Genomic DNA, 57204 nt, shown 5'->3' on the forward strand with positions numbered 1-57204 from the left:
GCGTTCACCCTGACCCACCCGGTGGGCGCGGTGCTGCTGAGTTACAGCCGCTCCACCTACGGGACCAGTGAGAGTACCGGTGCGGTGATACAGCCGCAGACGATGCGTTTTATCGCCACCGTCGTTCTGCGCCAGCTGAATGGCCGGGATGGCGCGGTGGATGTACTGGACAATGTGCGTCAGGCGCTCGGCGGCTGGCGACCGAAAAACTGCCTGCGCCCTGTCTGGCTGATTGATGATGTTTTTCTGGGGGAAGTGCAGGGCCTGTGGCAGTACGCCCTGACGTTCGCCACACAGTCTTTTTTTATTCAGGATGACACCCCGGAGAACGGCGGCGCGCCGCTTGCCGGGACGATACCTGACAACAGTGATACGAAACCGGAGGTCACACCGTGACAACCTATATCTATTCAGGGCCGCCGTCCGGCGTCACCCTGAACGAGAACGGAAAACAGCGTGAAGTGCTGCTGTGGCCGGGTAAGCCCGTGGAGCTTGTGCCCGACCATCCTTATACCCTGACCCTGCTGGCACTGAAACACCTGCAGGAGGTGGGCAGTAAAACGCAGGGCACCCCGTCCGTGCCGTCCCGTCAGACCAGAACCCCGGCTCCTGTGGAGGTGAATGATGCCCGCTGATTATCTGCACGGTTCCGAGACCATAGAGATTAACCGCAGTCCGGTTCCCGTCCGGGCGGTGAAGTCCGCTGTTATCGGCGTGGTGGGTACTGCTCCGGCAGGTCCTGTGAACACGCTCACCATATTGCTGTCAGAACCCGATACGGGGCAGTTCGGCGCGACGCTTGCCGGTTTTACCCTGCCGCAGGCGCTCGCCACACTGACCGGGTATGGCGCAGGAACAATTATCGCCATTAACGTCCTTGATCCGGCGAAGCACAACACCAGCGTACCGTCTGAAACCGTGACATTCGTGAACGACATGGCCCGGCTGGAACACGCACCGGTGATGAACGTGACGGTCAAAGCACCAACCGGGAATACCACCTACACTGCCGGGACAGATTATCATCTCGCATCAGACACCGGTACCCTGACGCGGGTCGCGGGTGGCGGTATCGATGCAGGCGCGCAGGTGACGGTCACTTACGATTACGCAGACCCGACGAAAGTCACCGCTGCTGATATCATTGGCACGGTGGATGCCGCCGGTCGCCGCAGCGGCCTGAAGCTGCTGGCCGACTGTCTTTCGGAGAACGGCTTTAATGCGAAAATCCTGATTGCGCCGGTATACGGCACCCAGGCATCTGTCATGGCAGAACTGGACATTCAGGCAGCCAAAGCACAGGCGGTTGCTTATGTTGATGCACCGGTGGGTACCACTCCGCAGCAGGCCATCACCGGACGCGGACCCGCTGGCACCATCAACTTTAACACCGCCTCCGGGCGTCTGCGCCTGTGTTACCCGCATGTGAAGGTGTATGACGCGCAGACCAACGCCGACCGGCTGGAGCCGTTGTCCTCGCATGCTGCCGGGTTGCGTGCCTGGACGGATCTGGAGTATGGCTACTGGTGGTCATCGTCCAACCAGCAGCTCAAAGGCGTGACCGGTATTGAGCGCCCCATTACCGCGCAGCCTGACGACCCGCAAAGCGAAGCAAACCTGCTGAACGCCAACGGGATCACCACCGTATTCAACAGCTTCGGCACCGGCTTCCGGCTGTGGGGGAACCGGGTGGCTTCTTACCCGTCCTCCAGCGGGTTGCTCACCTTCGAGAACTGCCGTCGGGTGAAGGATATGACCGATGAGGCGATCCGCTCCTCCAGTTTGTCGTTTATCGATCAACCGATCACCCAGGCGTTGATTGACACCATTCTGGAGTCAGTGAACCAGTACGGGCGCAAGCTGACGGGTGATGGCGCGTTGCTGGGCTTTAAGTGCTGGTATGACAAAAAGCGCAACGAGGAGGCGGACCTCGCCGACGGTCATATGCTCATCAGTTACAAACTGACGCCCCCGCCGCCGCTGGAGCGTCTGACGCTGGAATCGGAGATCACCTCCGAATATCTGGTCAACCTTAACGGCAACGGAGGGAACACCTGATGGGCGGAACCATACAGATTAATGCCATCAGCAACGCCAACGTCTATCTGGACGGACGCAGCCTGCTGGGCAAGGCCGAGGAAATTAAGTGTCCCGACGTCAGCGCCGTCATGCAGGAACGAAAGGCGCTGGGGATGATCGGGAAAATTGAACTGCCGATGGGGTTTGACAAGATGGAGGGTGAAATCAAGTGGAACAGTCTCTATCTGGATGTGGCGGTCCTGACTGCCAATCCCCTGAAGGCATATTCTTTGCAGTGCCGGTCGAACATCATGCAGTTTAACAGTGGCGGTCTGGTGAAGGAGATGCCGCTGGTGACCTACCTGACGGTACAGTTCACCAAAAATCCGGCAGGCACCTTCAAGCACCAGGAGTCCCCCGACCTGAACTCGTCCTTCACCTGTACCTATATTAAGCAGGTGATTGATGGTCAGGAGGTACTGGAGCTGGACTACATGGCCAATATTTTCCGGGTTAATGGCCGGGATATGCTGGCTGATTACCGGGCCAATATTGGTGGCTGAAGATGAAAGTGGAAAAACGTGACATTGATAATCTGGTGGACAGTCTGACGTACCATACCCATCATTTTCCTGGTACCACCTGCACGGTGGCCATTGCGGTATTGCCTGATGGGTTTGTGGCAGGTGTGGGAAAGAGTGCCTGCATTGATCCGACGCTATTCAACAGTGATACCGGTTATGATATTGCCATTGAAAATGCCAGAGCGGATGCCGTCAACCGGCTGTGGGAGATGGAGGGATACCGTCTGACGCAGGCCATGAAACAGAATACCCTGTAGTGCGACGCAACGGCAGCGGAGTTCTGCCCGGATTCAGGGGGAAACGGATGTCCCCCGCTTTTTTAAAGGGCTTTAAAAGCCCTTTTCTCTTCCTTTATATAGTCTGGGCGTGAACCTTATTTTTATTCATCACGTGAGGACGCCATGTCACAGTCTGACTGCTATACCCTGAAACACCCCTATACCACTGCCGCCGGACAGAAGCTGCACACACTGACCCTGCACCGTCTGAAGGTGAAGGATATCCGTGCTGCCCGTAGCGTCAGCAAGGACCCGGCAGAGTGGGATGAGCCGCTGATTGCCGCCATGACCGGACTGGTGCCGGAAGACCTTTCGGATATGGATCTGCAGGACTATCGCGCCCTGCAGGAGCGATTTCAGCAGGCCTATGGCATGGATGGACAAGCCGGAGACGCTGTATAAGGCGACGGCGCTGCTGGCGCGGTGGTTTCGCTGGCAGCCCGGAGAGATAGAGGCGCTGACTGTTGAAGATCTGGAGGCGTATCTGGATGAGGCGGGGGAACAAATCAGGCGTGAGTATGGCGGCGGATAAGCCAGCGACCGGCAAGATAAATACCACGCAACAGCTGCCATACGCCTTCTGCAATCAGCCCTGCCAGCACAATCAGTGGCTGCAGGGCTGCAATCACAGGTACAGACACGATCACGAGGATAACGGCCCCAATCCCCTGCAGGATGATGTTTTCCATACTCCAGGGGGTTGTACCTGTCTCAACAAGGGTTTCCTGCAGTTGCAGGAGAAGCCAGCCCAGAAAGCCAAACCAGGCTGCGATGATAATCGCCGCATAGCACCAGAACCGCGTTTCCATATCATTCCCTCATTTAACCCTGCACAGGCAGAATAAAACATGGCCACAACCTTTTCAATTGGTGTTTTAGTCAGCGGTGCTGTGACCAGCAGCTTCCTGTCCACCATGAGCGGGACACAGCGAACGCTGAACAAACTCGCCATGGCCACTGACGGACTGAAAAAAAAGCAGGATGACCTGACCCGCAGACAGGAAATGGCCACGCGGGCCATGGCGCGTTACGGGGATATCGGAGGACGGGCGGTACGTAAAATCGGCACTGAGCTTGATGTGGTCAGCCGCCAGTTCACGCGAATGCAGAAACAACAGGCGCAGATGACGAAGGCAGCAGCGCTCAGTCAGTCGATGAAAAACAACCGCATGAGCCTTTACGCGCAGGGGCTGGAGACCTGGGGACTGACAAAAGCACTGATGAAACCCTTTACCGTTGGTGTCATGGACTATTCGAATTTTGAGGCACAGCTGCGCGATATCGGTATTACCGGCGATCTGGATAAAAAGCAGGAAAAGCAGATTGGCGATGCGATCCGTCAGCAGGCAAAAGCCACCCATCAGACCACCGACACCCTGCTGGAAGGCGTGGGGACGCTGGTTGCTGCCGGTAAGGCCCCGATGGAGGCGGTGAAGTGGGCACAACTACTGGGGCGTACCGCTACCGCTTCCGGGGCAAACATTAACGATCTGGCCAAAATGGGGCTGGCGTTTGAATCACTGAAAATCAATGGTCAGGATGCACTGAAATCGGCTTTCAGTAAGGCCGTTTACGGTGGCAAATCCGGGCGCTTTGAGCTGAAGGATATGGCGCAGTACCTGCCGGAAATGGCGCAGGGCTTCGCGGCCAAAGGGATTTATGGTCAGGAAGCGATCGCGCAGATTGTGGCAAGTCTGGAAGTCGGGCGCGAGGGAGCAGGAACCGAAGGGGAAGCTGCCACCAACATGCGCAACTGGCTGTCTTCCATGAACCGGGGCGACATTGCCCGCCGTTATCAGATGCAGGGCGTCGATTACAGGGGGTCAATGTCGGACTATGTCGCCAGCGGTTACTCTCAGTATGAAGCCTCAATCCTGATCGCTGATCGCTTTATCAAATCGAAAGGCGCGGACTTCATGAAGCAGTGGCAGTCTGCAGGCGCAAAGGGAGATAAAGAGGCCCAGCAGCGCCTGATGGAGTCCTTCGGCCTGAGTTCCATTTTTACCGATGTTCAGACGGTGAACCACCTGCTGGCCATGCGCCAGCGCTGGGGTGACTACCAGAATATCAAGAAAGGCATGAACAGCCCGGAGGCTCAGGGCTCTGTTGACCGCGACTTTGGCAAGCGTAATGAGCAGCTGGCGTCTCGGGGTAAGCGCATTCTCATTTCACTGAAAGATATCTCTCTGTCCATCGGGGAGTCGCTGGCTCCGTCATTATCAGGTCTTGCGGCCCGGATCATCCCTGTACTTGATAAAACCGGGTTATGGGTAAAACAGAACCAGAAGCTCATCACCATCATTGCTGAAGTGATGGCGGGCGCGCTGGGCTTCCGGATTGCCCTTGTGGGCGTAAAGCTGGGGTTTAATATTCTGTTCTCCCCGTTAGTCAGCCTGTACACCAGTTTTGTCCGCCTGCGCTCAGGCTGGCGGCTGTTGCGCACTGCCATCGGCAGTGGCGGGATGCTCCGGCGTGTCGCCTCCGGGGCCTGGACCCTGACTCGTGTGCTGAGTACCGGCCTGTACAAGGGGATCATGATTGCCGCCCGCGCCATTCTCTTTATGGGCCGCGCCATGCTGATGAACCCCATTGGCCTCATCATTACCGGGATTGCTGTCGGGGCGTATCTTATTTACCGCTACTGGGGGCCCATCAGTACCTGGTTTAAGGCCCGATGGAATGACATTAAAACGGCCTTCAGTGGCGGGATTGGCAGGATTTCGGCACTCATCCTCAACTGGTCGCCACTGGGACTCTTTTATAAGGTCTTCGCCGGGGTCATGAAATGGTTCGGCATTGACCTGCCCGCGAACTTCACTGACTTCGGGAAAAACATTATCAACGGCCTGGTCAGCGGGATTAAAAACACCTGGGAAGAGACCAAAAATACCATCTCCGATCTGGCGGACGGGGTGAAAAACTGGTTCAAAGACAAGCTCGATATTCATTCCCCCTCCCGCGTGTTTATGGGTTACGGCGACAATATCGTCCAGGGGTTGACCATCGGGATAAACCGCAGCGCCCCCGGTGCTGGCAAAGCTGTGGACGGGCTGGGTAACAGCCTGCGTCCTCGTCTGCCATCCCTGCCTGCAGTACCCGACCTGCCGCTGGGCTTCGGGAGCAGAACAGGGGGCGGTATACACATCACTTATACCCCTAAAATTTATATTGACGGCCAGTCTCAGCAGCCTGCGGGGGCGATACAGGAGGCCCTGACGCTGTCCCGTCAGGAACTGGAGCGTATGCTGCGGGATATCATCTGGCAGGAACAGCGGAGGACTTACTGATGTTTGCGCTGCTTGGCAATATTGAATTTGAGGTGCTGACCAGCCCGGATGCGCTGGATGCGTCCATGGGTTCAGAGTTTGCAGAACTGAGCCGCATTGGCGGTAAACCCGGCCTGCAGTTCACCGGTGATAAGGCGGATGAGTACCATCTGACGCTGATGTGGCATCAGCATTACTGCGATCCGGCCACGCAGTGGCAGCAGCTTAACGCCGCACGTCTGTCGCATCAGGCACTGGCGTTCGTCACCGGCGGTGGAGATTATCTGGGGTATGTTGTCATCACCGACGCTAACCCGACCTGGCAGATGGCAGACAAGGGAGGCCGGTTGCAGGCAATGCAGGTGGAGGTGACGCTGCGGGAGTTCACCGGCGATCCGAAAAATCCCCTGAAGCCGCCCGCCATTCGGGGCAACCTGCCGGGCGTGTCGGCTGTGGCTCGTCCGTCGCTTGCCGCCACCGGCATCGGCGGCATGGTCCGCGAGGCCGTGGGGCTCGCCCGTCAGGCGCAGTCCGCAATGGCCAGCGTGTCGGGTGTGATCCGTGTGGCCAGTCAGCTGAAGCATAATCCGGTAGTCGCCTTCAGCCGTGTGCCGGGGATGATTGCCGGTCTGGGCGGCATCACGCGCCCGCTGGAAAAGGCATTTCCACTGTTGAACGGTCTGACAGACGCTCTGCCGGAGGCCTCGCGCATGGTTCGTGCGGCCAGTGATATCACCACCCTGACATCGGATGCGACCGCGCAGCTGAAGAGACTGAATGTGGATAATCTCACTAATCTGCCTGCCGTGCTGGACAATACCGCCTCACTTGCCGGGCGTGCGGCCAGCGTGTTTAACGACGCCTCACCCGCTTTAAGCAGGATGGCTTCCCGACTTTTGACCCGGAGCCTGTAATGGACGCACTTTACATTGAACATATCACCACTGACGGTGAACGCTGGGACCATATAGCGTACCGCTATTACGGCGATCCGTTGGGCTATGCCCGCATCATCATGGCCAATCCGCACATTGCCATCACGCCGGTTCTGAGTGCCGGACAGCGGCTGGCTATTCCCGTCATTGATGCAGACCAGACCACGCAGGAGTTACCCCCATGGCTGCAGTAACGACAGGCATGACTGTGGCGGTTCCGCAACCGGCTTACCGTCTGGTGTATAACCGGAAGGACATCACGCATGACGTGAGTGCGTACGTGACCTCGGTCAGCTATACCGACAAACTCAGCGGGGAAAGCGATGAGATTCAGGTGGACCTGGAGGACAGCGCAGGCCGCTGGCGGGACGCGTGGTATCCCGGCAAGGGTGATACGCTGACCCTGCAGATGGGTTACGCCGGTGAAACCCTGCGGGAGTGTGGGACATTTTCCATTGACGAGATTGAACTGTCCGGACCGCCAGACAGCGTGTCCCTGCGCGGGCTGGCGACCTCCGTTACCGTCGCCATGCGGACAAAAGTCAGCCGGGGATTTGAGAACACCACGCTTGCTGCTATCGCGCAGCGTATCGCCGGAAAGCATCACCTGCAGTTACAGGGACAGATTGAACCGCTGACGCTCGACCGGGTGACACAGTACGATGAAACCGATCTGGCCTTTCTTAAGCGGCTGGCCCGCGACTACGGCTATCTGGTAAAGGTGACTCATACCCATGTCATCTTCTCCAGTCTGGATAAACTGCGTGAAGCGCCCCCGACATTCACCTTTACCCGGTCTGATATCAGCCGTTACTTCCTGCGCGACACCATCAATCGTATCTACAAAGGTGCAAAGCACCGCAGCCAGAACAGTCGCACCAAACAGGTAGTGACTTACCAGGCTGATGGCGGGGAAAGTACCACCACGGTCAGTACAGCCACGCGTGGGCAGAATGTCAGCGCAGACACGCTGGTGCTCTCTGGTCGTGCCGCTAACCAGGGGGCTGCCGGGCACCGGACACGTGCCGCGCTGAGTCTGAAAAATCAGTACCAGAAAGTGGCCACCCTGAGCATGGCGGGGAATATCCGCCTGCGGGCCGGACATAATGTCACCCTGACCGGGTTCGGTGCCAGCGACGGCAAATGGCTGACCGGTTCGGTCCGACACTCAATGACCCGTTCCGGCGGCTATGCCATGGATGTGGAACTGGCTCGCGGGCCTGTGGCGAAAAAATCTCCCGGCAGCGGCAGTAAGACATTGACGGTATATAAAGCGGACGGTGGCACAACGCAGGCTGTCGCCCCGAAAAAAGGAGTACGGCCATGAGTGGCGTGATATTTGAGACCGGCACGGTCAGCGACATTGATGAAAAGAATGTCCGCGTTCGTGTGCGTCTGCCGGGGAAAAACAACCTGCGTACCTGGTGGCTGGATGTTCTTCAGCACAACACCCAGAACAATAAGGACTACTGGCTGCCGGATATTGGCGAGCAGGTCCGCCTGCTGCTTGATGAGCACGCCGAGGATGGCGTGGTGCTGGGCAGCACCTATAACGCGCAGGACCGGCCCGCCATTGCCGACCGCAACAAACGCCGCACCGACTTTGCGGACGGTACCTTTGTGGAATACGACCGCAAAAACAGTGCCATGACCATCGGCGGCGCGATAAAGACGCTGATCATCACCACCCACAGCAACATCACCGTGCAGACCGACACGCAGGCAACGGTGATCGCAAAAGAGAGCGCCACCATCCGGACGCAGCACGCCACGGTGGACAGTCCCGAAACCGACGTTACCGGCAATGCCACCGTTAAGGGTAACCTGCTGGTAAAAGGCAGTATCACCGGTCAGGGCGGGATGGCGATTTCCGGCGGGAAAGGAGGCGCTGCAGCGACCATCGAAGGCACTCTGAAAGCCACTGGCGACCTGCAGTCGGCCAGCGTTTCGCTGGAGGACCATCAGCACCCGAACGGCCATAACGGCAGTCCGACCGGTGCCCCCATGAAATAACGTCTGCCGTAAGCTTCCCTTTTCTGGCGGGAGGGTTTTAAAGGGCTTTAAAAGCCTCCGCCAGCCATCTGCTGCACACTGTCGGCATGAATACCGTGAATACTGCATCTCCGGTCTGGTGGCAACCCGCTCTCGGTCGCGAGGGTCGGGCGACCGGGGCTGATGATATTGCCCAGTCCATCCGCATCATTCTGGCGACACCGAAAGGGGCTGATCCGCATCGTCCTGAATTTGGCAATCAGCTTTATCTCTACCTGGACTGGCCGGTGGATCGCGCCCGCCCGTATGTCATCCGCGAAGCCGTGGATGCCATACGTCAGTGGGAACCCCGTTGTCAGGTAATCCGGGTGGAGTCGGTAACGGATGGTGAACATATGACCCTGCGCGTGCGCTGGCGGGTGGAGAACGGAGCAGAAACATCAACGGAGGTGGTATGGCGTTAGTCCTGACAGATCCGGTCTTTGTGGAAGCCGACCCGGAAAAAATCACGCGTGAACTGGTAGAAAAATATCAGACGGACTCGGGGAAAACACTTTACCCGGCACAGGATGAGATGCTGCTGATTAATCTCATCGCCTACCGGGAGTCCCTGGTAAGAACCGCCATACAGGACGCTGCCTGTCAGAATCTGGTGGCAAAATCCCGTGCGCCGATGCTGGATTATCTTGGCGAACTGGTGGGTGTGTACCGTCTGGATGCACAGGCGGCCACCACCCTGCTGCTGTTCTCGCTGGAGTCTCCCGCCGTTCAGCCGGTACTCATTCCGGCGGGGACACGCGTCAGCGCAAGTGACAGCGTGGTGTTCGCCACCGACGGGGATGTCACTTTGCCTGCGGGCAGTGACCGGGTCAGTATCCAGGCCACCTGTACCCTGCCGGGACTGGCGGGTAACGACTGGCAGCCTGCCCAAATCAGTAACCTGATGGACGATATCGGCGACGGCAGTCTGGATTTTACCGTCACCAATCCGTCCGTCAGCACCGGCGGCACTGATCCGGAGAGTGACGATCACCTGCGTGAGCGTATTCTGCTGGCCCCGGAGTCTTTCAGTAACGCAGGCTCCAGAGGGGCTTACCGTTTCCACGCGATGAGTGCCCATCAGGATATTGTCGATGTGGCGGTAGTACGTCCCGAACCGGGTACCGTGGAGCTTTACCCGCTGATGTCTTACGGACTCCCGGAGCAGAATCTGCTGGATCTGGTGGCGGGGATTTGTTCTGACGAGAAGGTTCGTCCACTGACCGACACAGTACATGTAAAGTCACCGGTTAAGGTTGATTACAGCATCAGTGCGTCCATTCGGGTTTATGACGATCAGGATATGGACCTGGTTATGCAGCATGCGCGCGGGGCTGTAACATTCTGGACACAGCGACAGTCTTCCCGTCTGGGGCTGGATATTATCCCCAGTCAGATATCTGCTGCACTGTCCGTGCCGGGGGTATACCGCGTCACGCTCACGCTTCCGGAAGAGCACGTGCTGGCCGACAACGAATGGGCACACTGTACCGGTATTAACCTGATACCGGAGGGAAAATCCCATGGCTGACCGCCGCGATATTCCCCTGACTCCCCCGCTGGCGAAGGATGCGCGGTTTCGTATTCTGGCCGGGCTGGCGGCCCGTCTGCAGGATATTGACCTGACCCCGTTGCTGGTTTATCTGGTGGATTTAACCGAAGTCACCGCGCTGCCGTGGCTGGCTGACCAGCTCGCCATTACCGGTGATAACGGCTGGAACCTGGCGGAATCGGAAGATGCCCGCCGGGCACTGATAAAGAATGCGATTGAGCTGCATCGTTACAAGGGAACCCCCTGGAGTGTCCGGCAGGTTATCCGCAATCTGGGGTTTGGTGAGGTGGAGCTGTGTGAGGGCGGTGACCGTCTGGACCCGGCTATCGCGGAGAAGTATCCGGCGGAGACCCACTGGGCACTTTACCAGGTCATTCTGGCTGTCACCATCACCAACGACCAGGCGGCCCTGCTGCGTAAAACGCTGGAGGTGTTTGCCCCGGCACGCTGTGAACTGGCCTCACTGGATTTTACCGCCGCACCCATCCGCTACAACGATACAGCCCGCTATGACGGGACCTACAACCACGGGAGCAGTTAACCATGGGTAAACTGACAGAAGTCACGCAGTGGGAAGAAGATATTTATCAACTGGAAACGTCAGACCCGGTACTGGGCGGCCCTGATGGTGTATCCAACAAGCCACAAAAACAACTGGCCAACCGCACGCAGTGGCTGAAACAGCAACTGGAAAGTACCAACAACGCGCTGGCCGAGCACGCGAAGTCCCGTAATCACCCGGACGCGTCGCTGACGGCGAAAGGCTTTGTGCAGCTTTACAGTGGCGTCATGAGTGACAGTGAAGCAATGGCCGCCACGCCAAAAGCGGTCAAAATCGCGATGGATAACGCCAACGCGCGCCTTGCCAAAGAACGCAACCTCGCTGACCTGACAAATATCCCGCTGGCCCGTCAGTCCCTCCAGCTCGGCGACAGCGCGACCCGCAACGTTGGCACCACACAAGGCACTGTAGCCGCAGGTGACGACAGTCGTATCACCGGTGCCCTACAAAAATCGCAGAACGGCGGCGATATTCCGGATAAAAAACAATTTGCGAGAACTATCGGCGCTGTGATCTCTACCAGTATCACATTTAATGATGCTTCTGGATGGTACAAAATCGCCACAGTTGTAATGCCGCAGTTCACATCCACCGCTGTAATTAAATTGTATGGCGGGTCGGGGTTTAACGTCGGTATGTTTGATCAGGCTGCAATCAGTGAACTGGTGCTGCGTTCAGGTAACGGGAACCCGACAGGAATAACTGCCACATTGTGGAGACGTTCACCTACCGCAGCTAACGAGGTCGCATGGGTTAATACATCAGGCGACACCTACGATATTTATATTAATATCGGCCAGTATGCGTACTGGTTAATTGCGCAATATGATTACACCGGTAATGCAAATGTCACGCTGTACAGTACGCCTGAATATTCATCAGTACAGCCGGGAAATTCAACCAGCGGTCAGACATATACGCTGTATAACAGCCTGATGAAACCTACAGCCGGTGACGTTGAGGCACTGTCGGTTAATGGAGGACGGCTAAACGGTGCGTTAGGCATTGGTACTGACAATGCGCTTGGTGGTAATTCGATTGTGTTCGGCGATAACGACACAGGAATTAAACAGAACGGTGACGGGATACTGGATACGTTTGCGAATAGCCAGCACACCGTTCGTGTCGCTCCCGGTGAAATGATGGTTCTGGGAGCCATTCGCGCAGGTAACGCAAAAAAACTGTCACTGACGAGCAATAACAACTCCGCACTGACTGCCACGTTCAATTTATGGGGCGACGGAGGAAACCGCCCAACGGTTATTGAACTGGACGACGACCAGGGGTGGCACCTGTACAGCCAGCGAAATCCTGATGGTTCGATTGTCTTTGTGGTCAATGGAGATATCACCGCTAACACACTTCGTGCAGGTGGAGCCATCTATCAGAATAACGGCGACATCTTTGGTTCGTTATGGGGAAATGGCTGGTTAAGTACCTGGATTCACAACAATGTAGTAAAAGCGGTCAGGCTCGGCCCCGTGGCGCTTTCTGGCGGTCTGTGGCGTGATTTTCAGCTTGGCGGCGGACAGGTGGTGACGGGGTTCCATACTGACGGTGACTGGGAAATGGAAGGTGGTGATGACAAGGTTTACTACCGTCCCATTCAGTATCTGGTTGGTGATACGTGGGTAACGGCACCAAGTGTGTAAGGGGATAAAAAATGCAGAATATTAAAAATTTTACGCCGTATAAACCGGAATCACCTGTTATTTCCGGGGCTCCACACCTTAAATCAGAAGACGGTCAGGACTGGTATTCATGTCAGAAACAGTTTTCACCCGACACAATAAAGGTGGAGTACGACAACAACGGTGTTATTACGTGTATTTCACGGGATGTTTCTGGCTTCTGGCCCGTCGGGAAAAGTGTCGCAGAAATACCGGACACGGAAGAAAACCGTCGCGCTGATATATCTGGTCGCTGGGGTTTTGACGGAACAAACATCATTGACCTGATGACACCGGAACAAGCCCGTGAACAAAAATACCGCGAGATAGATATATGGCGCACCACACAGGAGAACGCCAGTTACACGTTTAAGTTCAGGGATCACACCTGGGATTATGGGAAGGCAGCGCAAAACCGTCTGGAGCCTGTGGCGATGCTGGCAAAAAACGGGCAGTTGCCGGAGGGATTTTTCTGGACGGACGCGCATAACCATGACATTCCAGTGACACCTGCGGATATTCAGGCGCTGGAAGCGGCAATGATTGGGGCGATGGTGACAAAAGGGTTTGAGATCCATCAGCGCCAGCGACAGATGAAGAACGAAGTGAACAGCCTCACCAACGCACAGGCTGTACTGGATTACGTGGTTGGCTGGCCGGAAACCGTTAAGGAATGAGTTCATGAGCCGCTTCACAACTCCGGCCATTCTTGAAATGCTTGATCACTATCGATGGCGGGTATATGAACCCTTTGAGTTTTACCTCAGCGACGACAACAGCGACGTAATCAGCGTACCAGCCGGATTTGTCACTGACCTCGCTACCGTTCCGCGCATCTTCCGGACGCTCATGCCTCCTGACGGGAAATACGCCAAGGCTGCGATAATCCACGATTACCTCTATGACAACGCGTTACGCACAAAGAAGGAGGCCGACAAAATCTTTCTTGATGGAATGATGGTACTGGGTGTACCAAAGTGGAAGAGAGTGCTTATGTATTGGGTGGTGAGATTGTTCGGTAGAGGAATGTACGAAAAAGGGCAAAATTACTGTAATTAATTTGCAGTATGTGAAAGAAAAAGCTGCTTTCATTTATCGCACGGATGAGCCGCATTTATCGCGCGGCGCATCACTATCCCATCAGGAGGAGACGGCAATTCAGCCGCGTAGCGACGAAAAACGCATTCTTAGCCACGTCGCCGTCCTTGAAGGCGCGCCGCCGCTCTCGGAACACTGGACGCTTTTCGACAATAACGAAGCGCTATTCAACGACGCGCGCACGGCGCAGGCCGCGACAATTATTTTTTCGCTTACACAGAACAACCAAATCGAGCCGCTTGCTCGTCGCATTCATACTTTGCGACGCCAGCGGGGAAGCGCGCTGAAAATTGTCGTGCGCGAAAATATCGCCAGTTTGCGCGCCACCGATGAGCGCCTGCTGCTGGGCTGCGGCGCGAATATGATCATTCCCTGGAACGCCCCGCTTTCACGCTGCCTGACGCTTATTGAAAGCGTGCAGGGGCAGCAGTTCAGCCGTTACGTACCGGAAGACATCACCACGCTACTGTCGATGACGCAGCCGTTGAAACTGCGCGGTTTTCAGCCGTGGGATACCTTCTGCGATGCCATCCATACGATGATGAGCAACACCCTGCTCCCCGCCGACGGGAAAGGCGTTCTGGTCGCGCTGCGCCCGGTGCCGGGCATTCGGGTTGAGCAGGCGTTGACATTATGTCGACCAAACCGAACCGGCGATATTATGACCATCGGCGGCAACCGTCTGGTGCTGTTTTTATCATTTTGCCGGGTCAACGATCTGGATACCGCGTTAAACCATATTTTCCCTTTGCCGACGGGCGATATTTTCTCTAATCGTATGGTCTGGTTCGAAGATAAACAAATCAGCGCCGAGCTGGTGCAGATGCGCTTATTGTCGCCGGAACTGTGGGGAACGCCGCTACCGCTGGCAAAACGCGCCGACCCGGTAATAAATGCCGAACACGATGGCCGCATCTGGCGTCGTATTCCTGAACCCCTGCGATTGCTCGACGACACCGCGGAGCGTGCATCATGATGACCATCAGCGATATCGTGCAAATTATTCTTTTTTGCGCGCTGATTTTCTTTCCGCTGGGGTATCTGGCGCGCCATTCGCTACGCCGTATCAGTGATACGACCCGGCTGCTATTTGCCAAACCTCGTTATGTAAAACCAGCCGGAACTCTGCGCCGCGCTACGAAAGTCAAGGCAGACAAAAAATGACTCAGCATACTCAAACTCCTTCAATGCCTTCTCCGCTCTGGCAATACTGGCGCGGTCTTTCCGGCTGGAACTTCTATTTTCTGGTCAAGTTTGGCCTGCTGTGGGCAGGCTATCTGAATTTTCATCCTTTACTGAATCTGGTATTCATGGCGTTTCTGCTCATGCCAATACCAAAATATCGCCTTCACCGGTTGCGCCACTGGATTGCCATTCCCGTCGGCTTCGCGCTGTTCTGGCACGATACCTGGCTGCCCGGCCCGCAAAGCATTATGAGCCAGGGGACGCAGGTGGCGGAATTCAGCTCCGGTTATCTGCTCGATCTGATCGCCCGTTTTATTAACTGGCAAATGATCGGCGCCATCTTCGTACTGCTGGTTGCCTGGCTATTTTTATCACAGTGGATTCGGGTCACGGTGTTTGTGGTCGCCATCATGGTATGGCTGAATGTACTGACATTAACCGGCCCGGTTTTTACGCTGTGGCCGGCAGGCCAGCCAACCGATACGGTGACGACAACTGGCGGTAACGCGGCCGCTACCGTCGCGACAGCTGGCGATAAGCCGGTCATCGGCGATATGCCTGCGCAAACCGCGCCGCCGACGACCGCGAATCTGAACGCCTGGTTGAACACCTTCTATGCCGCGGAAGAAAAGCGGAAAACGACGTTCCCGGCGCAACTTCCGCCTGATGCGCAGCCGTTCGACCTATTGGTCATCAATATTTGTTCGCTCTCCTGGTCGGATGTCGAAGCGGCAGGCCTGATGTCACATCCGCTATGGTCGCACTTTGACATTTTGTTTAAACACTTTAATTCCGGTACGTCTTACAGCGGCCCGGCGGCCATTCGTCTGCTGCGCGCCAGCTGTGGTCAACCTTCGCATACCCGACTTTATCAACCAGCCAATAACGAATGTTATCTGTTTGATAATCTGGCGAAACTGGGCTTTACTCAGCATCTGATGATGGATCATAACGGTGAATTTGGCGGCTTCCTGAAAGAAGTTCGCGAAAACGGCGGTATGCAGAGCGAACTGATGAACCAGTCCGGCCTGCCAACCGCCCTGCTGTCATTCGACGGCTCGCCGGTATATGACGATCTGGCGGTCCTGAACCGCTGGTTGACAGGGGAAGAACGTGAAGCCAATTCCCGCTCCGCGACTTTCTTTAACCTGCTGCCGCTGCACGATGGCAACCACTTCCCCGGCGTCAGCAAAACGGCGGATTATAAAATCCGCGCGCAGAAACTGTTCGATGAACTGGACGCCTTCTTCACCGAACTGGAAAAATCCGGGCGTAAGGTGATGGTGGTCGTCGTACCGGAGCACGGCGGCGCGCTGAAGGGCGACAGAATGCAGATCTCAGGCCTGCGCGATATTCCCAGCCCCTCCATCACCAACGTCCCGGCGGGCGTGAAATTTTTTGGCATGAAAGCCCCGCATGAGGGCGCGCCGATTGATATTAATCAGCCGAGCAGCTACCTGGCGATTTCCGAACTGGTCGTACGCGCCGTGGACGGTAAGCTCTTTACCGAAGACAGTGTGAACTGGAACAAGCTGACCAGCAATCTGCCGCAAACCGCGCCGGTTTCAGAAAACGCTAATGCGGTGGTGATTCAGTACCAGGGTAAGCCCTACGTTCGTCTGAATGGCGGCGACTGGGTGCCTTACCCGCAGTAAACCGAAAAAGGCCGCAAGGTTTCCCCTGCGGCCTGGTTCGGGCGCATGCTGCCATTACGGCGGACAGACGCTCAAAACGCGTTACTTCCTGTCACGTAGCCAGTTGACGATCACACTGGCGATAATGCCAGCAATGATCGGCGCCGCCAGATCGTGCCAGAAGGCCACGCCCAACTGCGTAAGCGTCATATAGCCGCCTTGTTGCAATGGCAACCGTTCGCGGCTATCCTTAAAGTGTTTGGGTTCAAGTTAGCCCCCGTCAGGTTGCCAGGTTTATACCAGTCAACGTGCGGGGGTTTTCTCTATCCAGCAACCTATGCCGCCGGGGATCAAGCCCCCGCAACATTGCGCCTCACCGGGTAAACCCGGCTTGCTGCTGATATTACGGCAAAATCCCCGTCCCGGCACGGCGCTAACGTGCAATCTGCGTGACGCTTCGCAGACGACTACTTTTATTTGCCAGAATACATTCAGCATTTCTGAGGCTGGCAGTCAGCCGCTCAATTCTGTAAATTATGCCTCCTCGCGGCCAGTCCCGGTGATACCGAAACCCTCGTTCAGCATCCTGCGTCTATGACATATTCGCCTGTTGCGCCAGAGGAATGGCTAAAAGCAGGTATTACCGACGAACTTATCCGTCTTTCAGCGGGACCTGAAGATCCCGACGATATTATTCATGACCTTGAACGCGCCAGCAGAAAAGCAGCATTCTGACGATTGCTCGGCGAACCGCTGTCACCGGTTTGCCGCATCGGGTATCAAGGCACTATAGCCTGGTTATAGGCAGCATTCTTTATGAGAGAGCTGCGTATATTTTGGGCAGGGGGCTCTATGCAGGACGACACATTACCATTAAATAACAGTAACGCTACGACCACACCGCTTTCAACGAGATTACCGTTTACAAAATATGATTTTGGCTGGGTGCTCTTGTGTATCGGTATGGCAATCGGCGCCGGTACCGTCTTAATGCCAGTGCAAATCGGTCTCAAGGGGATCTGGGTATTTATTACCGCTTTTATCATCGCCTATCCCGCTACCTATATTGTGCAGGATATTTATCTAAAAACGTTATCTGAAAGCGAAACCTGTGACGATTATACCGATATTATCAGTCACTATCTTGGCAAAAACTGGGGCGTTTTTCTCGGTGTAATCTATTTCCTTATGATTATCCACGGGGTGTTTATTTACTCCCTGTCGGTGGTGTTTGATAGCGCCTCCTATATCAAAACCTTCGGCCTTACTGAGGCCGATCTTTCGCAGTCTATTATCTATAAAGTCGTGATTTTCGCCGTGTTGGTGGTGATTGCCTCCGGCGGGGAAAAGTTATTATTTAAAATTTCCGGCCCGATGGTGGTGGTAAAAGTCGGGATCATCCTGATATTCGGTTTTGCGATGATCCCACACTGGAATCTTGATAATATTTCCGCCTTTCCCGCCGCATCGGTTTTCTTTCGCGACGTACTGCTCACTATCCCATTTTGCTTCTTTTCTGCGGTCTTCATTCAGGTGCTAAACCCAATGAACATCGCCTATCGTAAGCGCGAACCTGACCGTGTGCTGGCCACCCGGATGGCGATTCGCACGCATCGCATTAGCTATATTACGCTGATTGCCATTATTCTCTTTTTCTCGTTTTCGTTTACCTTTTCGATTAGCCATGAAGAAGCGGTATCAGCATTCGAGCAGAATATTTCCGCTCTTGCGCTGGCAGCTCAGGTAATCCCTGGCCATATCATCCACATTACCTCTACCATTCTCAATATTTTTGCCGTACTTACCGCGTTCTTTGGTATTTATTTAGGTTTTCATGAAGCGCTTAAAGGTATTGTACTGAATATATTGAGTCGTATTATGGATGTCAAAAACGTCAACCCACTGTTACTGACATCTGGAATCTGTGTCTTTATCGTGGTTACTCTGGTCATTTGGGTTTCGTTTCGCGTCTCAGTATTGGTCTTTTTCCAGTTAGGCAGTCCGCTTTATGGCATTGTCGCGTGTATTATTCCCTTTTTCCTGATTTATAAAGTAGCGCAACTGGAAAAATTACGCGGCCTGAAAACTTGGCTTATTCTGTTATATGGAATATTGTTGTGCCTGTCGCCGTTATTAAAATTGATTGAATAAGTCGTACCGGAGAGCCATGCCCGGTGGCGCTACGCTTACCAGGCCTACAGGTACGGTGTAGGCTTGATAAGGCGCAGCCGCCATCCGGCATAAAACGCAATTAACTCAACGGTTTCTGCGGGTTTTCATCCTGATCGACGGCAAAGCAGGCCACCAACTGGCCGTCGTACTCTTTAAGCTGCGGCTGTAACTGCGTGCAGGGTCCGAAGCGACGTCGGCAGCGGGCGTTGAAGGCGCAGCCCGGCGGCGGGTTCAGAGGGCTCGGCAACTCGCCGGTCAGCTTAATCCGCTCACGGCGATCGTCCGGATTCAGCCGTGGCGTGGCGGAGAGCAACGCCTGGGTATAGGGATGACGTGGATTGTTAAAAATCTGCTCTTTGGTCCCTTTCTCCACGCAGCGGCCTAAGTACATGACCATCACTTCATCGGCGATGTGTTCCACCACCGACAGGTCGTGCGAGATAAAGACATAAGACAGCCCCATATCCTGTTGCAAATCCATCATCAGGTTCAGCACCTGGGCGCGCACCGACACGTCGAGCGCGGAGACCGGTTCGTCGGCAATCACTACGTCCGGATCAAGCATCAGACCGCGGGCGATAGCGATACGCTGACGCTGGCCGCCGGAGAACATATGCGGATAGCGGTCGTAGTGCTCGGTTTTCAGCCCCACCTTCGCCATCATCGCCAGCGCTTTTTCACGACGCTGCGCTTTACTCAGGCTGGTATTGATCAGCAACGGCTCTTCCAGAATTTGCCCCACTTTCTTGCGTGGATTCAGGGAACCGTAGGGGTTCTGAAACACAATCTGAATTTTCTGCCGCCGCAGTTTCTGCGCGTGCGGATCGTGTTTAAGCAGATCCTGCCCCTGGTAATAAAGCTCGCCGCCGGTTGGCGTTTCAATCATCGTCAGCAGGCGACCCAGTGTGGATTTTCCACAACCGGACTCCCCCACTACGGCCAGCGTTTTACCGCGTTCGAGATTAAACGACACGCCGTCCAGCGCTTTTACCAGCCGTTCCGGAGAAAAGATCCCCTTCTTCACCGGATAGTGTTTTTTCAGGTCGATAGCCCGCAACAGCGGCTGTTGCAAGGTGGCCTCATGCGTACTCATAGTGTGGGCCTCCCGGCATCATCGAGTGGGTAATGACATTTTGACTGACGTCCATCGTCCAGTTGGTTGAGAGCAGGTTCTTCCGCACGACATCTGTCCGTGGCGTAGGGGCAGCGCGGGTTAAGCAGACAGCCCGTCGGTCGGTCATATTTCCCCGGCACCACACCCGGCAGCGACGCCAGACGCGCTTTGTCCTGAGCAAACTCTGGTAACGCGCGTAGCAGTGCCTGGGTGTAGGGATGACGCGGCGCGCGGAAAATATCCTGCGCAGCGCCGGTTTCGACGACCTGCCCGGCGTACATGACGATAATTTTGTGCGCCGCTTCCGCCACCAGCGCCAGGTCATGGGTAATCAGCACCAGCGCCATGTTCTCTTTTTGCTGCAACTCCAGCAGCAGCTCAATAATTTGCGCCTGAATGGTCACATCCAGCGCCGTGGTCGGCTCATCAGCAATTAACAGCTTTGGTCGACAGGCTATGGCCATCGCAATCATCACGCGCTGACTCATGCCGCCAGAAAGCTGGTGCGGATAGACATCCAGACGAGAGGCCGGATCGGGAATGCCCACCTGGTTCAACAGGTCAATCGCTCGCTGACGACGAGTTTTCTTGTTCCCGCCCTGATGTACCTTGATGGCTTCCATAATCTGAAAGCCAACGGTATAGCAAGGATTGAGGCTGGTCATCGGGTCCTGGAAAATCATCGCCACTTCAGCGCCCACCAGGTTGCGACGTTCCTTCTCGGAAATGCGCTTCAGATCCTGTCCGTTAAAGAGCAGGTTTTCCGCCATCACGCGGCCTGGGTAATCGATAAGCCCCATAATCGCCAGCGAGCTGACGGATTTGCCGGAACCAGACTCGCCGACAATACCGACCACCTCACCCTGCTTCACGCTGTAGCTAATGCGGTCGACGGCTTTAAACGGTGTCCCTTCGTCGCCGAAGTGCACCGATAATTGATCTACATTTAATAACGCCATCTCGAACCTCTTACTGCTTCAGTTTGGGATCGAGCGCGTCACGCAGACCGTCACCCATCAGGTTAAATGCCAGTACCGTCAGCAGAATCGCCAGCCCCGGGAAGGTCACGACCCACCAGGCGCTTTGCGCGAACTGCAATACGTCAGAGAGCATGGTGCCCCACTCCGGCGTTGGCGGCTGTGCGCCCATGCCAAGAAAGCCGAGGGCGGCCATATCGAGAATGGCGTTAGAGAAACCGAGCGATGCCTGAACGATCAGCGGCGCAAGGCAGTTCGGGAAAATATTGACGAACATCTGACGCATCGCGCCTGCGCCCGCCACGCGGGAGGCAGTCACATAATCGCGGTTCACCTCTACCAGAACCGCCGCGCGGGTTAAGCGGACATAGTGCGGCAGCGCCACAAACGTCAACGCCAGCGCAGCGTTGCCGATGGAGGGGCCGAAGATCGCCACCAGCACCAGCGCCAGCAGCAGGCTCGGCAGGGCCAGCATAATATCGACCACGCGCATGATGATGTTATCGACCAGACCGCCGAAGTAACCCGCGACCAGGCCGAGAATAATCCCCATTACCAGCGACAGGACGACCACCAGACAGCCGACCAGCAGTGACAAACGCGCGCCATACATCAGGCGCGAGAGGACATCGCGACCAACATCATCCGTTCCCAGAATATGCGCCCAACTGCCGCCTTCCTGCCAGACCGGCGGCGCCAGCAGCGCATCGCGGAACTGCTCTGCCGGGTTGTACGGCGCAATAAAGTTGGCAAACACCGCAATCAGGATCACGATGAGAACATACGCCAGCCCGACGACCGCGCCTTTATTGCGTTTGAAATAGTGCCAAAACTCCCGCAATGGCGTCATGGGCGCCGGTGCGGCATTAACATTATTTTCAGTAACCTGTGACATGATGGCCCCTTACTTCTTATGCCGAATACGCGGGTTCACCACGCCGTACAGCAGGTCTACCAGCAGGTTGACGAGAATAATCATCGTCGCTACCAGTAACACGCCGCCCTGCACTACCGGATAATCGCGGCGTTGCAGCGCATCGATCAGCCAGCGCCCCAGACCGGGCCACGAGAAGATAGTTTCTGTCAGAATCGCGCCCGCCAACAGCGTACCGACCTGCAGGCCGATCACGGTGACGACTGGCAGCATGGCGTTACGCAGAGCATGGACGATAATGACGCGCATCCTGGTCAACCCTTTGGCGCGTGCGGTACGGATATAATCCTCCCCCAGCACTTCCAGCATCGACGAACGGGTCATACGCACAATGACGGCCAGCGGGATTGTGCCGAGCACCATCGCAGGCAGGATCATATGCGCCAGCGCATCAATAAAGTTACCCTCTTCGCCCCAGATAGCGGTGTCGATCAGCATAAAGCCCGTCAACGGATTGGTATCATCAAGGAACACCATATCGCTCACGCGCCCGGAAACCGGCGTCAGGTTCCAGTGGACGGAGACCAGCATGATCAGCATCATGCCCCACCAGAAGATAGGCATAGAGTAACCGGTCAGCGCCAGGCCAACGGCAGTGTGATCGAAGATAGAACCGCGCTTCACTGCGGCCAGCACGCCCACCGGAATCCCCACGGCGACGGCAAAAATCATGGCGCAGACGCCAAGCTCCAGCGTCGCTTTAAAGCGAGGCACGAACTCGTCCCACACGGGGATTCGGCTTTTCAGCGAGATGCCTAAATCGCCATGCATCACCCCCCAGATATAATGGAGGTACTGCTGCCACATCGGTTTATCAAGACCGAGTTCAGCCAGCAGTTGAGCATGACGCTCAGGGGAAATACCTCGCTCACCCGCCATGATCATCACCGGATCGCCGGGGATCATGTGGACAAAGGCAAAGGTGAGAAGGGTAATACCGATAAACGTCGGGATAACGAGTCCCAAACGTCGGAGAATGAACTGCAACATAACCCGAATTCTCTCTCATGACCCACGGCCTGGAACCGTGAGTCTGTATTGCTCACAAATCTTATCCCACGCAAACTGCATCGCGGATAAAGCATTACGCCGGATGGCGCTGCGCTTATCCGGCTTACACAACACCGGGGCGCAACGCTCTTTTAATTATTCGACAGAGACGTTTTCGAAGTGATGTTTGCCTAATGGATCAACCACATAGCCTTTAACTTCTTTACGCACTGGCTCATAAACCGTGGAGTGAGCGATGATCAGCGCTGGCGCCTGGTCATGCATCACAACCTGGGCCTGTTTATAGAGTTCAATACGCTTGTTGTGGTCATCGGTCGCACGCGCAGGCTGAATCAGGTCTTCAAACGGCTTGTAGCACCATTTTGAATAGTTGGAGCCTTGCTGGGCGGCATCGCAGCTGAACAGCGTGGCGAAGAAGTTATCCGGATCGCCATTATCGCCGGTCCAGCCCATCATCACCGTCTGGTGCTCGCCATCTTTAGCGCGCTTGAGGTATTCGCCCCATTCATAGGTGACAATTTTGGCCTGAACGCCAATCTTCGCCCAGTCCGCCTGGATCATTTCCGCCATACGACGCGCATTCGGGTTATAGGGACGCTGTACCGGCATCGCCCACAGATCGATGGTGAAGCCTTTTTCCAGACCGGCTTCTTTCAGCAGCGCCTTCGCTTTTTCCGGATCGTAGCCATAGTCTTTAATATCGTCGTTGTAGCCCCACATTGTCGGCGGGATCAGGTTTTTCGCCGCAACGCCCGCGCCCTGATAAACGGCTTTGATGATGGCCTCTTTATTCACGGCATAGGTCAACGCCTGGCGAACTTTGACATCATCCAGCGGTTTTTTCTGCACGTTATAGGAGAGATAACCCACGTTCAGACCGGCCTGCTCCATCAGGTTGATGTTTTTATCTTCTTTCATGCGCGCAATATCCGCCGGGTTCGGATACGGCATCACCTGACATTCGTTCTTCTGCAGTTTGGCGTAACGCACAGAGGCGTCAGGCGTGATGGAGAAGACCAGACGGTCAATCTGCGGCTTCGTGCCCCAGTAGCCGTCAAAGGCTTTGTAGAGAATGCGGGAGTCTTTCTGATATTGCACCAGTTGGAACGGGCCAGTGCCGACCGGGTTCAGATCCACTTTTTCCGGCGTACCGGCTTTCAGCATGTTGTCAGCATATTCTTTGGAAAGAATAGAGGCGAAGTCCATGGCTAAATCGGCAAGGAACGGCGCTTCCGGACGCGTCAGCACAAACTGCACCGTGTGATCGTCGACCTTCTTCACTTCGCTAATCAGATCCGGCAGCCCCATGCCTTCAAAGTATTCATAGCTGCCGCCAGACACTTTATGGTACGGGTTCTGCTCGTTTTTCTGCCGGTCAAAAGAGAACACGACATCATCGGCGTTCAGCTCGCGCGTGGGTTTGAAATCCTTGCTGGATTGCCATTTCACCCCTTTACGTAGGTGGAACGTATAGGTTTTACCGTCTTCGCTGATATCCCACTTCTCAGCAAGACCCGGGATCACTTCCGTGGTGCCGGTTTTGAATTCAACCAGACGGTTATAGATAGGTACGGAACTGGCATCATAGGTGGTGCCAGACGTAAAGAGCTGTGGGTTAAAGCCTTCCGGCGAGCCTTCTGAACAATAAACCAGGGTTTTGGCCTGCACGCTTGCTGCAACGGTCATGGCCACCAGGCTCAAACCAAGCTTCAGCATCCCTGACTTCTTCAAGGAAATACTCATTCTTCTGCTCCAATTGTGATGTATGTTGTTTTGCCCTTTGCAAAGGCTTTTACCGCCCGGCCTTTTTTGTTTTTTACCTGGTCAGGTCAGTAGTGAGAGGTGGGGATTCCGTTCGCATAATCGACTGAGTTGCAGTGCGGATTCTCCATAAAATGCCCCTCATTCCCTACAATCTGTCAATAGAATGTCAAAACGTCAATACAGGTAACCAGCTTTTACAACAACGGTGAGAATTAACAAACAAAGATTAAAAAAAGTTCAGAAGGGTATTTTCAGCAGGGAAATTTGTGCTATGGCCAGAAAGGCAGAGTTATTCACTTAATATTTTGCAACAGTTAGTGATTAACAATTAGCCATTAATTGAAAAATTTCTTTCGATATGTTGATTATCTGAGCGATTAATACCACTAACGCTAAAACGCACAGGCGAAAATGCTGAGGTTATCCATAAGCCGTGTGCAAAAAGAGTGATCCGGACATTGAAAAACACCATCGAATATGTCACAAAATTGTAAATAAGTAGGCCGTCGTGCGGCCTACCGCGATCACAAAAACTAACTTTTGACCCTGGCCTGCGTGCGCTTTTCGCTCCAGTTAAACAACGAGTTCACCAGAATCGCCGTCAACGTCCCCGCTGCCATGCCGTTGCCAAAGACCATCTGTACGCCCGCCGGGAAATTCTGATACAGGCCGGGTACCAGTATAGGTAGCATTCCCATGGCCAGCCCCATCGCCAGCGCGTAGGTTTTACCCGGCGTATGCAGTGGCTCACGCGCAATCATATCAATGCCGATGACCCCGATAATGCTGAAGACAATCACCGCCGTACCGCACACCACCGAACCTGGCAGACAGGTCGCCAGACGTACCAGCGGCGCGAATATGGCAATCAGGATTAACAATCCTCCGGCAGCCGCAGTCACGAAACGCGATTTCACATTAGTGGTGCGTACCACCCCAATATTTTCGCCGGAGGTGATAATTAAGGAGGTGCCAAAAATCCCCCCCAGCAGCGACATTACCGCATCACCACGAATGGTACGTGGAATCGCCTGCTGCACATTTTGCGTGGAATTGACTATTTCCGCGGTCGCAATCGTTTGCCCGGTTGCTTCAGCCATAGAGATGACCGCATAAATCAGTAACGGCAGCGAGGCGGAAAGATCAAAAATCGGCCAGCCGAACGGCAAAAGCTGTGGGAAACTAAACAGCGGCCCGTGACTAACACCGCTAAAATCGGTGCTGCCCAGCGCCATTCCCAGCAGCGTTCCCGCTAAAAGGCCGAACATTACCGCCAGCTGGCGCAAAATACCGCTAAACGCCAGCGCGAAAATCAGCGTTATCAGGATAGTCCCCAGCGATAAAATGATACTGGTTGGATGAGCGAAGTCGGCGCTCCCTGGCTGGCCAATGATCAACCCGCCGTACAGGCGAATAAGGTTAATCGACACCATTAGCAGCATGATGCCAATGATAAAGGGGGGAAAATGGTGCAGGCAGCGGCGGAAAATCGGCAACGCGATAAAGTAGAACAGCGAGGTCAGAATTACGGCGCCAATCGCGGTCTGGATATTGGTCTGTAAAGCGATCGCAACGAAAATCGCAATCGGCGCGCCCCCCGGTACCATGATAAACGGCAAACGCGCGCCCACCCCTTTCACACCCAGGCTTTGCAGAATAGCGCCCAGACCGCACATCAGAAAGGTCGCGCTAAGTACCGAGGCGGTCACCGTATCGGTAAAGTGGAGCGCTTTGGCGATCAGAAAGACGGAGGTAATGGGGGTGGCGGCAACGACCAGCACATGCTGAAGCGCCAAAAGTAAGGTGGTTTGCCAGGGTAATGCATCGTTATCCGGCGTAGTAAGGCCAGGTTGCGGCATGATTAACTCCCATAAAACATCAAAAAAATAACCGCCAGCGCGGGCTGGCGGTCTGCATTATTTCAACCAACTAATGGCATCAGCGGCATAGCGATGCGCACGGAAGGCGCTGTTCTGTTTTCCAGGAATAATGCCTTTACTGAGGTGCTCCGGATATTCATTAAAGAACGGAATGATATATTCCCATACCGTTTCGCCTTCCGGGGTAACTTCAAACAGGCGGCCAAACGCCGATTCACAGATAAAGGTGTTGCCGTTCGCCAGCCGCTGCGCGCTCCCCATATACGGCGAGAAAAACGCCGGCGGGAAGATATCGCGATACTGCCAGGTAATCGCTTTGGTCTGCGGATCGAACTCCAGCACCGTGGAATGCGGCGAGGTGACGCCGGGACGCAAGTTGCCGTTATCGAAAACCAGAATCGACCCGTTCTCCATCTCAACCGGCGTGTGCTGCTGCGCTACCACTTCCGGCCCTGCATGCCAGATAACCTTCCCGCTCTCTTTATCCACGGCAATGACGCCGGAAGTGGTACGCAGGCTCATCAGTACCAGGCCATCACGGGTGACGGACAGGCCGTTAATCATCGGCCAGTGGCGGCGGTCGAAAATATCATGAATCGGGAAATCTTCCGGATTCAAATGCTCCCAGGCACGCCATTCCCACACCACTTCACCGTCGCGATTGACCTCTTTGACGACGTCGCTCTGAATCACGCCGTCCGGCGCATCGCGGCGCGAGTCGCCGCCGGTAACACGGGCGGCGATATCGGCAGGCAACGGCGACGCGGCGGTATACAGCAGATTACCGTTCGCCAACCATTGCGCATCATGGTGATGGTAAATATCTTCGTAATGCCAGACGATTTCGTTATCCGGCGTCACTTCGTAGAAGTCGCCGCCGTGCCAGAGATCCCACGCCGGATAGAGGTTCGCTGAAGTGCGGTGGCTGCCGTTATAACCCAGATTACCGTTCGGCAGCAGCACCGCATCACGCCCGGCGCGAACCGGAAGCTGCCACTGATGCGCGACTTCGCCCTGCTCGTCCACCAGGTAAACCCGCCCTTCGGCGGTTTGCGGCGCAAAAAGCGTATAGCCGCCAAAGCTCTTCGCATTATCAGCGTAGATAAGGCCCGCCGGACGGCGTCCAAGGGTAAAAGTCGAGTCCTGAGTTAAGTGTGCCACATCGCCTCCTGAGGAATAAATTTGCGCCAAAATACCCCATTAAAACGTTTTAATGAAGAGTTTTTTACGATCCTCACTGAAAAAAAGCAAACGTTACCGTCTGGTAAATATGCTATCCTGTGCGCAAATTTTCGCAGGTCAGGAAGCAGATGGCTGTTCAAAATAAAAAACGCGCAAAGTTGATTGATGTTGCCCGCTATGCAGGTGTGTCGCCAGGGACAGTATCCAATGCCTTGCACAACACTCGCTTTGTCGAGCCGCAGACGCGACGGCGTATTGAAGAGGCCATTGCTGCGCTCAACTACACGCCGAATATTCGCGCCCGCCAGTTGCGAACCGGCAAAACCAATACCATTGCTTTGCTCTCTTCGGTGCCGCTGGCGATTGCCTCCGGCGCGTCACGACTGGGATTTATGATGGAGGTGGCGTTAACGTCCGCGATGATGGCGCTGGAAAAACAGCATGCGCTGATTCTGGTGCCGCCGGGGGCAAATCCACTGGATGCCGTCAGCTTTGACGCGGCGATCCTGATTGAGCCGGCGGAGAACGACCCGCAGCTCCAGGCGCTGGCGCAAGCGGGCATTCCCTGCGTCACCATTGGCCGCACGCCGGGGACCGACACGCCTGTGCCGTGGGTTGAGCTGCACTCGGCGGCAACAGCACAACTTCTGCTAACGCATCTGGAGGCCTCCGGTGCCAGCAAATGTGCGTTATTTGTCGGTAACACACGGCGAACATCAGTTCTGGAGAGCGAAGCGGCTTACCAGCGCTGGTGCGCGGGGCGCCAGGACCCCGTCGTCTACTCTCTCAATGAAAGCGAGGGTGAAAATGCCGGCTACCAGGCCGCGCAGCAGCTATTACAGGCGCATCCCGACGTTGACGGCGTGCTGGTGCTGATCGATACCTTTGCCAGCGGCGCGGTACGGGCTTTCCAGGAACAAGACATCGCCATACCTGAACAAATGCGGGTGGTTACTCGCTATGACGGTATCCGCGCGCGTGAATCGCTGCCGCCGCTGACGGCAGTGAATATGCATCTTGATGAGGTGGCGCGACAGGCAATCACACTATTATTTGATTTGCTGGCGGGCAAGAAGGTCAGTCACAGCGACGGGATCATGCCTGAACTGGTCGTGCGGGCGTCCACTTCGCGATAAAACGCGTAGAAGATAGCTGAGCTACAGACGCAAAAAAGCCGCTCAGAGAGCGGCCCAACAGCCAGAAGCCTACTAAGATAGCGTATACCCCTGTTTTGGCGAATTAGGCTTGTTAGGAAACGCCAGCTTCAGTTGCTTTGAATCCACCATAGGTTTTAAGTAATTCTGGCGAATACTCTGCGCCTTACGTCCCAACAATATTTCCATTACCGCGACAGATAAATAGTGCCCATCGCACAACTGGACAAGCAGCTCCTTCATTACCCCGGCTTCCAGCCGACGGTGTTCCCGCGATGGCGCAGCTAACGCTTCAAGTTCATTCCGAAATCCTTCGCTCAATACGTCAAGATCATCAATAAACGGTTTATCTAGCAAGTGACTGATAAATCTGCCGTGTTCATCTCTTCCCTGATGGCTATCCACTAAGTCAGGATCGCTATGCGTTAAGCTGATGTCACTATGCGTTAAGCCCTGTGCGTTATGCGTTAAGTTCGATGCAGAGCTTAACGCATTAGCGAAGACCTCTTCCGGAGACGGCAACTCCATTCCAGGTAAGCTGTATGATTTATCCCGCTTTTCACCACTGGCGACAAGAAAGCCCTTATCCACTAACTTTGGAAATGCCAGGGTAACATCACGGGAATGTCTGCTTGTGAGCTGACATGCTCTCTCATGGTTTACCCAACCTTCTGTCGCCGCCGTGATAACGATCATTCGTTCGAGATCATCAAGCAAATGAAAACGTTGACCAAATAAATCATCAAGCCGCTCAGTCACCTCCTGTGATACAAGACTTACCGTCGACAGCTCAAGCAGTGTTTGTTCAGAAGGCTCTGTTTTCTCATACAATTTTGGTGTGCGCCAATTCGCCCATTTCCAACCGCTCATGATTTTGGGCACACCAGATCCTGCACGTTCACCTGCGCCAATCATTAAGAACATCTGGTGCATACGGCGGTTACGGCAATCGCTTTCCCCGCCCTTCACTGCAATTTCCGGCGGTATCCGCATCAGCCCAGGATTACGGAAGCCAAAAAGATCCGGCCGCCTGACGACCAGGATCGAGCTTCGGCCCGTGTAATCAGCATGCACCAGAGTATTAACAAGCGCCTCGCGGATAGCTTCATGAACCTTGGTTTCATCCAGCCGAATGCCATCCTGCAATTCAAAAGGCACCTTAAGGTCGGAAATGAGCTTTCGATATGTCCGGCGGTAAAAATCGAAAATATTGCCTGACCATGAACCATCCGGATAGATGCGGTCGATCCAGCGGGAATCAGGTTGTGTGTCATCCCGCTCGCGATAATCAACAAAATAGTTTGGAACCGCATCCTGAATAGCATTCCAGGTACCAAACATCAGGATACCCGCAAGAGTGATGCCTTCTTCCCCGCTCTGGCGGTTTTTTCGCCAGCCACCAATGTTCCTGAATAAATCGATGATATCCAGCTCCAGCCAGGGATGCTGAGGCTTCGCAACCGCAAAGATGTTACGGTAAGCACGCAAACTGTCCTGATCGATATCGCTGAAATCAAACCCTGCCAGGATCCGGTCATCACGACTATCCTCTACCTGCTCCGCGAGCATTCTTTTGATTTGCTCTTCAGAACAGTGGCAGTCCCCTTCGTGGCGACGGATGTATGTTTCCGTCATCGGCTGGTTGTTAAGGTAGACCGGTTTTTGCTCACGTCTTGCTATGGGGATCTCAATGACAATGACCATTTTATTATCAAGATTAATGACCTGTACCGATTGATCGGTCAGTAAATTGACATTTACTTTTTTCTTGTTATTGGCAATATCAAACAGTTGCTTCATAACAGTAGCAATATCGCCGATCCCCTCAACGATAAAATTCCCTTTCTTTTCTCTGACGCCCAGCACGACATAGCCACCACGGGTATTCGCCATCGCGCTGTATGTTCGCCAGAAATCCTCCGGCAGCTTACCTTTACCATCCGCTCCCTGCGCCAGCTTAAACTCCAGTTCAACTGATTCAGAAAGTGTTTGTAAATCCAGCAAATCACTGACAGGAAACATAATCGGGTCGGCACCTGTTTAATTTAACAATCCAGGAAGAGAGAAGGACAACCTGAGCGAATAGTTAATTGTATTATCAATACAAACGCCTGCAGCGCATCCAAAATTTCAGTATCCGTCTCAAAACGCATAATACATCATGCTCTCGCGTGAATGATAAAACCATTAATTATCAAAATATTACAATAAATAATTGCTTGACCATTGCATCCTGAATGCTATGTTTACAGCAACTGACGCAGTCCCGGGACTGCAAAAGAGCCTTCAGGCGATGCATGAAAAAGGGCAGCTGCCGAAAGCAACGATCGCGCGAACTTGAAGTTTTCAAGTATGTCTGCTCTAAAACGGTGACAGATGCCAGCAACAATTAATCTGCTTCACCTGCGCCCAAAACGCCGGAATTCGCCCGACAAACGCCAGTGTATCTGGCAGGGGCGTCACTTTGGATGCGCCTGATGCACAAAGTGACGCCGGTTCACTCCGCTGCGTCATTCGCTTTACGGTTTCCAGCTTACCGTCTGCGCGACAAGGCTCCAGCGCTGCAATAACCTGCTGTGCCGTGAGTTCATCAATGTTGATCTCTCCGATATGGGGAAACACATACCGGTTTAACGAGTTCCAGATATCCTGCAACGTATGGGATTTCAGCCCCGCCGCTTTTTTCAGTTCATACCAGTTTGCGGCGACATTTTTAAACGTATTCACCCTGACGCGGCGGACTTTCTCCTGGCTGGCGCGCTGCTCTTCGAGCGGGTCGATAAACTTTGCCAGTAGCCTTCTGGCGTTCTCTCGCTTCGCTCGGGTCGAACCTCTTGCCCCCGGAGGTTCTCATCCTCGTCAGGCTTCAGATACAAAAAACCCTGCTCGCTGAGCAGGGTTTCTGAATTTGGTCGGTGATAGAGGATGACTCGCCACTGCGTGGCTCGCCCTGCGGGCCGTTGCTGACGCAACGTTCTCTCGCTTCGCTCGGGTCGAACCTCTTGCCCCCGGAGGTTCTCATCCTCGTCAGGCTTCAGATACAAAAAAACCCTGCTCGTTGAGCAGGGTTTCTGAATTTGGTCGGTGATAGAGGATTCGAACCTCCGACCCCTTCGTCCCGAACGAAGTGCGCTACCAGGCTGCGCCAATCACCGAATGCGGGCGCATCTTACTGCTCAGGCGCACGCCCGTCAATCCCTTAGTCGCAAAATACAATTCAATCGGCCAGAAAGTCGGCAGACAACCTACTTCGCGGCGACTTTCTGCGCATCAGGAATATGGCACCAGTTGTTGTTCTGGTTAATGCCGCCATCCGGCGATGTATACCCCAGGCAGCCCATTATCGTATCGTACAGCTCCACATGACGACGCGGCACTTTGATCTCCGCCTGCTGTTTCAGGTGAGCGAACATCTGCGCATGTTGCGGACTGGCAAGATATTTATCCGACATCCATACCAGCATCGGAACACGGAATTGCTCCGGCGGCGCCATATTGCGCGGCGTACCGTGCAAATGTTCGCGTTCGTTAATCGACTCGCCGTGGTCAGCCGCGTAGAACACAATCGCTTTTTTATCACGCAGCTGATCGAACACACTGGTAATAAAGTGATCCACATAGGTCACGGAGTTATCGTAAGAGTTGATCATCTGCGCTTTCGTGCAGCCGCTATCGACCCCAATACATTCGGGCTTCCACTGAGCGTAGCTGCGCGGATAACGTTGCGTATAGTTAAAATGCGACCCCTTAGTATGCAGGATAATCAGATGCTTACCCTCCGGGTTCTGGGCAAGCGAGTTCTGCATCTCATCAATCAACAGCATGTCATCAACCGTTTTACCACGGTTACGCGGCTCGGCGCCGATCTGCTCGCGGTAGGAGATATTATCCGCCATGGTATTGCTATAGAACCACATCTCGCTCTGCATGGCGTACAGATCGGAACTGAATCCGAGCTGTTTGAGTACGGCAAAAACATTCTGCTCTTTTAACGTACGCTGCGGGTTATTATCCGCCCCACCTTCCCGTACAAACATACAGCGTAAAGAAAGCTTCGTCGCGGTATCGCAGGAATAGCCGCGGAATGCCGCCAGATTTTTTTCCTGCGCCAGCTTCGGCGTGGTATTACGCTCGTAGCCGAAAATCCCCATGTGATCCCAACGGGTCGTCTCACCGATAATGAAAACGACGTAGGTGTCATCCCCATCCTTCGGCGCAACATAGGTAAATTTCCTGGCCGGGTTTATTAACGAATTATTGTCCGACGACTCATCTACCTGCGCCCAGGCATACAGCCCTAACGCAGATAACCAGTTTGAAGGCAGATAGGAGTTCGCCACCACGCCGCCATAGCTGGGTAAGTCGATACCTGTCGCCCGTTCAACCTTTTTTTGCTGTACATCCAGCAGGCGGATAGGCGCCCACACCATTACGCCTGCGAGTACCACTACAGCGGCGCTGCGAAAACGCTGCCCCGGCGTACGTAGCTGGCGCAACAACGTGTAGCGACAGTGGTTACTCCAGATAAAGATGAGCGGAAGCACGCTCACGGCAATCAGCCACAATACGAAGTGCAGCCCCACCACCTCTTTCGAGAGATCGATATCGGTGGTCATAACAGACGCAATAATGCCGTAGCCAATCACCACGTTCAGGAAGGTCATGTAATAACTGGCGCCAGCGGAAAACAGCACCACCAGCGTGGCCAGCACACGCCAGACGCGTCGGCCAAACAGTGAAAGAAGACGAAGTAAGAAGAAAGTGACCAGCACCGTGGCGCCCAGTTCGACAACTGCGGAGAGGCCTTTCCAAATGGTAAATTCTTGTGCATAACTGCCGAAACGGCGGTAAAACACGGCGCAATTCATAAACAGACCGATATAGAGCGCAAGCAAGAAACTAAGTTTCTGTTGCGTCATCGATTTAATGTATCTCATGCAAACAAACCCTGGGAATCGGGATAAAAACGACCTGTACAACGATTCTGTAATCAAACAGGTAAATATGCGGCTAACGCAGATGTGAGAAAGTCTACCAGCGCGGCTAAGTAGACCACAGGAAGCGCAAAAAGTGTCTATAGAGAATGTGATTGACCTATATATTTTTGTAAATATATAGACAGGGTATTAGCTGAACTTCTAATAAGTCCAGGTGGCGGTTTATCCTGTTAAAACCTGGCGCTCACCCCCAGGGTATACAAATAATCACTATCCGTAGCGCTGTTTTCCGCCTGGGAAAACGCCGCATACGCTGCCATGTGCGGGTTAAGTAACACGTCCGCGCCTACGGTGACATCCAGCCAGTTTCCCGCCTGATTTCCTGCGGTCATACGACTCAACCCGGACTGAGCTTTCCAGATATTTTCCCCAAACTGTTGGTTATAGCTGATTTGCGCCCAGGGACGGACATCGCCGAACTGCGAGTTTACCCGCCAGCCTAACGTACTGACGCTGGCGTGCCATAACGGATCGGTAAGCGCTAATGTCGTCGCGCTATCGCCATATTCGTTATACATTGATGACGTCGAACCGTCGTAATGCAGCGCCGCGACCGGCCCAGTGGTTACGCGTCGGGAAAGCGGAAAATTCCAGCCCATACTGATACCGCTGGTCGCATCAAGCGGGGTTTCATCCGCCAGGCTAAGCACCGGACCCACCGTATTTTGCGTAGACTGAATACGTTCGGCCAGTATGTCGTTGTAATTCGGTTGGTGATCGCTGTCCCAGGTATAGCGTTCCGTCGTATGCCCCGGAGCCGCTTCAGCGATATATTCTTGTTGCCAGGCATACGTGGTATTGATAAAAAACGAGCAGGCCATAAGGCCCGCCAGACAACGCAATGTCCGGCGACCACGGCGTTTTCTTACAATCATCAACGCGACTCCAGAGTAGAGCCGAATTCGGCGATATTATTGTCATTGAATGAAGGATGTCGGGCATCAGCCCTGTATTAACTATTGTCCTTTTAGCGGGCCCGTCAAGGCGGGTTGAAGGAAATTTTCGCGGTAACCACAATAACGAGGAAGTCTATGCAGCGTTGCGACTGGGTCAGCCCGGACCCCCTTTATATTGCCTATCATGATAACGAGTGGGGCGTACCGGAAACTGACAGCAGAAAGCTGTTTGAAATGATCTGTCTTGAAGGTCAACAGGCCGGTTTATCCTGGATCACCGTGCTTAAAAAGAGGGAGAACTACCGCGCCTGTTTTCATCAGTTTGATCCGGTACGCATCGCAGCTATGCAGGAGGAGGATGTCGAACACCTGCTGCAGAACACGGGCATCATACGACATCGCGGTAAAATTCAGGCCATTATCAGTAACGCCCGCGCCTGGCTTGCGATGGAGCAAAACGGCGAGTCTTTCGCCGATTTTGTCTGGTCATTCGTTGATGGCCAACCGGAGATCACCCAGGCGGCCAGCCTGGATGAGATCCCCACCTCAACACCTGCGTCCGATGCGCTTGCTAAGGCATTGAAAAAACGCGGTTTCAAGTTTGTCGGTACGACTATCTGTTACTCCTTTATGCAGGCGTGCGGACTGGTCAACGACCATATTACCGGCTGTTTTTGCCATCCGGGAGAAAAACATGATTCGCAAATCCCAGAGTGAAGACATGGCGTCTATTCTGGCGCTGTGGATGAAAAGTACCATTTATGCCCATCCCTTTATCGAAGAACGTTACTGGCACGAGAGCGAAGCAATTGTACGCGACGTCTATTTACCCGCCGCACAAACCTGGGTATGGGAGGAAAATGGACAACTGAAAGGCTTCGTCAGCGTACTGGAAGCCCGTTTTGTCGGGGCGCTGTTTGTCGCCCCCGACGCGTTAAGACACGGCATTGGCAAAGCGCTTCTGGAATATGTCCAGCAACGTTTTCCTCTGCTGAGCCTTGAGGTTTACCAGAAAAATCAATCCGCCGTAAACTTCTACCATGCGCTTGGTTTTCGTATTGAAGATAGCGCCTGGCAGGAGGATACCGCCCACCCCACCTGGATTATGAGTTGGCAGGCGGATCAAACGCCGTAAGCGGTAGCGCCGGGCCGGTATATTTCTCAAACCAGACCAGCGCGGTGTTGCCCGCACAACCGTTCCCCAGCCGGGAACTGGGAAGATCTTTTGTCAGGACGTTTACCGCGCCGTTTTTGCATATGCCGCCTGCGGTAGGTTCAGGGTCCGGCCATGCGCCTTCGTGAATACAGATAACGCCAGGCCGAATTCCGTCGGTAACGACCGCGCCCGCCAGAACCTGCCCGCGATGATTCCAGACGCGTACCGTATCGCCATCGACGATTCCGCGCGTTGTCGCATCCTGCGGATGAATCGTCACCGGTTCGCGTCCGGCTACCGCATACCGCTCCCGTAATGAACTGTAGTTGAGCTGGCTATGCAGACGATGCGCCGGATGCGCGGAAAGTAGCTGAACCTGCCCCGCATCGGCGTTCCCGTGCCACTCATCCGGCACCAGCCACATCGGATGACCGGGACAATCCGCGTAACCATAGCTGGCAATGCGCGTAGAATAGATTTCGATTTTGCCGCTGGCCGTTTTTAGCGGATGGCTATCAGGATCGCGGCGAAAATCCGCGAAGCGCACAAACTGCGCGTTGGCGGGATTTTCCGGCATCTCCAGTAAACGGTTAGCCTGCCAGAATGCGGCAAACGGCGGCAGCGTCACCCCCTGGCTGGCGCCACGCTGGGCGGCAATATTGTAGAAAGTCTCCAGCCACGCCAGCTCGCTTTTTCCTTCGGTGAACCGAGCGTAACCACCGGCTTCCCACCGTTCGCTCAGTTCAGCAAAAACGTCAAAATCATTCCGCGCCTCCCACCGGGGCGACACGACCTGCTTCATCGGCGCCAAATGCTGATTGCTATAGTCGCCGGTCATGGTTAAATCGTTGCGCTCATAGCTGGTGGTCGCAGGCAGAACAATATCCGCGTGTTTCGCGGCGGCCGTCCAGAAACATTCCGAGATAACGACCAGTTCCGGTTTTTGCCACGCGCGAATCAGACGGTTGGTATCCTGATGATGGGTAAAGTTCGCGCCGCCCGCCCACCAGATAAAACGAATATCCGGGAAGCGGCGATCCATCCCATTGTGTTGGTAAAACCCACCGGGGTTTTCCAGCGCCTCGACAATACGCGCCACCGGTATTTTATCTACCGCATCGACCCCGCCAGAGATGCTTCCCTGCATCGAGGCTAACACGGCGGCGCGGCGCGTCGGGTTTCCGCCGTTAGCAAAATGATAAGAAAAACCAAACCCGCCGCCAGGCGTACCAATTTGCCCCAGCATTGCGGCCAGCGTAACCATCATCCAGTGCTTTTGCTCGCCGAACTGCTGACGCTGCATTCCCCAACCGGCCATCAACATGGTGGTGTTATGATGAAATATTTCCGCCAGTTCACGGATTTTCACCGCAGAAACGCCGCAAATTTCCGCCGCCCATTCCGCTGTTTTGGCCGTACCGTCGGTCGTGCCCAAAAGATAGTCGGCGAAGCGGTCATAACCCGTCGTGCAGCGGGCAAGGAACGCTTCATCCTGCCAACCGTTTTCCACCAGCGTATGGGCGATTCCCAACATTAACGCCACATCGGTGCCCATATGTGGGGCGATCCACTCCATCTTATCGCCAAAAAAGTCGACGCTTTCCGATCGCATCGGATCGATGCAGATCAGGCGCTTGCCGCTTTGTCGCAACGCCGCAAAATAGTCGAGCCCCTGTTCATCCGAGGCATTCCAGGCAATTTTCAGAGTATTCAGCGGGTTCGCGCTCCAGAGCACCACCACCTCGCTGTGTTCCAGCACCACCGGCCAGCTAGTCTGCTGCTGGTAAACCTCGTTGCCACCCACCACATAAGGCATGATAGCCTGCGCCGCGCCGGTGGAATAATCGCCAAGATGGCCGGTATACCCTCCCGCCAGCGCCATGTAACGCTGCAATAGCGTAGCCGCTTTATGCAATACGCCGTTCGAACGCCAACCGTAGGAGCCGGCGAAGATGGACGATGGCCCATAACTTTCGCGAATACGTTTGTGCTGAGCGTGGATCAGGTCCAGCGCGTCATCCCAACTTACGCGAACAAACTCATCCTGCCCGCGTATGCCTTGCGGCTTATCGGGAGAAGCCAGGAACCCTTTACGCACCATCGGGAAGCGAACCCGCGTTTTACTGTGAACCTGGTCATGCACAACGGTTTGCAGGGAGTTCTGGTGTGCCGTCGGGAGTTCGCCATACGAGGCAAAAATGCGTTCTCCGTCGGTTTCAACGCGGACTGGCCCCCAGTGTGCGGCGGTCAATACCGAATGACGCGATGGTGCGTGGGTCAAGGTTCGCTCCTGAATTATTGGGATTATTTATTTTGCCGATCAATGTTACTTACAAATTTCAGAGTTTTCCCTGGAATTTTCTTCATGTGCAGACGTCATAATCAACCGCCACGGTCGCTGTGGTAAAAATAAAAAAGTGATAAGGATTTAAGATGAAAAAACGTGTATTTGTGATTGCTGCCATCGTGAGCGGCGCCCTGGCAGTATCTGGCTGCACAACAAACCCTTACACCGGCGAACGCGAAGCAGGTAAATCCGGCATTGGCGCGGGTATTGGATCGCTGGTCGGCGCAGGTATCGGCGCACTCTCCTCCTCCAAAAAAGATCGCGGTAAAGGCGCGCTGATTGGCGCGGCGGCTGGCGCGGCGCTGGGCGGCGGCGTGGGTTACTACATGGACGTACAGGAAGCGAAACTGCGTGACAAAATGCGGGGCACAGGCGTTAGCGTGACGCGAAGCGGCGATAATATCATTCTGAATATGCCGAATAATGTCACCTTCGACAGCAGCAGCGCGACGCTGAAACCGGCAGGCGCTAACACGCTGACCGGCGTGGCGATGGTGCTGAAAGAGTATCCCAAGACCGCCGTCAATGTGGTGGGCTACACCGACAGTACCGGTAGCCACGATCTGAATATGCGTCTGTCGCAGCAGCGTGCTGACTCCGTCGCCAGTTCGCTGATCACCCAGGGCGTCGACGCCAGCCGTATCCGTACCAGCGGAATGGGGCCGGCGAACCCGATCGCCAGCAACAGTACGGCAGAAGGTAAGGCGCAAAACCGCCGCGTCGAAATTACCTTGAGTCCATTGCAGTAAACGACAGTACCGGGTAAGGCGGCATGCTTTACCCGGCCTGCATTACTCCCTCGCCATTCCTTCTCCAGACCGGATACACGTCGCATTACTCGGTATTCATTCATTATTTACCACGACACGGCTGCCGACAGCGGGGAAATTGGCTGGTCGATGATGGCTAAACGGGTTAATAATAAGCCTGTTCCGGTTGGCGCATGCCGCGCTTACCTTTTGATTTACGGAGAGTCGCATGAAGCCGTCCATCATTCTCTACAAAACCCTGCCTGATGATTTGCTGCATCGCCTGGAGGCGCATTTTACCGTCACCCAGGTACCGAACCTGCATCCGGAAACGGTAGCGCGACACGCGCAGGCATTTGCCAGCGCGCAAGGCCTTCTGGGCGCCAGCGAAACCGTTAACCGCGCGCTGCTGGAAAAAATGCCGGCGCTACGCGCGGCGTCGACCATCTCGGTGGGATACGATAATGTCGAGGTGGACGCCCTTACTGCCCGCAAAATAGTCCTGATGCACACGCCTGCCGTTTTGACGGAAACCGTTGCCGATACGGTGATGGCGTTGATGCTGGCCACTGCCCGCCGCGTGGTGGACGTCGCAGAACGGGTTAAGGCGGGTGAATGGACAGAAAGCATTGGCCCGGCGTGGTTTGGCGTCGATGTCCATCACAAAACGCTCGGTATCGTTGGGATGGGGCGTATCGGGATGGCGCTGGCGCAGCGAGCGCACTTTGGGTTTACCATGCCGGTTCTCTATCACGCCCGTCGGCGGCATCAGGAGGCAGAAGACCGGTTTAACGCCCGCTACTGCGATCTGGATACGTTGTTGCAGGAGGCTGATTTTGTCTGCGTGATCCTGCCGCTAACGGCAGAAACGCGACATCTGTTTGGCGCAACACAGTTTGCCAGAATGAAATCGTCCGCCATTTTTATTAATGCCGGACGCGGCCCGGTGGTCGATGAAAACGCGCTGATTGCCGCGCTGCAAAACGGTGAAATATATGCGGCAGGTCTGGATGTCTTTGAGCATGAACCGCTATCTGTGGATTCGCCCCTGCTGAACATGTCTAATGTCGTCGCGGTGCCGCATATTGGCTCGGCAACGCATGAGACGCGCTACAACATGATGGCCTGTGCGGTGGATAATTTGATTGATGCGCTGCAGGGAAAAATAGAGAAGAACTGCGTCAATCCGCAAGCGGCGGGATAACGCTACAGGCCCGATAAACGCTGGCTTGCGCTTATCGGGCAGACTGTCATTACTGGGTCGCGTTTACCGCCGCAGTCCAGGCCTGATTAAACGCCTGATGCTGCGAGGCCAACGGCCCAATCAGCGCATTATATTGGCTGGCCTGCTGTGAGGTCGGGAACTGAATGCCGTTCGCGACAAAGCTCACCTGCTCGCCCTGTTGCGCAATATAATCGCCCACTTGTACCAACTGCTGCGTAAAGATCTGCGCCGCCGGGATCAGCGGCTGCAAAGCATCTGCCGGCACGGTGACCACTTTTTTGTAGACCTGATCAAACACAGGTTTCAGGTCATCGGCCTGCTTTAACGCGCCATGCGCGGCATCAGCCTGCAGTTTTGCATTCTGCAACTGTTGCGCCAGCACGCCTAACGAACCATTTGCCTGCCGCAGCGGCTCGCGTTGCGTCATATAATCCTGCGGAACGCGGATGGCGTTAACGCTATCGACCACCGGGCGCAGACCGGAATCCATCGCCTGGTTTACCTGCTGCGAGTAGCCATACAGTATCGCGTAATCAGACACGAACGGACCAAACTGTTTTTTCTGATCGGCCGTCAGCGTTGGTAAACGCTCTCCGCTACGCATTGCTGTATTCTGCAGGAAATCGACAAACGCTTTGCGCTGATCGCCTTCTTTATCAAAACACCCGCTCAGGCTAAACACCATTAATAACGCCACAACAGGCGCAAACCAGCGAGAGCAGGACTTACCTGTCGCCATTGTTAATACTCCTTTCACCCAAAAATGCGCACAACGACACCTGCGTGCCTGACGGCTTACAAGGATAGTCCAGGTCAGGCTTGCAGGATACCCTTTCCACGCGATCTTGTAGCGGAAAATTATGTTTATCTGCATCAATGCTTAATTTGTTATTTTATTGTTAATTTTTGACCTGACACTGCGATAAAAAACGCGGCAAGAAAGCTTTCCAGCGGGTGATGTAATATTTTTTTAATCTTTACAATTATTTTCTGAAAGACGGATATATCTTCCTGGATCAAATTGTTAGCGTCCTAAAAGTCGCGTAGCGTAAGGCATCGAAACGAATCGATAGCGCTTCCTGGCGGCGCGTCGCCCCCCACCCGCAAGTTTCCCGACTATTCTTAAGAGGCTTCGATGCATTTCACGATCCCGCTGTGTGATTTACAGGAGTTCTCAATGGAATATAAAGATCCGATGTTTGAGCTGCTGAGCAGCCTGGAACAAATTGTTTTTAAAGATGAAACGCGAAAGATCACCCTGACGCAAAAACCCAATCCTTTTACCGAATTTGAACAGTTACGGAGAGGAACGGGACTAAAAACAGATGAATTCGCCAGAGCGCTGGGCGTAACGGTTGCCATGGTTCAGGAATGGGAATCGAAACGCGAAAAACCCACGCCAGCAGAGCTCAAATTGATGCGCCTGATACAGGCAAACCCACGCTTAAGTAAGCAATTGATGGAGTAATTTTTACCATTTCCTGTTTTAACGGTCCTGCGTAAGGGCCGTTTCCCCCGCCCGATTACTGGCCTGGAGAAATAAAGTAAAATAAAAGTTGCATCGCCCGGCATTACATGAGTTAATGTGCTCAACGGTTTGACGTACAGACCATTAAAGCAGTTTAGTAAGGCAAGTCCCTTCAAGAGTTATCCATTAGATACCCCTCGTAGTGCGCATTTCCTTAACGCTTAAAAAATCTGTAAAGCACGCCATAACGCCGAAAGGCACACTTATTTTTTAAAAGGTAATACACTATGTCCGGTAAAATGACTGGTATCGTAAAATGGTTCAACGCTGATAAAGGCTTCGGCTTTATTACTCCTGATGACGGTTCTAAAGACGTGTTCGTACACTTCTCCGCTATTCAGAACGATGGTTACAAATCTCTGGACGAAGGTCAGAAAGTTTCCTTCACCATCGAAAGCGGCGCTAAAGGCCCGGCAGCTGGCAACGTAACCAGCCTGTAAGCTTAAAAAGCTCAGAATTTTGAATCCCTGCCTGATGGCGGGGATTTTTTTATTCCAATTCCCCCCTCTCCCCCCAGCATAACTTTGCATTACTTTACCCTGTGTCCCTTTGACCTTTCCCTTAGGGGAACCCCTATAGTAGGCAAGGAGATTGTTCACAAGGAATTGAAGTTATGTCGAAATCATCATGGTTATTACTTTTGGGTTTATGCGCCAGCGGCTCCGCGCTTGCGGCATCCTCAGAATCCGCTTTTCTGGCGCAACATGGGCTGGCGGGAAAAACGGTTGAGCAGATCGTGGATTCGATTGATCAGACGCCGCAGAGCCGTCCTTTGCCTTACTCCGCGTCGATTACCAGTACCGAGCTCAAATTATCTGACGGAGAGCAGATTTATACGCTGCCGTTAGGCGACAAATTCTATCTCTCTTTTGCGCCCTATGAATGGCGGACACACCCCTGTTTTAACCACAGCCTTTCCGGCTGTCAGGGAGAAATGCCGAATAAACCGTTCACTGTAAAAGTGACAGACAGTAAAGGCGCTGTCATCGTACAAAAAGAGATGCAAAGCTATCGGAACGGATTTATCGGTGTTTGGTTACCGCGCAATATGGAAGGGACGCTGGAAGTAAGCTACAACGGTAAAACGGCGTCACATGCCATTGCCACCAAAGATGACAGCCAGACCTGTCTGACGGAATTACCATTACGTTAAAAATAAAAAAACCTGCCCGAAAGCAGGTTTTTGTTTAATTAACTGAACGCTTATTGCAGTAACGAAATATCCGCAACCTGCAGGAACAGTTCGCGAAGTTTCGACAACAGCGTCAGGCGGTTGATACGGATATCTTTCTCTTCCGCGTTAACCATGACATTTTCGAAGAATTCATCCACCGGCGCGCGCAGTGCCGCCAGCTCAATCAACGCTTCCTGATAACGACCATCGGCAAAGTACGGCTGAAGCTTATCACGCAGCACAACCAGATGTCTGGCCAACTCAATTTCCGCCGCTTCTTTCAGTACGGAGGCGTGGACGATATCGTTCAGCGGCTCAGTGGCTTTCGCCAGGATGTTGGAGACGCGCTTGTTCGCCGCCGCCAGCGCAGAGGCTTCTTCCAGGGTACGGAAGTGCGATACCGCTTTCATACGAGCATCGAAATCTGCCGGACGGGTCGGACGACGCGCCAGTACCGCCTGGATAGTGTCGACGGTGTAACCTTCATCCTGATACCAGGCGCGGAAGCGACCCAGCATAAAATCGATCACATCATCGACTACGTTGGCATTGGTCAGCTTGTCGCCATACAGACGCACCGCTTCTTCGGTCAGCGTTTGCAGATCAAGAGCGAGGTTCTTCTCAACGATGATGCGCAGCACGCCCAGCGCGGCACGACGCAGCGCAAACGGGTCTTTGTCGCCTTTCGGATGCTGACCAATACCGAAGATACCCGCCAGAGTATCCATCTTATCGGCGATCGCCAGCGCGCAGGCCACCGGGTTAGACGGCAGGTCATCACCGGCAAAGCGTGGCTGATACTGTTCGTTCAGCGCCACGGCCACATCTTCCGCTTCACCATCATGGCGCGCGTAGTGCATCCCCATCACGCCCTGGGTGTCGGTGAACTCGAAGACCATGTTGGTCATCAGGTCGCACTTGGAGAGCAGGCCCGCACGAGTGGCGTGGTTGACGTCAGCGCCAATCTGACCGGCAATCCAGCCCGCCAGCGCCTGAATACGGTCGGTCTTGTCGCGCAGCGTGCCCAGCTGTTGCTGGAACAGCACGGTTTGTAGACGCGGCAGATGGTCTTCCAGACGTTTTTTACGGTCGGTATTGAAGAAGAATTCAGCATCTGCCAGACGCGGACGCACCACTTTCTCGTTACCGGAGATAATCTGGGTCGGATCTTTCGACTCGATGTTGGCGACGAAGATAAAGTTCGGCAGCAGCTTGCCCGCGTTGTCATAAACCGGGAAATACTTCTGGTCGCCCTTCATGGTGTACACCAGCGCTTCGGCAGGCACGGCGAGGAATTTCTCTTCGAATTTCGCCGTCAATACCACCGGCCATTCCACCAGCGAAGCTACTTCTTCCAGCAGGCTTTCGCTCAGGTCGGCATTACCGCCAATCTTACGTGCTGCTTCTTCAGCGTCCGCTTTGATTTTGGCTTTACGCGCTTCGTAGTCGGCAATGACTTTACCGCGCTCCAGCAGAATTTGCGGGTACTGGTCAGCATTGTCGATAGTGAACTCCGGCTCACCCATAAAGCGGTGGCCGCGAATGACGCGGTCAGACTGAATACCCAGAATAGTCGCCGGAATGACCTTATCGCCCAACAGCAGGGTCACGGTGTGCACCGGACGCACGAAGTGTACGTCAGACGCGCCCCAGCGCATCAGTTTCGGGATCGGTAGTTTCGCCAGCGAGGTGGCTACCATGTTCGGCACCAGCGCTTCGGTACTTTCGCCCTTCACGTGGGCACGATACAGCAGCCATTCGCCTTTGTCGGTCTTCAGACGCTCGGCCTGATCAACGGTGATCCCGCAGCCGCGCGCCCAGCCTTCTGCCGCTTTGCTCGGTTTGCCTTCGGCGTCAAACGCCTGAGCAATCGCCGGACCACGTTTTTCGACTTCGCGATCGGGCTGAGATTCAGCAAGATTCGCCACTTTCAGCGCCAGACGGCGCGGGGCGGCAAACCATTCAACGTTACCGTGCGCGAGGCCGGCGTTATCCAGCTCCGCAGTGAAGTTCGCAGCAAAGGACTCAGCCAAACTGCGCAGTGCTTTTGGTGGCAGCTCTTCAGTGCCGATTTCCACCAGAAAAGTTTTCTCAGACATGGCCGCCTCTTACTTGTCTTTGTTGCACATCGGGAAGCCGAGGGCTTCACGGGAAGCATAATAAGCTTCTGCCACTGCTTTGGTCAGGGTGCGAATACGCAAAATGTAGCGCTGACGTTCGGTGACGGAGATAGCTTTACGCGCATCCAGCAGGTTGAAGCTATGGGCGGCTTTCAGAATACGTTCGTAGGCCGGCAGCGGCAGCGGGTTTTCCAGCGCCAGCAGCTGCTGGGCTTCTTTCTCATACTGCTCGAAGCAGGTGAATAAGAAATCCACATCGGCGTATTCAAAGTTATAGGTGGACTGCTCCACTTCGTTTTGATGGAACACGTCGCCGTAGGTGGTTTTACCCAGCGGGCCATCGCTCCAGACCAGGTCGTAAACGCTGTCCACGCCCTGGATATACATCGCCAGACGTTCCAGACCGTAGGTGATTTCACCGGTCACCGGCTTGCACTCCAGGCCGCCGACCTGCTGGAAGTAGGTGAACTGCGTCACTTCCATGCCATTCAGCCACACTTCCCAGCCGAGTCCCCAGGCGCCCAGCGTCGGGTTTTCCCAGTTATCTTCCACGAAACGGATGTCGTGAATGGTCGGGTCCATACCCAGCTCTTTCAGAGAACCGAGGTACAGCTCCTGAATGTTGTCCGGAGACGGCTTAATCACTACCTGGAACTGATAGTAGTGCTGTAAGCGGTTCGGGTTTTCGCCGTAGCGGCCATCGGTCGGACGACGAGAAGGCTGCACATAGGCAGTCGCCATCGGCTCTGGCCCCAGCGCGCGCAGGCAGGTCATTGGATGAGAAGTTCCCGCGCCGACTTCCATGTCCAATGGTTGAACAATGGTGCAGCCCTGGCGAGCCCAGTAATCCTGTAAGGTCAGGATCAAGCCCTGGAAGGTCCTGGTATCAAACTTTTGCATATTATTTCGTGCTGGATACGTGTGGATTTAAAGGAAGGAGCCAGTATACCCGCTGGATGCGAGATATACAGTATGAAACCGGTTTGTTTAGCGAAAATTGCCGGATTTCGCGGCATCACACCTCACCAGGCGCGGCTTTTACCGCATAGAAAGATGTAAAAACTGCCCATCTGCATCAAAAGAGCAGACAAAACTCTCTTTACGGAAGGTATTACCCCGCATCTCATAGCTCCCCTGAAACTGTTCGAAACCGGTAACAGCAATTTTCTGTGCGCCAGTATTGTAACGCTGCGCCGCCTGAGCTTTACACAATGCTTCCATATCCAGCGTGCGTGTTGGGCTCACTTTACTCTGCTGGGCTTTTTGCGTCGGTGGCGGTGTCGCAGTGCATCCCACCAGAGCGATGGCTATCATCACAGAACAGAAATACTTCATTATCATTTTTATTACCGTCTGGTTTGCTGGTCAGTCTTATTATTAAGGTTTGTGGGTAGCAGACACATTGTGCGAATCTCCTTACGCCATCACAAGATGTAGCGTAGAAAGTCGGATTTTTCCAGTGAGCCACCGCGCTGGAACTCTATTGAAACGGAAGCTGAGGAACTGATGCAGCCTAAAATTAACTGGATTGATAACCTGCGAGGGATCGCCTGTTTAATGGTAGTGATGATCCATACTACAACGTGGTACATCACCAACGCCCACAGCGTCAGCCCGCTAAACTGGGATATTGCGAATGTCCTGAATTCGGCTTCGCGCGTTAGCGTTCCTCTGTTTTTTATGATTTCAGGCTATCTTTTTTTTGGCGAGCGCTGCGCGCAACCGCGGCATTTTTTACGTATCGCCCTGTGCCTTATCTTTTACAGCGTTGTCGCCCTGGCTTACATTTCACTTTTTACTTCGATCAACGTCGAGCTTTCGCTAAAAAATGTGCTGCAAAAACCCGTGTTTTACCACCTGTGGTTTTTCTTTGCGATTGCGGTGATCTACCTGGTATCGCCATTAATCCAGGTAAAAAACGTGAGCGGCAAAATGCTCCTGATGCTGATGGTGATCATTGGTATTATTGCTAACCCAAATACTGTGCCGCAAAAAATTGGCGGCGTTGAATGGTTGCCCATCAATCTGTATATCAACGGCGACACGTTCTACTACATTCTCTACGGTATCCTGGGCCGCGCCATTGGCATGATGGAGACGCAAAAGTCATCGCTGACGCTTATCTGCACTGCCCTGTTCATCATCGCGGTATTTGTTATTTCTCGCGGCACATTGCATGAATTACGCTGGCGCGGAAATTTTGCCGATACCTGGTATCTGTATTGCGGTCCCATGGTGTTTATTTGCGCCGTCTCACTGTTCACGGTAGTTAAAAATAAGCTGAATGCGCGGACGTTACCTGGACTGGGGCTTGTCTCCCGCCACTCGCTGGGTATTTATGGTTTCCACGCGCTGATTATCCATGCGCTACGTACTAATGGTCTGGAGTTAAAACGTTGGCCGCCGTTAGACATCGTGTGGGTTTTTGCCGCGACGGTGACAGGAAGCCTGCTACTTTCCATGCTGTTACAGCGTATTGATAAACGGAAATGGGTTAGCTAAACGAATGATGGCTCCGGCCATCATTCATCATCACTGTAGGAAGCGTAAAGATCGGTTCCATATATACTGACCCCCAGCGCCACCAGACACAGTATTTTCAGCGCGCCCGCCAGCGCCAGGTTAAATACGCCGACCGCGACCATGCCGATGCCAAGCAACAGCAAAGATTTGCAACGAGAAAGCAAACGGTCATTCCCCGTGTGTTCCTGACGAATTAAGACTGGAAAACCGCACATGACGATTGCCGCAAAAAAATATCCCTTTTCGCTTAATGTATGACAGCCTGGCCACAGTCCCACCAGGTATACCACTGCACCGACAACTAACATTCCCAGGCCGAACATCCGTTTCCTGCGTGCAACGTGATCGTCCATCTCACTCTCCTTGTGGTTGTGTGAGACACATTAAGCGAAGAAATAGCGATGAAAAAGGCGCCTGCTCAGCAATAATATAAAAATCAGAAAACACACATACTTACTTCGATATAATTCAATAGAATTAATATTTACGGGAAATGCCTTTCAGCCAAAACCGAAAGGCATTCTGACTTAGGACATCAACGGCAACAGCTGTTGATAGAGTCGACGGAAGGTTTCACGACGTTGTTGATAAACCGCATGACGCTGCGCATCAGGATAATGCGCCTGCTCCAGCGGCAACTGCGGCAATACATCGGCGAGCGGAGTCTGTTTATTCACCGTAATTTGCGCCAGACGCGCCGCGCCCAGCGCTGGCCCCACATCGCCGCCAGTACGATAATCAAGCTGTAGCCCGCTAATATCAGATAGCATCTGACGCCAGTATTCGCTGCGCGCCCCGCCGCCGATAAGCGTCACGCTGGCGGGTTTGACGCCGCAGGCGTGAACCACATCCATACCGTCCGCCAGAGCATACCCCACGCCTTCCAGTACCGCCCGCGCCAGTTCCGCCGGGCCATGCTGATGGGTTAAACCAAAGAAAACGCCTTTTGCCTGCGGATTATTGTGCGGCGTGCGCTCGCCGGACAGGTACGGCAAAAACCAGATCGGATCGGTATGCTCATCCGCCAGCTGCGCGGCGGCAATCAGCGTCGGGACGTTCTTCTGCCCGGTGAGTTTAGCCGCCCAGTCCAGACAAGAGGCGGCGCTCAACATCACAGACATTAAATGCCAGCGTTCCGGCAGCGCATGGCAAAAACTGTGTACTGCGCTCTCCGGTTTACTCAGAAAGCCGTCGCTGACGGCAAAATAGACGCCCGATGTTCCGAGTGAGAGCATCGCCTGTCCGGCATCGATCATTCCTACGCCGACCGCGCCTGCCGCATTGTCGCCGCCGCCCGCCACCACAGGTACTGCTGGCATTCCCCATGCGCTGGCGACCTCCGGCAGCAACGTTCCGGTAATGTCACTACCTTCAAATAACGCTGGCATCTGCTGTCGGGTTAAATGACAGGCGTTGAGCATAACATCGCTCCAGTCGCGCTTTTTCACGTCCAGCCACATCGTTCCCGCCGCATCCGACATATCGCTGGCAAAGACGCCTGTCATTCGCAGCCGCAGAAAATCTTTCGGCAGCAGAACCTTGTCTATCTGGTAGAAAATATCCGGTTCGTGGCGCTGCACCCAGACTAATTTGGGCGCGGTAAAACCGGGCATCATCAGATTACCGGTTATCGCTCGCGACTGCGGCACCTGTTTTTCCAGCCAGGCGCACTCTTCGCTACAGCGTCCGTCATTCCATAAAATCGCTGGTCGCAGAACCTGCTGACGGCTATCAAGTAATGTCGCGCCATGCATTTGTCCGGCGATCCCTAACGCCCGAACGCCACGTAACGACTGTTGCCGACCTAAACCTTTAACCGCACGATCCGTCGCCTGCCACCACTGCTCTGGTTCCTGTTCCGACCATAAGGGATGCGGACGCGATACGGTCAGTTTTTCAGTATGCGTAGCCAGCACATCGCCCTGCTCATTCAACAGGATAGCTTTTACACCCGATGTACCAAGATCGATCCCGATATACATAGTGTGGGTTCCTTTACTGAAAGCGCCCGGCAGCGCTACGCTTACCGGGCTAATCACGACTACAGGCCGGGCTAACGCGGAGTCGCCCGGTAGATAGAGTTATTTATCAAACAGATAACGGTTAACCAGATTTTCTAACAGCTCCTGATGACCGCTTTGATGTACTGGCGCCAGATTATGCTGCTCCGCATACTGCGCCAGTTCGCCTAAGGAGAGTTGTCCTTTCAGAATCTGCTGCCCCAGCTCGCCATTCCAGCCGGCATAGCGCTTCGCCACGCGTTTATCCAGCTCGCCGTCTTCAACCATACGCGCGGCGATTTTCAGCGACAACGCCATCGTATCCATCGCGCCGATATGACCGTAGAACAGATCGTATTTATCGGTGCTCTGGCGACGAACTTTGGCGTCGAAGTTGAGACCGCCCGTCGTGAATCCGCCCGCTTTCAGGATTTCGTACATCACCAGCGCGTTCTCTTCAACGCTAATCGGGAACTGATCGGTATCCCAGCCCAGTTGCGCATCGCCGCGGTTGGCGTCAACGGAGCCAAAAATACCCAGCGCGATAGCGGTCGCGATTTCATGGTGGAACGAATGGCCCGCCAGCGTCGCGTGGTTCGCCTCAATGTTCACTTTGATCTCTTTTTCCAGGCCGAACTGTTTGAGGAAGCCATAGACCGTTGCAACGTCATAATCATACTGATGTTTTGTCGGTTCCTGCGGTTTCGGTTCAATCAGCAGCGTGCCCTGGAAACCCATTTTATGTTTGTGCTCGACCACCATTTGCATAAAGCGGCCAATCTGTTCGCGTTCCTGGCGCAGATCGGTATTCAGCAACGTTTCATAACCTTCGCGCCCGCCCCACAGGACGTAATTTTCGCCGCCCAGTTTATGCGTGGCGTTCATTGCCGTAACCACTTGCGTCGCTGCCCAGCTAAAGACTTCCGGATCCGGGTTAGTGGCGGCGCCTGCGCCATAGCGCGGGTTGGTAAAGCAGTTCGCCGTTCCCCACAGCAGTTTTACGCCGCTCTGCTCCTGTTTCGCCGCCAGCACATCCACCATCTGCGCGAAGTTGTTTTTATATTCTTTCAACGACGCGCCTTCCGGCGACACATCCACGTCATGGAAGCAATAAAAAGGCACATTCAGTTTGTGGAAAAATTCAAACGCCACGTCCGCTTTGCGTTTCGCCAGCTCCAGCGCTTCGCCCGGTTGCTGCCACGGACGATTAAACGCGCCTACACCAAACATATCCGCGCCGTTCCAGCAGAAGGTATGCCAGTAACAGGCCGCGAAACGCAGGTGATCTTCCATACGTTTACCTAAAACCAGCTCGTCGGGATTGTAATGACGAAATGCCAGCGGGTTAGTCGATTGAGGGCCTTCATAGCGAACACGATCGAGTTGGTCAAAATAAGCCTGCATAGTGAGCTCCATAATCAGATAAGACGGCAAGTAAACGACATAACGTCATACTGGAATTTCCTGATTTATTGCTCAATTACGTTATTTCACACCGCTATTAAGAGAATCCCCAAATGTGCTCTGGCTCTCAAAAAAACGCTGAAAACCACAGAAGAAAAAAGCGATCGCGATCGAATCCTGGCAAATAAACAAAAAACCGTAATATATAGATAAAAAATGACAATTGTCATCCGCCGTTTGCTGTGATGAATTTCGCATAACGTTTCAGGCGCAAAATAATTTGTCATCATTCGCCAGACCGTTATGTCAGCCGTTTTGATAGTATCCATGAGTCCAGGTTCACTTTTGCAGGATATATCCTCATGTTTGATAAACGTCACCGCATCACTCTGTTATTTAACGCGAATAAAGCCTATGACCGTCAGGTAGTGGAGGGGGTGGGTGAATATTTACAAGCCTCGCAATCCGAATGGGATATATTTATTGAGGAAGATTTCCGTGCCCGTATCGATAACATTAAAGAGTGGTTAGGCGACGGCGTTATTGCCGATTACGATGATGACGATATCGCGCAATTATTGGCCGATGTCGACGTACCCATTGTCGGGGTCGGCGGTTCTTACCATCTTGCTGAAAATTATCCCGCCGTTCATTACATCGCCACCGATAATCATGCGCTCGTTGAAAGCGCTTTCCTGCATTTAAAAGAAAAAGGCGTTAACCGCTTCGCGTTTTACGGTTTGCCCGACTCCAGCCGCAAACATTGGGCGGCGGAACGGGAATACGCCTTTCGCCAGCTGGTCGCCGAGGAAAAATACCGCGGCGTAGTCTATCAGGGGCTGGAAACCGCGCCGGAAAACTGGCAGCACGCGCAAAATCGCCTCGCCGACTGGCTTCAGACGCTGCCGCCGCAAACCGGCATCATTGCCGTAACGGATGCCCGCGCCCGTCACGTATTGCAGGCCTGCGAACACCTGCATATTCCGGTGCCGGAAAAACTTTGCGTTATCGGTATTGATAACGAAGAGCTTACACGCTACCTGTCACGCGTCGCGCTTTCCTCCGTCGCGCAGGGGGCGCGGCAAATGGGCTATCAGGCGGCGAAGCTGCTGCACCGTTTGCTGGCGCGCGAAGAGATGCCGTTACAGCGCATTCTGGTGCCGCCGGTGCGCGTCATTGCGCGCCGCTCGACAGACTATCGCTCCCTGACCGATCCGGCGGTTATCCAGGCGATGCACTTTATTCGTAACCATGCCTGTAAGGGCATTAAAGTCGAACAGGTGCTGGACGCGGTTGGGATTTCACGTTCAAACCTGGAAAAACGTTTTAAGGAGGAAGTTGGCGAGACGATACATGCGCTGATCCACGCCGAAAAGCTGGAAAAAGCGCGTAGTTTGTTGATTTCCACCACGTTGGCGATAAACGAAATTTCGCAAATGTGCGGCTACCCGTCACTGCAATATTTCTATTCGGTGTTTAAAAAGGAGTACGTCACTACGCCTAAGGAGTATCGCGACCAGCATAGTGAAGCGTTGTTGTAGTTTATCCAGCCTACAGATGCCTTGTAAGCCGGATAGCGTAGCGCCATCCGGCACACAGAATTACATATGCGCGGCGATCAGACGCTGGTTGTCCTGGTACATCGCGAACAAGTAGTTGTTATAGCGCGACCCCTGGGTAGAGTAACCCTTTAGCTTATGAATCATCGCCGTGGCGGTGACTTCCTGATCCGCCTTACGCAGTTGGGCGCGCGACTTGCGGAAAGAAGAATAAGCCGGATGCGTGTTCAGGTTGGCGACATACGCGCTCACCGACTCCTCAACCGACGCGAATTGCGAGTAACCTTTCACCTTACCCGGCGTATTGGTACAACGCCCTTTCGTGCACTTCATGCCGAACAGGTTATTGTTGCTACGCGCCAGTTTAGAGGTTCCCCAGCCGCTTTCCGCCGCCGCCATCGTCGCCACCATGCTGGTTGGGATAATGTCGACGCGCTCCAGCAACGTATTCCACGGAATACGACGCGTGTTGCCGGACCAGCTCACTTTATAGCGCTTCGCGATATCTTTCATACGCGCGCGTTCAGACGGCGACCAGCGGTTCTGGTACTGTTTTGAGATCAGCCAATTACGGTCCGCGGTAATCGCGGCATTTTGGCTGGTGATGTAAGGCATAACGGTCCGGAGAAACGCTTTTTTTCTGGGGGTTCCGGAAGGGTATTTTCGCAAATCAGGAAGTGAACTGCTCTTTGCACTATTGCGAGAATACTCTTGTTTACTGCTAACCTGTTTATAACTTGTCTCAGTTATGTGGGACTTTTGACTCGTTTGTGTTGCGTGCGTCTTTGCCAGCACCTCACCCGAAAATGCGATGGTGAGTAACATAAGAATCATTGCCCCATATCGTCGCATGGGAGTCAATATCATTAGGTCTCCTGGTCGGATTGATACATTCCAACACCTTTTATTTTTCACGAAGTTGAGGTTTGAACCCCAAATTCTAGCAAAAATAGGCTTAAAAAGCACCTCAGGGAATAGTCTTAATCCGAAACTATGTCAACTATTAACGATAACAGGCAGCAATAATGCCAATAAAATGTGGTGCTTATCGCAAATAGAGGCGTTTTTTTGCGCCTCGTCGCTCACCCTCGCACCTCCTCCTGCGCGACTCTCTGCTGGGGAGGAGTTCATTCGCCTAAAAACCAGGCAAGCTGATGAATATTGCCCACAAAGGATAGCGTGATGAAACTTGCCGCCTTCGTTCTGACGCTGATACCCGGTATCGCGATCGCCTCATCATGGACCTCACCCGGTTTTCCGACGTTCTCGACGCAGGAAACCGGGCGCTTTACCAGCCATGCTGCATTAACAAAAGGTACACGCGCGTTAACGCTCCATATTGACCAGCAGTGCTGGCAGCCCTCCGGCGCCATAAAACTCAACCAAATGTTGTCGTTAAAACCCTGCGAAGGCGCGCCACCGCAATGGCGTTTGTTTAAAGATGGCGACTATACAATAACGGTAGATACCCGCTCCGGTACGCCGACCCTGCTGTTATCGATAAAAACTGAACCTGAACGCACCGCGCAGCTCGCCCGCCAGTGTCCCGTCTGGGATGGTTCGCCGCTCACGCTGGATGTTCGCCAGACCTTTCCGGAAGGGACGGTAGTGCGCGATTATTACAGTGGTCAAACCGATACCGTCCAAAACGGGCAAATCACGCTGCGACCTGCCGACAGCCACGGGCTTTTATTGCTGGAACGCGCGGAAACCCATGCATCAGCGCCTTTTAACTGGCGCAACGCCACCGTTTATTTTGTGCTTACGGATCGCTTTCGCAATGGCGATCCAACCAACGACCACAGCTATGGTCGCCATAAGGATGGTATGCAAGAGATTGGCACTTTCCACGGCGGCGATTTACGCGGGTTGACGAGTCAACTGGACTATCTACAGCAATTAGGCGTGAACGCCTTGTGGATAAGCTCGCCGTTTGAACAGATCCACGGCTGGGTCGGCGGCGGAACAAAAGGCGATTTTCCTCATTACGCCTATCACGGCTATTACACTCAGGACTGGACGACACTGGATGCCAACATGGGCAGCGAAGCCGATCTCCGCGCGCTGGTCGACGGCGCGCACCAGCGCGGCATCCGTATTTTATTTGACGTAGTAATGAATCATGCCGGTTACGCCACGCTGGCGGATATGCAGGAGTATCAGTTCGGCGCGCTCTATTTATCCGGCGCGGAACGGCAAAAAATTCTCGGCGATCGCTGGACAAACTGGCGACCGGCCACCGGACAAAGCTGGCACAGCTTTAACGACTACATCAACTTCAGCGACAGCGCCGCCTGGGAAAAATGGTGGGGGAAAAAGTGGATTCGTACCGATATTGGCGACTACGACAGTCCGGGATTTGACGATTTAACCCTGTCGCTGGCCTTCCTGCCGGATATAAAAACGGAATCTACCACGCCTTCCGGCCTACCCGCGTTCTATGCCAACAAACCCGGTACTAAAGCAAAGTTCATTGAAGGCTATACGCCACGGGATTATCTGACTCACTGGTTAAGCCAGTGGGTGCATGATTACGGCATTGACGGGTTCCGGGTCGATACTGCCAAAAATGTTGAGCTTCCTGCCTGGCAACAGCTAAAAACCCAGGCCAGCGCGGCGTTACATGAATGGAAGCAGGCCAATCCGGACAAAGCGCTGGATGATAGCCCGTTCTGGATGACTGGCGAAGCGTGGGGCCACGGCGTCATGAAAAGTGATTATTATCGCTATGGTTTCGACGCGATGATCAATTTTGATTATCAGGAGCAGGCGGCGAAAGCGGTCGATTGCCTGGCGGAAATGGGGCCAGTCTGGCAGCAGATGGCGGATAAAATGCAGGATTTCAACGTATTAAGTTACCTCTCCTCGCATGATACGCGCCTTTTCCGTGAGGGCGGTGATAAGGCGGCGGAACTGCTGCTGCTTTCGCCAGGCGCGGTGCAGATCTTTTACGGCGATGAATCCGCTCGTCCCTTCGGCCCCACCGGCTCCGACCCGCTGCAAGGCACCCGTTCAGATATGAACTGGCAGGACGTGAGCGGAAAGTCAGCCGCAGCCGTCGCGCACTGGCAGCGTATTAGCCAGTTCCGCGCCAGACATCCCGCCATCGGCGCAGGCCAACAAACCACGCTGACGCTAAAACACGGGTACGGTTTTGTACGCCAGTACGGCGACGATACGGTGATGGTCGTCTGGGCGGGCCGCCGCTAATCGTGGCGCTACCGGTCCCCTCGCGTACCGGTAGCCCCTTCAAAATAAAAAACTAACCTGATAAAAATTTGTAGCATAAAACATCAATACTACCGCCTGCCCCTCATTTGCGCCCCGCCATTTGTAGCGTTATGGTTATCCACTTTGACAGACAGTTCGATAGATCACCCGTTATGACATTTTCACTTTTCGGCGATAAATTTACCCGCCATTCAGGCATTACCCGCCTGATGGAGGATCTCAACGACGGCTTACGCACGCCAGGCGCCATCATGCTTGGCGGCGGTAACCCGGCACACATCCCTGCAATGCAGGATTATTTCCAGACGCTACTGACAGAGATGGTAGAAAGCGGCAAAGCCGCTGATGCGCTTTGTAATTATGACGGTCCCCAGGGAAAAACGGCGCTACTGAATGCACTGGCCGTACTGCTACGTGAAACGCTGGGATGGGATATCGAACCACAGAATATTGCGCTGACAAATGGCAGTCAGAGCGCGTTTTTCTACTTATTTAATCTCTTCGCCGGACGTCGCGCCGACGGCAGTACGAAAAAGGTACTATTCCCGCTTGCGCCGGAATACATCGGCTATGCAGATTCCGGTCTGGAAGACGACCTCTTCGTTTCGGCGCGCCCAAATATTGAACTGCTGCCGGAAGGCCAGTTTAAGTATCACGTCGATTTTGAGCATCTGCACATCGGCGAAGAAACGGGGATGATTTGCGTCTCGCGCCCGACCAACCCAACCGGTAACGTTATCACCGACGAAGAGCTGATGAAGCTGGACAGACTGGCGAATCAGCACAACATCCCACTGGTGATTGATAACGCTTACGGCGTACCGTTTCCGGGCATTATCTTTAGCGAGGCGCGCCCGCTGTGGAACCCCAATATTATCCTATGCATGAGCCTCTCGAAGCTGGGGCTGCCCGGTTCCCGCTGCGGGATTATCATCGCCAATGATAAGACGATTACCGCCATTGCCAACATGAACGGCATCATCAGCCTTGCGCCTGGCGGCATGGGTCCGGCGATGATGTGCGAAATGATTAAGCGTAACGATCTGCTGCGGCTGTCGGAAACGGTTATCAAACCTTTCTACTATCAGCGCGTTCAACAGACGATCGCGATCATTCGTCGCTATTTATCCGAAGAACGCTGCCTGATTCATAAACCGGAAGGCGCAATATTTTTGTGGCTGTGGTTTAAAGATCTGCCGATTACCACCGAGCTACTCTATCAACGCTTGAAAGCGCGCGACGTGCTGATGGTGCCAGGCCACTATTTCTTTCCCGGACTGGATAAACCCTGGC

General features: G+C 54.1%; 55 protein-coding genes, 1 tRNA gene, 1 other RNA gene and 2 pseudogenes (1 of these 59 only partly in view). 35 read left to right on the forward strand and 24 right to left on the reverse strand.

All coding sequences use genetic code 11. From position 1 onward, the window contains the following. From HV477_RS21385 to HV477_RS21415, 7 genes are all read left to right on the forward strand, one after another. On the forward strand, positions 1 to 396 hold a 396-nt coding region (locus tag HV477_RS21385; protein ID WP_175065369.1), incomplete at its 5' end, for a Gp37 family protein. Further along, on the forward strand, positions 393 to 635 hold the full coding sequence (locus HV477_RS21390; protein ID WP_175065370.1) for a hypothetical protein: 243 nt from the start codon (positions 393 to 395) through the stop codon (positions 633 to 635). The genes HV477_RS21385 and HV477_RS21390, both read left to right, overlap by 4 nt. Continuing rightward, positions 625 to 2058, forward strand: a complete 1434-nt coding sequence (locus HV477_RS21395) for a phage tail sheath subtilisin-like domain-containing protein (protein WP_175065383.1) — start codon at positions 625 to 627, stop codon at positions 2056 to 2058. Before HV477_RS21390 ends, HV477_RS21395 begins: the two co-directional genes overlap by 11 nt. Then, positions 2058 to 2582, forward strand: coding sequence for a phage major tail tube protein (locus tag HV477_RS21400; RefSeq protein WP_080246830.1), 525 nt, complete (start codon positions 2058 to 2060; stop codon positions 2580 to 2582). Before HV477_RS21395 ends, HV477_RS21400 begins: the two co-directional genes overlap by 1 nt. 2 nt (positions 2583 to 2584) lie before the next feature. Continuing rightward, complete coding sequence (locus HV477_RS21405; RefSeq protein WP_175065371.1) at positions 2585 to 2860, forward strand: Gp49 family protein; 276 nt, start codon at positions 2585 to 2587, stop codon at positions 2858 to 2860. A gap of 144 nt (positions 2861 to 3004) precedes the next feature. Beyond that, positions 3005 to 3283, forward strand: coding sequence for a phage tail assembly protein (locus HV477_RS21410; protein ID WP_000083169.1), 279 nt, complete (start codon positions 3005 to 3007; stop codon positions 3281 to 3283). Next, positions 3249 to 3413 carry a hypothetical protein gene (locus HV477_RS21415; protein ID WP_001555116.1) on the forward strand — a complete coding sequence of 55 codons (165 nt, stop codon included), beginning with the start codon at positions 3249 to 3251 and terminating at the stop codon, positions 3411 to 3413. Before HV477_RS21410 ends, HV477_RS21415 begins: the two co-directional genes overlap by 35 nt. Here HV477_RS21415 and HV477_RS21420 read toward each other — a convergent pair. Further along, on the reverse strand, positions 3388 to 3690 hold the full coding sequence (locus HV477_RS21420) for a hypothetical protein (protein ID WP_175065372.1): 303 nt from the start codon (positions 3688 to 3690) through the stop codon (positions 3388 to 3390). The genes HV477_RS21415 and HV477_RS21420 overlap by 26 nt on opposite strands. 39 nt (positions 3691 to 3729) lie before the next feature. Between HV477_RS21420 and HV477_RS21425 the strand changes: the two genes are divergently transcribed. The 14 genes and pseudogenes from HV477_RS21425 (at position 3730) to bcsG (ending at position 16835) form a co-directional block, all read left to right on the forward strand. Continuing rightward, entirely contained in the window at positions 3730 to 6168 is a 2439-nt protein-coding gene (locus tag HV477_RS21425; protein WP_175065373.1) for a phage tail tape measure protein, read from the forward strand. Next, the gene (locus HV477_RS21430) at positions 6168 to 7061 is read left to right on the forward strand and encodes a phage tail protein (RefSeq protein WP_175065374.1); all 894 of its coding nucleotides are present in this window, start codon (positions 6168 to 6170) and stop codon (positions 7059 to 7061) included. Before HV477_RS21425 ends, HV477_RS21430 begins: the two co-directional genes overlap by 1 nt. Then, a complete protein-coding gene (locus tag HV477_RS21435) occupies positions 7061 to 7276 on the forward strand; it encodes a tail protein X (RefSeq protein ID WP_175065375.1) in 216 nt (71 codons plus the stop codon). Before HV477_RS21430 ends, HV477_RS21435 begins: the two co-directional genes overlap by 1 nt. Further along, a complete protein-coding gene (locus HV477_RS21440; protein ID WP_175065376.1) occupies positions 7264 to 8409 on the forward strand; it encodes a phage late control D family protein in 1146 nt (381 codons plus the stop codon). Before HV477_RS21435 ends, HV477_RS21440 begins: the two co-directional genes overlap by 13 nt. Further along, positions 8406 to 9095: a phage baseplate assembly protein V gene (locus HV477_RS21445; protein WP_175065377.1), complete on the forward strand. Its 690-nt coding sequence runs from the start codon at positions 8406 to 8408 to the stop codon at positions 9093 to 9095. Before HV477_RS21440 ends, HV477_RS21445 begins: the two co-directional genes overlap by 4 nt. 95 nt (positions 9096 to 9190) lie before the next feature. After that, positions 9191 to 9538 carry a GPW/gp25 family protein gene (locus HV477_RS21450; protein ID WP_309224855.1) on the forward strand — a complete coding sequence of 116 codons (348 nt, stop codon included), beginning with the start codon at positions 9191 to 9193 and terminating at the stop codon, positions 9536 to 9538. Continuing rightward, complete coding sequence (locus HV477_RS21455; RefSeq protein WP_175065379.1) at positions 9529 to 10644, forward strand: baseplate J/gp47 family protein; 1116 nt, start codon at positions 9529 to 9531, stop codon at positions 10642 to 10644. Before HV477_RS21450 ends, HV477_RS21455 begins: the two co-directional genes overlap by 10 nt. Further along, positions 10637 to 11206 carry a phage tail protein I gene (locus HV477_RS21460; RefSeq protein WP_175065380.1) on the forward strand — a complete coding sequence of 190 codons (570 nt, stop codon included), beginning with the start codon at positions 10637 to 10639 and terminating at the stop codon, positions 11204 to 11206. The genes HV477_RS21455 and HV477_RS21460 overlap by 8 nt, the downstream gene beginning before the upstream one ends. A 113-nt stretch (positions 11207 to 11319) precedes the next feature. Further along, positions 11320 to 12879: a tail fiber protein gene (locus HV477_RS21465; protein WP_375372881.1), complete on the forward strand. Its 1560-nt coding sequence runs from the start codon at positions 11320 to 11322 to the stop codon at positions 12877 to 12879. Between the two features lie 11 nt (positions 12880 to 12890). Then, positions 12891 to 13574 carry a DUF4376 domain-containing protein gene (locus tag HV477_RS21470; protein ID WP_175065381.1) on the forward strand — a complete coding sequence of 228 codons (684 nt, stop codon included), beginning with the start codon at positions 12891 to 12893 and terminating at the stop codon, positions 13572 to 13574. Positions 13575 to 13578: 4 nt separating this feature from the next. Beyond that, a complete protein-coding gene (locus HV477_RS21475; protein WP_175065382.1) occupies positions 13579 to 13956 on the forward strand; it encodes a DUF1353 domain-containing protein in 378 nt (125 codons plus the stop codon). 70 nt (positions 13957 to 14026) lie between these two features. Next, positions 14027 to 14971, forward strand: a pseudogene (gene bcsE / locus HV477_RS21480) (cellulose biosynthesis protein BcsE); the annotation flags it as partial. Next, the gene (gene bcsF, locus HV477_RS21485; protein ID WP_000988321.1) at positions 14968 to 15159 is read left to right on the forward strand and encodes a cellulose biosynthesis protein BcsF; all 192 of its coding nucleotides are present in this window, start codon (positions 14968 to 14970) and stop codon (positions 15157 to 15159) included. The pseudogene bcsE and the gene bcsF, both read left to right, overlap by 4 nt. Beyond that, positions 15156 to 16835 carry a cellulose biosynthesis protein BcsG gene (gene bcsG, locus HV477_RS21490; protein WP_000192026.1) on the forward strand — a complete coding sequence of 560 codons (1680 nt, stop codon included), beginning with the start codon at positions 15156 to 15158 and terminating at the stop codon, positions 16833 to 16835. The genes bcsF and bcsG overlap by 4 nt, the downstream gene beginning before the upstream one ends. 81 nt (positions 16836 to 16916) lie before the next feature. Here bcsG and HV477_RS21495 read toward each other — a convergent pair whose 3' ends face one another. Further along, entirely contained in the window at positions 16917 to 17024 is a 108-nt protein-coding gene (locus tag HV477_RS21495) for a type I toxin-antitoxin system toxin Ldr family protein (RefSeq protein WP_001537650.1), read from the reverse strand. 372 nt (positions 17025 to 17396) lie between these two features. Between HV477_RS21495 and HV477_RS28530 the strand changes: the two are divergent. Beyond that, positions 17397 to 17549: pseudogene (locus HV477_RS28530) on the forward strand (PLP-dependent transferase); the annotation flags it as partial. A 117-nt stretch (positions 17550 to 17666) separates the two neighbouring features. After that, positions 17667 to 18965, forward strand: coding sequence for an aromatic amino acid transport family protein (locus HV477_RS21505; RefSeq protein WP_079898879.1), 1299 nt, complete (start codon positions 17667 to 17669; stop codon positions 18963 to 18965). A gap of 100 nt (positions 18966 to 19065) precedes the next feature. Here the strand turns inward: HV477_RS21505 and dppF are convergent, their stop codons facing one another. The 7 genes from dppF to HV477_RS21540 form a co-directional block, all read right to left on the reverse strand. Continuing rightward, positions 19066 to 20079 carry a dipeptide ABC transporter ATP-binding subunit DppF gene (gene dppF, locus HV477_RS21510; protein ID WP_000103561.1) on the reverse strand — a complete coding sequence of 338 codons (1014 nt, stop codon included), beginning with the start codon at positions 20077 to 20079 and terminating at the stop codon, positions 19066 to 19068. Then, positions 20076 to 21059 (reverse strand): dipeptide ABC transporter ATP-binding protein, encoded by a 984-nt coding sequence (dppD, locus tag HV477_RS21515; protein WP_001196509.1) that lies wholly within the window; start codon positions 21057 to 21059, stop codon positions 20076 to 20078. Before dppD ends, dppF begins: the two co-directional genes overlap by 4 nt. Positions 21060 to 21069: 10 nt before the next feature. Beyond that, positions 21070 to 21972 carry a dipeptide ABC transporter permease DppC gene (gene dppC, locus HV477_RS21520; protein ID WP_000084690.1) on the reverse strand — a complete coding sequence of 301 codons (903 nt, stop codon included), beginning with the start codon at positions 21970 to 21972 and terminating at the stop codon, positions 21070 to 21072. Positions 21973 to 21981: 9 nt separating this feature from the next. Continuing rightward, positions 21982 to 23001, reverse strand: a complete 1020-nt coding sequence (dppB, locus tag HV477_RS21525; RefSeq protein ID WP_000938843.1) for a dipeptide ABC transporter permease DppB — start codon at positions 22999 to 23001, stop codon at positions 21982 to 21984. A gap of 156 nt (positions 23002 to 23157) precedes the next feature. Beyond that, positions 23158 to 24765 (reverse strand): dipeptide ABC transporter periplasmic-binding protein DppA, encoded by a 1608-nt coding sequence (gene dppA / locus HV477_RS21530; RefSeq protein ID WP_000028047.1) that lies wholly within the window; start codon positions 24763 to 24765, stop codon positions 23158 to 23160. A gap of 554 nt (positions 24766 to 25319) precedes the next feature. Further along, positions 25320 to 26645, reverse strand: a complete 1326-nt coding sequence (locus HV477_RS21535) for a uracil-xanthine permease family protein (protein WP_001136079.1) — start codon at positions 26643 to 26645, stop codon at positions 25320 to 25322. A gap of 57 nt (positions 26646 to 26702) precedes the next feature. Next, a complete protein-coding gene (locus HV477_RS21540; protein WP_079898880.1) occupies positions 26703 to 27827 on the reverse strand; it encodes an aryl-sulfate sulfotransferase in 1125 nt (374 codons plus the stop codon). 149 nt (positions 27828 to 27976) lie between these two features. Between HV477_RS21540 and HV477_RS21545 the strand changes: the two genes are divergently transcribed. After that, a complete protein-coding gene (locus HV477_RS21545; protein ID WP_079898881.1) occupies positions 27977 to 28984 on the forward strand; it encodes a substrate-binding domain-containing protein in 1008 nt (335 codons plus the stop codon). A 72-nt stretch (positions 28985 to 29056) separates the two neighbouring features. On the opposite strand, the gene HV477_RS21550 is transcribed toward HV477_RS21545, so the two are convergent. The 6 genes from HV477_RS21550 to HV477_RS21575 all read right to left on the reverse strand — a co-directional run bounded on the left by HV477_RS21550 (position 29057) and on the right by HV477_RS21575 (position 34874). Beyond that, positions 29057 to 31024: a helix-turn-helix domain-containing protein gene (locus tag HV477_RS21550; protein ID WP_079898882.1), complete on the reverse strand. Its 1968-nt coding sequence runs from the start codon at positions 31022 to 31024 to the stop codon at positions 29057 to 29059. A gap of 339 nt (positions 31025 to 31363) precedes the next feature. Beyond that, positions 31364 to 31729 (reverse strand): hypothetical protein, encoded by a 366-nt coding sequence (locus HV477_RS21555; protein ID WP_001091330.1) that lies wholly within the window; start codon positions 31727 to 31729, stop codon positions 31364 to 31366. 182 nt (positions 31730 to 31911) lie between these two features. Beyond that, positions 31912 to 32045: non-coding RNA, RtT sRNA (locus HV477_RS21560), on the reverse strand. A 35-nt stretch (positions 32046 to 32080) separates the two neighbouring features. Beyond that, positions 32081 to 32157, reverse strand: a tRNA-Pro gene (locus HV477_RS21565). Between the two features lie 90 nt (positions 32158 to 32247). Then, on the reverse strand, positions 32248 to 33939 hold the full coding sequence (eptB, locus tag HV477_RS21570; RefSeq protein WP_001269263.1) for a kdo(2)-lipid A phosphoethanolamine 7''-transferase: 1692 nt from the start codon (positions 33937 to 33939) through the stop codon (positions 32248 to 32250). A gap of 230 nt (positions 33940 to 34169) precedes the next feature. After that, the gene (locus HV477_RS21575; RefSeq protein WP_000637073.1) at positions 34170 to 34874 is read right to left on the reverse strand and encodes an autotransporter outer membrane beta-barrel domain-containing protein; all 705 of its coding nucleotides are present in this window, start codon (positions 34872 to 34874) and stop codon (positions 34170 to 34172) included. 156 nt (positions 34875 to 35030) lie between these two features. Between HV477_RS21575 and tag the strand changes: the two genes are divergently transcribed. Together tag and HV477_RS21585 are read left to right on the forward strand one after the other, a co-directional pair. Further along, positions 35031 to 35612 (forward strand): DNA-3-methyladenine glycosylase I, encoded by a 582-nt coding sequence (gene tag, locus HV477_RS21580; protein WP_079898883.1) that lies wholly within the window; start codon positions 35031 to 35033, stop codon positions 35610 to 35612. Next, positions 35590 to 36030 (forward strand): N-acetyltransferase, encoded by a 441-nt coding sequence (locus HV477_RS21585; RefSeq protein WP_000619902.1) that lies wholly within the window; start codon positions 35590 to 35592, stop codon positions 36028 to 36030. The genes tag and HV477_RS21585 overlap by 23 nt, the downstream gene beginning before the upstream one ends. Here HV477_RS21585 and HV477_RS21590 read toward each other — a convergent pair. Further along, positions 35999 to 38332 (reverse strand): molybdopterin guanine dinucleotide-containing S/N-oxide reductase, encoded by a 2334-nt coding sequence (locus tag HV477_RS21590; protein ID WP_079898884.1) that lies wholly within the window; start codon positions 38330 to 38332, stop codon positions 35999 to 36001. The genes HV477_RS21585 and HV477_RS21590 overlap by 32 nt on opposite strands. Before the next feature lie 152 nt (positions 38333 to 38484). On the opposite strand from HV477_RS21590, the gene HV477_RS21595 reads away from it, so the two are divergent. Both HV477_RS21595 and ghrB read left to right on the forward strand, forming a co-directional pair. Further along, positions 38485 to 39147 (forward strand): OmpA family lipoprotein, encoded by a 663-nt coding sequence (locus HV477_RS21595; protein ID WP_000747548.1) that lies wholly within the window; start codon positions 38485 to 38487, stop codon positions 39145 to 39147. Positions 39148 to 39376: 229 nt separating this feature from the next. Continuing rightward, positions 39377 to 40351 carry a glyoxylate/hydroxypyruvate reductase GhrB gene (gene ghrB, locus HV477_RS21600; RefSeq protein WP_017441633.1) on the forward strand — a complete coding sequence of 325 codons (975 nt, stop codon included), beginning with the start codon at positions 39377 to 39379 and terminating at the stop codon, positions 40349 to 40351. 49 nt (positions 40352 to 40400) lie between these two features. Here the strand turns inward: ghrB and HV477_RS21605 are convergent, their stop codons facing one another. Further along, positions 40401 to 41111 carry a DUF3053 domain-containing protein gene (locus tag HV477_RS21605; RefSeq protein ID WP_000190524.1) on the reverse strand — a complete coding sequence of 237 codons (711 nt, stop codon included), beginning with the start codon at positions 41109 to 41111 and terminating at the stop codon, positions 40401 to 40403. Between the two features lie 438 nt (positions 41112 to 41549). Here HV477_RS21605 and HV477_RS21610 point away from each other — a divergent pair, with 438 nt between their 5' ends. From HV477_RS21610 to cueP, 3 genes are all read left to right on the forward strand, one after another. Continuing rightward, entirely contained in the window at positions 41550 to 41840 is a 291-nt protein-coding gene (locus HV477_RS21610; protein WP_000455790.1) for an HTH-type transcriptional regulator, read from the forward strand. 287 nt (positions 41841 to 42127) lie between these two features. Next, entirely contained in the window at positions 42128 to 42340 is a 213-nt protein-coding gene (cspA, locus tag HV477_RS21615; RefSeq protein WP_000014594.1) for an RNA chaperone/antiterminator CspA, read from the forward strand. Between the two features lie 173 nt (positions 42341 to 42513). Beyond that, positions 42514 to 43053, forward strand: coding sequence for a copper-binding periplasmic metallochaperone CueP (gene cueP, locus HV477_RS21620; RefSeq protein ID WP_064043470.1), 540 nt, complete (start codon positions 42514 to 42516; stop codon positions 43051 to 43053). 50 nt (positions 43054 to 43103) lie between these two features. Here cueP and glyS read toward each other — a convergent pair whose 3' ends face one another. From glyS to HV477_RS21635, 3 genes are all read right to left on the reverse strand, one after another. Beyond that, on the reverse strand, positions 43104 to 45173 hold the full coding sequence (gene glyS / locus HV477_RS21625; RefSeq protein WP_001291736.1) for a glycine--tRNA ligase subunit beta: 2070 nt from the start codon (positions 45171 to 45173) through the stop codon (positions 43104 to 43106). 9 nt (positions 45174 to 45182) lie between these two features. Further along, complete coding sequence (gene glyQ / locus HV477_RS21630; protein WP_001168551.1) at positions 45183 to 46094, reverse strand: glycine--tRNA ligase subunit alpha; 912 nt, start codon at positions 46092 to 46094, stop codon at positions 45183 to 45185. A gap of 138 nt (positions 46095 to 46232) precedes the next feature. Further along, positions 46233 to 46535, reverse strand: a complete 303-nt coding sequence (locus tag HV477_RS21635) for a YsaB family lipoprotein (protein WP_000605590.1) — start codon at positions 46533 to 46535, stop codon at positions 46233 to 46235. 165 nt (positions 46536 to 46700) lie between these two features. Here HV477_RS21635 and HV477_RS21640 point away from each other — a divergent pair, with 165 nt between their 5' ends. After that, positions 46701 to 47696: an acyltransferase gene (locus HV477_RS21640; protein WP_079898886.1), complete on the forward strand. Its 996-nt coding sequence runs from the start codon at positions 46701 to 46703 to the stop codon at positions 47694 to 47696. A 20-nt stretch (positions 47697 to 47716) separates the two neighbouring features. Here the strand turns inward: HV477_RS21640 and HV477_RS21645 are convergent, their stop codons facing one another. From HV477_RS21645 to xylA, 3 genes are all read right to left on the reverse strand, one after another. Beyond that, positions 47717 to 48070, reverse strand: coding sequence for a YiaA/YiaB family protein (locus HV477_RS21645; protein WP_001635944.1), 354 nt, complete (start codon positions 48068 to 48070; stop codon positions 47717 to 47719). Between the two features lie 174 nt (positions 48071 to 48244). Further along, the gene (xylB, locus tag HV477_RS21650) at positions 48245 to 49699 is read right to left on the reverse strand and encodes a xylulokinase (protein ID WP_079898887.1); all 1455 of its coding nucleotides are present in this window, start codon (positions 49697 to 49699) and stop codon (positions 48245 to 48247) included. Between the two features lie 99 nt (positions 49700 to 49798). After that, positions 49799 to 51121, reverse strand: coding sequence for a xylose isomerase (gene xylA / locus HV477_RS21655; RefSeq protein WP_001149561.1), 1323 nt, complete (start codon positions 51119 to 51121; stop codon positions 49799 to 49801). 362 nt (positions 51122 to 51483) lie between these two features. On the opposite strand from xylA, the gene xylR reads away from it, so the two are divergent. Next, a complete protein-coding gene (gene xylR, locus HV477_RS21660; RefSeq protein WP_000459824.1) occupies positions 51484 to 52662 on the forward strand; it encodes a D-xylose utilization transcriptional activator XylR in 1179 nt (392 codons plus the stop codon). A 60-nt stretch (positions 52663 to 52722) separates the two neighbouring features. Here xylR and HV477_RS21665 read toward each other — a convergent pair whose 3' ends face one another. Next, a complete protein-coding gene (locus HV477_RS21665; protein WP_001575119.1) occupies positions 52723 to 53547 on the reverse strand; it encodes a protein bax in 825 nt (274 codons plus the stop codon). Between the two features lie 315 nt (positions 53548 to 53862). Here HV477_RS21665 and HV477_RS21670 point away from each other — a divergent pair, with 315 nt between their 5' ends. Then, positions 53863 to 55890 (forward strand): alpha-amylase, encoded by a 2028-nt coding sequence (locus tag HV477_RS21670; RefSeq protein ID WP_079898888.1) that lies wholly within the window; start codon positions 53863 to 53865, stop codon positions 55888 to 55890. Between the two features lie 173 nt (positions 55891 to 56063). Next, a protein-coding gene (gene avtA, locus HV477_RS21675; RefSeq protein ID WP_079898889.1) for a valine--pyruvate transaminase crosses the window boundary here: on the forward strand, positions 56064 to 57204 show its 5' portion. It continues 110 nt past the right edge of the window; only the first 1141 of its 1251 coding nucleotides appear in the window; the start codon lies at positions 56064 to 56066; the stop codon falls past the right edge of the window.

Source organism: Salmonella sp. SG203 (assembly GCF_013350575.1).
Classification (GTDB): Bacteria; Pseudomonadota; Gammaproteobacteria; order Enterobacterales; family Enterobacteriaceae; genus Salmonella; species Salmonella enterica.

What these genes read in the sequence shown, in the direction of transcription:
- HV477_RS21395 (WP_175065383.1), top strand. Translation starts at nt 625, where the DNA reads ATGCCCGCTGATTATCTGCACGGTTCCGAGACCATAGAGATTAACCGC.
- HV477_RS21400 (WP_080246830.1), top strand. Translation starts at nt 2,058, where the DNA reads ATGGGCGGAACCATACAGATTAATGCCATCAGCAACGCCAACGTCTAT.
- HV477_RS21405 (WP_175065371.1), top strand. Translation starts at nt 2,585, where the DNA reads ATGAAAGTGGAAAAACGTGACATTGATAATCTGGTGGACAGTCTGACG.
- HV477_RS21410 (WP_000083169.1), top strand. Translation starts at nt 3,005, where the DNA reads ATGTCACAGTCTGACTGCTATACCCTGAAACACCCCTATACCACTGCC.
- HV477_RS21415 (WP_001555116.1), top strand. Translation starts at nt 3,249, where the DNA reads ATGGCATGGATGGACAAGCCGGAGACGCTGTATAAGGCGACGGCGCTG.
- HV477_RS21420 (WP_175065372.1), bottom strand. Translation starts at nt 3,690, where the DNA reads ATGGAAACGCGGTTCTGGTGCTATGCGGCGATTATCATCGCAGCCTGG.
- HV477_RS21425 (WP_175065373.1), top strand. Translation starts at nt 3,730, where the DNA reads ATGGCCACAACCTTTTCAATTGGTGTTTTAGTCAGCGGTGCTGTGACC.
- HV477_RS21430 (WP_175065374.1), top strand. Translation starts at nt 6,168, where the DNA reads ATGTTTGCGCTGCTTGGCAATATTGAATTTGAGGTGCTGACCAGCCCG.
- HV477_RS21435 (WP_175065375.1), top strand. Translation starts at nt 7,061, where the DNA reads ATGGACGCACTTTACATTGAACATATCACCACTGACGGTGAACGCTGG.
- HV477_RS21440 (WP_175065376.1), top strand. Translation starts at nt 7,264, where the DNA reads ATGGCTGCAGTAACGACAGGCATGACTGTGGCGGTTCCGCAACCGGCT.
- HV477_RS21445 (WP_175065377.1), top strand. Translation starts at nt 8,406, where the DNA reads ATGAGTGGCGTGATATTTGAGACCGGCACGGTCAGCGACATTGATGAA.
- HV477_RS21455 (WP_175065379.1), top strand. Translation starts at nt 9,529, where the DNA reads ATGGCGTTAGTCCTGACAGATCCGGTCTTTGTGGAAGCCGACCCGGAA.
- HV477_RS21460 (WP_175065380.1), top strand. Translation starts at nt 10,637, where the DNA reads ATGGCTGACCGCCGCGATATTCCCCTGACTCCCCCGCTGGCGAAGGAT.
- HV477_RS21470 (WP_175065381.1), top strand. Translation starts at nt 12,891, where the DNA reads ATGCAGAATATTAAAAATTTTACGCCGTATAAACCGGAATCACCTGTT.
- HV477_RS21475 (WP_175065382.1), top strand. Translation starts at nt 13,579, where the DNA reads ATGAGCCGCTTCACAACTCCGGCCATTCTTGAAATGCTTGATCACTAT.
- bcsF (WP_000988321.1), top strand. Translation starts at nt 14,968, where the DNA reads ATGATGACCATCAGCGATATCGTGCAAATTATTCTTTTTTGCGCGCTG.
- bcsG (WP_000192026.1), top strand. Translation starts at nt 15,156, where the DNA reads ATGACTCAGCATACTCAAACTCCTTCAATGCCTTCTCCGCTCTGGCAA.
- HV477_RS21495 (WP_001537650.1), bottom strand. Translation starts at nt 17,024, where the DNA reads ATGACGCTTACGCAGTTGGGCGTGGCCTTCTGGCACGATCTGGCGGCG.
- HV477_RS21505 (WP_079898879.1), top strand. Translation starts at nt 17,667, where the DNA reads ATGCAGGACGACACATTACCATTAAATAACAGTAACGCTACGACCACA.
- dppF (WP_000103561.1), bottom strand. Translation starts at nt 20,079, where the DNA reads ATGAGTACGCATGAGGCCACCTTGCAACAGCCGCTGTTGCGGGCTATC.
- dppD (WP_001196509.1), bottom strand. Translation starts at nt 21,059, where the DNA reads ATGGCGTTATTAAATGTAGATCAATTATCGGTGCACTTCGGCGACGAA.
- dppC (WP_000084690.1), bottom strand. Translation starts at nt 21,972, where the DNA reads ATGTCACAGGTTACTGAAAATAATGTTAATGCCGCACCGGCGCCCATG.
- dppB (WP_000938843.1), bottom strand. Translation starts at nt 23,001, where the DNA reads ATGTTGCAGTTCATTCTCCGACGTTTGGGACTCGTTATCCCGACGTTT.
- dppA (WP_000028047.1), bottom strand. Translation starts at nt 24,765, where the DNA reads ATGAGTATTTCCTTGAAGAAGTCAGGGATGCTGAAGCTTGGTTTGAGC.
- HV477_RS21535 (WP_001136079.1), bottom strand. Translation starts at nt 26,645, where the DNA reads ATGCCGCAACCTGGCCTTACTACGCCGGATAACGATGCATTACCCTGG.
- HV477_RS21545 (WP_079898881.1), top strand. Translation starts at nt 27,977, where the DNA reads ATGGCTGTTCAAAATAAAAAACGCGCAAAGTTGATTGATGTTGCCCGC.
- HV477_RS21550 (WP_079898882.1), bottom strand. Translation starts at nt 31,024, where the DNA reads ATGTTTCCTGTCAGTGATTTGCTGGATTTACAAACACTTTCTGAATCA.
- eptB (WP_001269263.1), bottom strand. Translation starts at nt 33,939, where the DNA reads ATGAGATACATTAAATCGATGACGCAACAGAAACTTAGTTTCTTGCTT.
- HV477_RS21575 (WP_000637073.1), bottom strand. Translation starts at nt 34,874, where the DNA reads ATGATTGTAAGAAAACGCCGTGGTCGCCGGACATTGCGTTGTCTGGCG.
- tag (WP_079898883.1), top strand. Translation starts at nt 35,031, where the DNA reads ATGCAGCGTTGCGACTGGGTCAGCCCGGACCCCCTTTATATTGCCTAT.
- HV477_RS21585 (WP_000619902.1), top strand. Translation starts at nt 35,590, where the DNA reads ATGATTCGCAAATCCCAGAGTGAAGACATGGCGTCTATTCTGGCGCTG.
- HV477_RS21595 (WP_000747548.1), top strand. Translation starts at nt 38,485, where the DNA reads ATGAAAAAACGTGTATTTGTGATTGCTGCCATCGTGAGCGGCGCCCTG.
- ghrB (WP_017441633.1), top strand. Translation starts at nt 39,377, where the DNA reads ATGAAGCCGTCCATCATTCTCTACAAAACCCTGCCTGATGATTTGCTG.
- HV477_RS21605 (WP_000190524.1), bottom strand. Translation starts at nt 41,111, where the DNA reads ATGGCGACAGGTAAGTCCTGCTCTCGCTGGTTTGCGCCTGTTGTGGCG.
- HV477_RS21610 (WP_000455790.1), top strand. Translation starts at nt 41,550, where the DNA reads ATGGAATATAAAGATCCGATGTTTGAGCTGCTGAGCAGCCTGGAACAA.
- cspA (WP_000014594.1), top strand. Translation starts at nt 42,128, where the DNA reads ATGTCCGGTAAAATGACTGGTATCGTAAAATGGTTCAACGCTGATAAA.
- cueP (WP_064043470.1), top strand. Translation starts at nt 42,514, where the DNA reads ATGTCGAAATCATCATGGTTATTACTTTTGGGTTTATGCGCCAGCGGC.
- glyS (WP_001291736.1), bottom strand. Translation starts at nt 45,173, where the DNA reads ATGTCTGAGAAAACTTTTCTGGTGGAAATCGGCACTGAAGAGCTGCCA.
- glyQ (WP_001168551.1), bottom strand. Translation starts at nt 46,094, where the DNA reads ATGCAAAAGTTTGATACCAGGACCTTCCAGGGCTTGATCCTGACCTTA.
- HV477_RS21635 (WP_000605590.1), bottom strand. Translation starts at nt 46,535, where the DNA reads ATGATAATGAAGTATTTCTGTTCTGTGATGATAGCCATCGCTCTGGTG.
- HV477_RS21640 (WP_079898886.1), top strand. Translation starts at nt 46,701, where the DNA reads ATGCAGCCTAAAATTAACTGGATTGATAACCTGCGAGGGATCGCCTGT.
- HV477_RS21645 (WP_001635944.1), bottom strand. Translation starts at nt 48,070, where the DNA reads ATGGACGATCACGTTGCACGCAGGAAACGGATGTTCGGCCTGGGAATG.
- xylB (WP_079898887.1), bottom strand. Translation starts at nt 49,699, where the DNA reads ATGTATATCGGGATCGATCTTGGTACATCGGGTGTAAAAGCTATCCTG.
- xylA (WP_001149561.1), bottom strand. Translation starts at nt 51,121, where the DNA reads ATGCAGGCTTATTTTGACCAACTCGATCGTGTTCGCTATGAAGGCCCT.
- xylR (WP_000459824.1), top strand. Translation starts at nt 51,484, where the DNA reads ATGTTTGATAAACGTCACCGCATCACTCTGTTATTTAACGCGAATAAA.
- HV477_RS21665 (WP_001575119.1), bottom strand. Translation starts at nt 53,547, where the DNA reads ATGATATTGACTCCCATGCGACGATATGGGGCAATGATTCTTATGTTA.
- HV477_RS21670 (WP_079898888.1), top strand. Translation starts at nt 53,863, where the DNA reads ATGAAACTTGCCGCCTTCGTTCTGACGCTGATACCCGGTATCGCGATC.